At 43.1% G+C, this 57671-nt stretch carries 60 protein-coding genes (2 of these 60 only partly in view); 8 read left to right on the forward strand and 52 right to left on the reverse strand.

The window, feature by feature from the left end:
• On the reverse strand, positions 1-11 hold the beginning of the coding sequence (locus ACHZES_RS07820; RefSeq protein WP_038279009.1) for a PTS fructose transporter subunit IIB. It extends 298 nt beyond the left edge of the window; 11 of the gene's 309 nt are visible here — the first part of the coding sequence; it begins with the start codon at positions 9-11; the stop codon falls past the left edge of the window.
• A gap of 180 nt (positions 12-191) precedes the next feature.
• The gene (locus ACHZES_RS07825) at positions 192-1118 is read right to left on the reverse strand and encodes an AEC family transporter (protein WP_404820347.1); all 927 of its coding nucleotides are present in this window, start codon (positions 1116-1118) and stop codon (positions 192-194) included.
• Between the two features lie 229 nt (positions 1119-1347).
• Between ACHZES_RS07825 and ACHZES_RS07830 the strand changes: the two genes are divergently transcribed.
• Positions 1348-2706: an MATE family efflux transporter gene (locus ACHZES_RS07830; protein WP_395548352.1), complete on the forward strand. Its 1359-nt coding sequence runs from the start codon at positions 1348-1350 to the stop codon at positions 2704-2706.
• Between the two features lie 80 nt (positions 2707-2786).
• On the opposite strand, the gene ltrA is transcribed toward ACHZES_RS07830, so the two are convergent.
• The 6 genes from ltrA to ACHZES_RS07860 all read right to left on the reverse strand — a co-directional run bounded on the left by ltrA (position 2787) and on the right by ACHZES_RS07860 (position 9828).
• Positions 2787-4067, reverse strand: a complete 1281-nt coding sequence (gene ltrA, locus ACHZES_RS07835) for a group II intron reverse transcriptase/maturase (RefSeq protein ID WP_395548351.1) — start codon at positions 4065-4067, stop codon at positions 2787-2789.
• Positions 4068-4615: 548 nt separating this feature from the next.
• The gene (locus ACHZES_RS07840) at positions 4616-5458 is read right to left on the reverse strand and encodes a carbohydrate ABC transporter permease (protein ID WP_038279015.1); all 843 of its coding nucleotides are present in this window, start codon (positions 5456-5458) and stop codon (positions 4616-4618) included.
• Positions 5459-5461: 3 nt separating this feature from the next.
• Positions 5462-6367: a carbohydrate ABC transporter permease gene (locus ACHZES_RS07845; RefSeq protein ID WP_154521762.1), complete on the reverse strand. Its 906-nt coding sequence runs from the start codon at positions 6365-6367 to the stop codon at positions 5462-5464.
• 93 nt (positions 6368-6460) lie between these two features.
• Positions 6461-7840, reverse strand: a complete 1380-nt coding sequence (locus ACHZES_RS07850; RefSeq protein ID WP_395548350.1) for an ABC transporter substrate-binding protein — start codon at positions 7838-7840, stop codon at positions 6461-6463.
• Positions 7841-7867: 27 nt separating this feature from the next.
• On the reverse strand, positions 7868-9052 hold the full coding sequence (locus ACHZES_RS07855; protein WP_154522640.1) for a PLP-dependent aspartate aminotransferase family protein: 1185 nt from the start codon (positions 9050-9052) through the stop codon (positions 7868-7870).
• Between the two features lie 92 nt (positions 9053-9144).
• Complete coding sequence (locus tag ACHZES_RS07860; protein ID WP_038279022.1) at positions 9145-9828, reverse strand: FadR/GntR family transcriptional regulator; 684 nt, start codon at positions 9826-9828, stop codon at positions 9145-9147.
• Positions 9829-10171: 343 nt separating this feature from the next.
• Here ACHZES_RS07860 and ACHZES_RS07865 point away from each other — a divergent pair, with 343 nt between their 5' ends.
• The 3 genes from ACHZES_RS07865 (at position 10172) to ACHZES_RS07875 (ending at position 12505) form a co-directional block, all read left to right on the forward strand.
• The gene (locus ACHZES_RS07865) at positions 10172-10663 is read left to right on the forward strand and encodes a pyridoxamine 5'-phosphate oxidase family protein (protein WP_395548349.1); all 492 of its coding nucleotides are present in this window, start codon (positions 10172-10174) and stop codon (positions 10661-10663) included.
• Between the two features lie 311 nt (positions 10664-10974).
• The gene (locus ACHZES_RS07870; RefSeq protein ID WP_038279028.1) at positions 10975-11580 is read left to right on the forward strand and encodes a helix-turn-helix domain-containing protein; all 606 of its coding nucleotides are present in this window, start codon (positions 10975-10977) and stop codon (positions 11578-11580) included.
• 268 nt (positions 11581-11848) lie between these two features.
• Positions 11849-12505 (forward strand): phosphatase PAP2 family protein, encoded by a 657-nt coding sequence (locus ACHZES_RS07875; RefSeq protein ID WP_207708660.1) that lies wholly within the window; start codon positions 11849-11851, stop codon positions 12503-12505.
• A gap of 63 nt (positions 12506-12568) precedes the next feature.
• Here ACHZES_RS07875 and ACHZES_RS07880 read toward each other — a convergent pair whose 3' ends face one another.
• The 23 genes from ACHZES_RS07880 to ACHZES_RS07990 all read right to left on the reverse strand — a co-directional run bounded on the left by ACHZES_RS07880 (position 12569) and on the right by ACHZES_RS07990 (position 33128).
• Positions 12569-13324 carry a LamB/YcsF family protein gene (locus tag ACHZES_RS07880; RefSeq protein WP_038279035.1) on the reverse strand — a complete coding sequence of 252 codons (756 nt, stop codon included), beginning with the start codon at positions 13322-13324 and terminating at the stop codon, positions 12569-12571.
• A gap of 10 nt (positions 13325-13334) precedes the next feature.
• Positions 13335-14144 (reverse strand): putative hydro-lyase, encoded by an 810-nt coding sequence (locus tag ACHZES_RS07885; protein WP_395548348.1) that lies wholly within the window; start codon positions 14142-14144, stop codon positions 13335-13337.
• A 32-nt stretch (positions 14145-14176) separates the two neighbouring features.
• The gene (locus ACHZES_RS07890) at positions 14177-15205 is read right to left on the reverse strand and encodes a biotin-dependent carboxyltransferase family protein (RefSeq protein WP_395548347.1); all 1029 of its coding nucleotides are present in this window, start codon (positions 15203-15205) and stop codon (positions 14177-14179) included.
• Between the two features lie 4 nt (positions 15206-15209).
• Positions 15210-15899 carry a 5-oxoprolinase subunit PxpB gene (gene pxpB, locus ACHZES_RS07895; protein ID WP_395548345.1) on the reverse strand — a complete coding sequence of 230 codons (690 nt, stop codon included), beginning with the start codon at positions 15897-15899 and terminating at the stop codon, positions 15210-15212.
• The gene (locus ACHZES_RS07900) at positions 15896-16978 is read right to left on the reverse strand and encodes a DUF4392 domain-containing protein (RefSeq protein ID WP_395548344.1); all 1083 of its coding nucleotides are present in this window, start codon (positions 16976-16978) and stop codon (positions 15896-15898) included. The genes pxpB and ACHZES_RS07900 overlap by 4 nt, the downstream gene beginning before the upstream one ends.
• Before the next feature lie 6 nt (positions 16979-16984).
• Positions 16985-17842: an aminotransferase class IV gene (locus ACHZES_RS07905; RefSeq protein ID WP_395548343.1), complete on the reverse strand. Its 858-nt coding sequence runs from the start codon at positions 17840-17842 to the stop codon at positions 16985-16987.
• The gene (locus ACHZES_RS07910; protein ID WP_395548342.1) at positions 17839-18501 is read right to left on the reverse strand and encodes an AAA family ATPase; all 663 of its coding nucleotides are present in this window, start codon (positions 18499-18501) and stop codon (positions 17839-17841) included. Before ACHZES_RS07910 ends, ACHZES_RS07905 begins: the two co-directional genes overlap by 4 nt.
• 12 nt (positions 18502-18513) lie before the next feature.
• Positions 18514-19212 (reverse strand): ABC transporter ATP-binding protein, encoded by a 699-nt coding sequence (locus ACHZES_RS07915; RefSeq protein WP_038279054.1) that lies wholly within the window; start codon positions 19210-19212, stop codon positions 18514-18516.
• The gene (locus ACHZES_RS07920) at positions 19205-19990 is read right to left on the reverse strand and encodes an ABC transporter ATP-binding protein (protein ID WP_205621736.1); all 786 of its coding nucleotides are present in this window, start codon (positions 19988-19990) and stop codon (positions 19205-19207) included. The genes ACHZES_RS07915 and ACHZES_RS07920 overlap by 8 nt, the downstream gene beginning before the upstream one ends.
• Positions 19929-21026 carry a branched-chain amino acid ABC transporter permease gene (locus ACHZES_RS07925; protein ID WP_395548340.1) on the reverse strand — a complete coding sequence of 366 codons (1098 nt, stop codon included), beginning with the start codon at positions 21024-21026 and terminating at the stop codon, positions 19929-19931. Before ACHZES_RS07925 ends, ACHZES_RS07920 begins: the two co-directional genes overlap by 62 nt.
• 11 nt (positions 21027-21037) lie before the next feature.
• Positions 21038-21928, reverse strand: coding sequence for a branched-chain amino acid ABC transporter permease (locus tag ACHZES_RS07930; RefSeq protein ID WP_038279064.1), 891 nt, complete (start codon positions 21926-21928; stop codon positions 21038-21040).
• An 18-nt stretch (positions 21929-21946) separates the two neighbouring features.
• A complete protein-coding gene (locus ACHZES_RS07935; RefSeq protein WP_395548339.1) occupies positions 21947-23215 on the reverse strand; it encodes an ABC transporter substrate-binding protein in 1269 nt (422 codons plus the stop codon).
• 351 nt (positions 23216-23566) lie between these two features.
• Complete coding sequence (locus ACHZES_RS07940; RefSeq protein WP_395548338.1) at positions 23567-24247, reverse strand: fructose-6-phosphate aldolase; 681 nt, start codon at positions 24245-24247, stop codon at positions 23567-23569.
• 58 nt (positions 24248-24305) lie between these two features.
• Entirely contained in the window at positions 24306-25004 is a 699-nt protein-coding gene (locus ACHZES_RS07945; RefSeq protein WP_395548337.1) for a histidine phosphatase family protein, read from the reverse strand.
• Between the two features lie 169 nt (positions 25005-25173).
• Positions 25174-25473, reverse strand: coding sequence for a PTS lactose/cellobiose transporter subunit IIA (locus ACHZES_RS07950; RefSeq protein WP_395548336.1), 300 nt, complete (start codon positions 25471-25473; stop codon positions 25174-25176).
• 30 nt (positions 25474-25503) lie between these two features.
• Entirely contained in the window at positions 25504-25809 is a 306-nt protein-coding gene (locus ACHZES_RS07955) for a PTS sugar transporter subunit IIB (protein ID WP_395548335.1), read from the reverse strand.
• An 11-nt stretch (positions 25810-25820) separates the two neighbouring features.
• Positions 25821-26525, reverse strand: a complete 705-nt coding sequence (locus tag ACHZES_RS07960; protein WP_154521800.1) for a GntR family transcriptional regulator — start codon at positions 26523-26525, stop codon at positions 25821-25823.
• 99 nt (positions 26526-26624) lie between these two features.
• Positions 26625-27911, reverse strand: a complete 1287-nt coding sequence (locus ACHZES_RS07965) for a PTS sugar transporter subunit IIC (RefSeq protein ID WP_395548334.1) — start codon at positions 27909-27911, stop codon at positions 26625-26627.
• 13 nt (positions 27912-27924) lie between these two features.
• Complete coding sequence (locus ACHZES_RS07970) at positions 27925-29331, reverse strand: GH1 family beta-glucosidase (protein WP_395548333.1); 1407 nt, start codon at positions 29329-29331, stop codon at positions 27925-27927.
• A gap of 277 nt (positions 29332-29608) precedes the next feature.
• Positions 29609-30553: a Gfo/Idh/MocA family protein gene (locus ACHZES_RS07975; protein WP_395548332.1), complete on the reverse strand. Its 945-nt coding sequence runs from the start codon at positions 30551-30553 to the stop codon at positions 29609-29611.
• Positions 30554-30643: 90 nt separating this feature from the next.
• On the reverse strand, positions 30644-31489 hold the full coding sequence (locus tag ACHZES_RS07980) for an aminoglycoside 6-adenylyltransferase (RefSeq protein ID WP_395548331.1): 846 nt from the start codon (positions 31487-31489) through the stop codon (positions 30644-30646).
• Positions 31490-31690: 201 nt separating this feature from the next.
• The gene (locus tag ACHZES_RS07985; RefSeq protein WP_038279078.1) at positions 31691-32314 is read right to left on the reverse strand and encodes an HD domain-containing protein; all 624 of its coding nucleotides are present in this window, start codon (positions 32312-32314) and stop codon (positions 31691-31693) included.
• A gap of 217 nt (positions 32315-32531) precedes the next feature.
• Positions 32532-33128 (reverse strand): GNAT family N-acetyltransferase, encoded by a 597-nt coding sequence (locus tag ACHZES_RS07990; protein WP_038279081.1) that lies wholly within the window; start codon positions 33126-33128, stop codon positions 32532-32534.
• 378 nt (positions 33129-33506) lie between these two features.
• On the opposite strand from ACHZES_RS07990, the gene ACHZES_RS07995 reads away from it, so the two are divergent.
• Complete coding sequence (locus ACHZES_RS07995) at positions 33507-33554, forward strand: hypothetical protein (RefSeq protein ID WP_242843070.1); 48 nt, start codon at positions 33507-33509, stop codon at positions 33552-33554.
• Positions 33555-33777: 223 nt separating this feature from the next.
• Here ACHZES_RS07995 and ACHZES_RS08000 read toward each other — a convergent pair whose 3' ends face one another.
• The 8 genes from ACHZES_RS08000 to ACHZES_RS08035 form a co-directional block, all read right to left on the reverse strand.
• Positions 33778-34788 carry a serine hydrolase domain-containing protein gene (locus ACHZES_RS08000; RefSeq protein ID WP_395548330.1) on the reverse strand — a complete coding sequence of 337 codons (1011 nt, stop codon included), beginning with the start codon at positions 34786-34788 and terminating at the stop codon, positions 33778-33780.
• A gap of 4 nt (positions 34789-34792) precedes the next feature.
• On the reverse strand, positions 34793-35704 hold the full coding sequence (gene murQ / locus ACHZES_RS08005) for an N-acetylmuramic acid 6-phosphate etherase (protein WP_395548329.1): 912 nt from the start codon (positions 35702-35704) through the stop codon (positions 34793-34795).
• Between the two features lie 9 nt (positions 35705-35713).
• Entirely contained in the window at positions 35714-36568 is an 855-nt protein-coding gene (locus ACHZES_RS08010) for a MurR/RpiR family transcriptional regulator (RefSeq protein ID WP_038279087.1), read from the reverse strand.
• 28 nt (positions 36569-36596) lie between these two features.
• Entirely contained in the window at positions 36597-37070 is a 474-nt protein-coding gene (locus ACHZES_RS08015) for a PTS sugar transporter subunit IIB (RefSeq protein ID WP_038279089.1), read from the reverse strand.
• Between the two features lie 23 nt (positions 37071-37093).
• Positions 37094-37519, reverse strand: coding sequence for a PTS sugar transporter subunit IIA (locus ACHZES_RS08020; protein ID WP_038279092.1), 426 nt, complete (start codon positions 37517-37519; stop codon positions 37094-37096).
• Positions 37520-37553: 34 nt separating this feature from the next.
• Complete coding sequence (locus tag ACHZES_RS08025; RefSeq protein ID WP_154521827.1) at positions 37554-38393, reverse strand: PTS system mannose/fructose/sorbose family transporter subunit IID; 840 nt, start codon at positions 38391-38393, stop codon at positions 37554-37556.
• Entirely contained in the window at positions 38386-39174 is a 789-nt protein-coding gene (locus tag ACHZES_RS08030; protein WP_395548328.1) for a PTS mannose/fructose/sorbose/N-acetylgalactosamine transporter subunit IIC, read from the reverse strand. The genes ACHZES_RS08025 and ACHZES_RS08030 overlap by 8 nt, the downstream gene beginning before the upstream one ends.
• Positions 39175-39488: 314 nt before the next feature.
• Positions 39489-40430 carry a helix-turn-helix transcriptional regulator gene (locus ACHZES_RS08035; RefSeq protein WP_404820348.1) on the reverse strand — a complete coding sequence of 314 codons (942 nt, stop codon included), beginning with the start codon at positions 40428-40430 and terminating at the stop codon, positions 39489-39491.
• A gap of 98 nt (positions 40431-40528) precedes the next feature.
• On the opposite strand from ACHZES_RS08035, the gene ACHZES_RS08040 reads away from it, so the two are divergent.
• On the forward strand, positions 40529-40951 hold the full coding sequence (locus ACHZES_RS08040) for a pyridoxamine 5'-phosphate oxidase family protein (RefSeq protein ID WP_395548326.1): 423 nt from the start codon (positions 40529-40531) through the stop codon (positions 40949-40951).
• An 87-nt stretch (positions 40952-41038) separates the two neighbouring features.
• Here ACHZES_RS08040 and ACHZES_RS08045 read toward each other — a convergent pair whose 3' ends face one another.
• From ACHZES_RS08045 to ACHZES_RS08060, 4 genes are all read right to left on the reverse strand, one after another.
• The gene (locus ACHZES_RS08045) at positions 41039-42505 is read right to left on the reverse strand and encodes a glycoside hydrolase family 1 protein (RefSeq protein ID WP_084719521.1); all 1467 of its coding nucleotides are present in this window, start codon (positions 42503-42505) and stop codon (positions 41039-41041) included.
• A gap of 103 nt (positions 42506-42608) precedes the next feature.
• On the reverse strand, positions 42609-44486 hold the full coding sequence (locus tag ACHZES_RS08050) for a beta-glucoside-specific PTS transporter subunit IIABC (protein WP_154521836.1): 1878 nt from the start codon (positions 44484-44486) through the stop codon (positions 42609-42611).
• A 92-nt stretch (positions 44487-44578) separates the two neighbouring features.
• Positions 44579-45421, reverse strand: a complete 843-nt coding sequence (gene licT / locus ACHZES_RS08055) for a BglG family transcription antiterminator LicT (RefSeq protein WP_154521838.1) — start codon at positions 45419-45421, stop codon at positions 44579-44581.
• 275 nt (positions 45422-45696) lie between these two features.
• A complete protein-coding gene (locus ACHZES_RS08060) occupies positions 45697-46161 on the reverse strand; it encodes a YbhB/YbcL family Raf kinase inhibitor-like protein (protein ID WP_395548325.1) in 465 nt (154 codons plus the stop codon).
• 79 nt (positions 46162-46240) lie between these two features.
• Between ACHZES_RS08060 and ACHZES_RS08065 the strand changes: the two genes are divergently transcribed.
• Positions 46241-46915 carry a DUF3298 and DUF4163 domain-containing protein gene (locus tag ACHZES_RS08065; RefSeq protein WP_395548324.1) on the forward strand — a complete coding sequence of 225 codons (675 nt, stop codon included), beginning with the start codon at positions 46241-46243 and terminating at the stop codon, positions 46913-46915.
• A 212-nt stretch (positions 46916-47127) separates the two neighbouring features.
• Here the strand turns inward: ACHZES_RS08065 and ACHZES_RS08070 are convergent, their stop codons facing one another.
• From ACHZES_RS08070 to ACHZES_RS08110, 9 genes are all read right to left on the reverse strand, one after another.
• Positions 47128-47439 carry a carboxymuconolactone decarboxylase family protein gene (locus tag ACHZES_RS08070; protein ID WP_038279356.1) on the reverse strand — a complete coding sequence of 104 codons (312 nt, stop codon included), beginning with the start codon at positions 47437-47439 and terminating at the stop codon, positions 47128-47130.
• Between the two features lie 18 nt (positions 47440-47457).
• Positions 47458-47706, reverse strand: a complete 249-nt coding sequence (locus tag ACHZES_RS08075) for a zinc ribbon domain-containing protein (RefSeq protein ID WP_395548323.1) — start codon at positions 47704-47706, stop codon at positions 47458-47460.
• A gap of 13 nt (positions 47707-47719) precedes the next feature.
• Positions 47720-48292 carry a TetR/AcrR family transcriptional regulator gene (locus ACHZES_RS08080; RefSeq protein WP_038279117.1) on the reverse strand — a complete coding sequence of 191 codons (573 nt, stop codon included), beginning with the start codon at positions 48290-48292 and terminating at the stop codon, positions 47720-47722.
• Between the two features lie 537 nt (positions 48293-48829).
• The gene (locus tag ACHZES_RS08085) at positions 48830-50293 is read right to left on the reverse strand and encodes a sulfatase (protein ID WP_395548322.1); all 1464 of its coding nucleotides are present in this window, start codon (positions 50291-50293) and stop codon (positions 48830-48832) included.
• A complete protein-coding gene (locus ACHZES_RS08090) occupies positions 50290-52542 on the reverse strand; it encodes a helix-turn-helix transcriptional regulator (protein ID WP_395548321.1) in 2253 nt (750 codons plus the stop codon). The genes ACHZES_RS08085 and ACHZES_RS08090 overlap by 4 nt, the downstream gene beginning before the upstream one ends.
• 64 nt (positions 52543-52606) lie before the next feature.
• Positions 52607-53518: a carbohydrate ABC transporter permease gene (locus ACHZES_RS08095; protein WP_089994606.1), complete on the reverse strand. Its 912-nt coding sequence runs from the start codon at positions 53516-53518 to the stop codon at positions 52607-52609.
• Positions 53519-53529: 11 nt separating this feature from the next.
• On the reverse strand, positions 53530-54468 hold the full coding sequence (locus tag ACHZES_RS08100) for a sugar ABC transporter permease (RefSeq protein WP_038279123.1): 939 nt from the start codon (positions 54466-54468) through the stop codon (positions 53530-53532).
• 73 nt (positions 54469-54541) lie between these two features.
• Complete coding sequence (locus tag ACHZES_RS08105; RefSeq protein WP_038279125.1) at positions 54542-56149, reverse strand: extracellular solute-binding protein; 1608 nt, start codon at positions 56147-56149, stop codon at positions 54542-54544.
• A gap of 32 nt (positions 56150-56181) precedes the next feature.
• The gene (locus tag ACHZES_RS08110; RefSeq protein WP_404820349.1) at positions 56182-56418 is read right to left on the reverse strand and encodes a hypothetical protein; all 237 of its coding nucleotides are present in this window, start codon (positions 56416-56418) and stop codon (positions 56182-56184) included.
• Positions 56419-56546: 128 nt separating this feature from the next.
• Here ACHZES_RS08110 and ACHZES_RS08115 point away from each other — a divergent pair, with 128 nt between their 5' ends.
• A protein-coding gene (locus tag ACHZES_RS08115; protein ID WP_404820350.1) for a sulfatase-like hydrolase/transferase crosses the window boundary here: on the forward strand, positions 56547-57671 show its 5' portion. 246 nt of this gene lie beyond the right edge of the window; the window shows 1125 of its 1371 coding nt (coding positions 1-1125); the start codon lies at positions 56547-56549; its stop codon lies beyond the right edge, outside the window.

Genomic DNA, 57671 nt, shown 5'->3' on the forward strand with positions numbered 1-57671 from the left:
AAAATCTTCATACACTTCCTCCTCGCTTTTTTAAGTTATATTAACTTTATCACTCAAATGGCTTCAACGGTAAATGAAAAGCGGCATAATGTTACGGTAAATTTTTGTTTGTTTCAAAAGGGCATGATACAAAAATACCCTGCAGGCTTAAAACATTCTGCAGGGCGTTTTCCCTTTTAAACAGTCCTCATTCAGAAAACCATACCTCCAACCAACATGACGGCAGGTATGGTGACCAGTGACAAAACTGTTGTCACAGCCAATAACTTTGAGGCGTACTGGCTGTTTTTGTTATACTGCAAAGCAAACATGGCTCCCGTTGCACCGCTGGGACAGGCAGAGGCTACTAAAATCGTGACGGCAATGGCATAATCCACCCTGACTGCCATGAGCAGTACCAAGGTAATGAGAGGGATTACAAGGAGCTTTGCTGCGCTGATCATATAGGTTCTGGGGCTTTTTAAACAGGAAAGCAGTTCGCTTTCCGCCAGATTCATACCGGAGATCAGCATCGCAACCGGCGTGTTCATGGCTCCGATCATTGATAGCGGATTACCCACTACTTCCGGCAGATGAAGTCCAGTTACAAAAAAAAGAATCCCTACTACAATTGCCACAGTAGACGAATTGATAAAACTTTTCACAGTAGACATCAGATTTCCGGTCTTTCCCTTCATCAGAAGGATTCCATGGGACCAGATCATGATATTAAATGCGGTGATATAAGCGGTCATAAAGAACACGCCTTTTACTCCCAGCAATCCATTGATTATGGGAATGCCGATAAAGCCGCAGTTGGAATAAATCATGGAGAACTTTTCCACTGACATATCTGGGTTTTCTTTGGAACGGATCAGAAGTCGGGAAAGAAGGATCGATAAAAAAATGCTGGCCACGGATAATCCCAAGGTAACAATCAATCCAATTAACAGTTCTCTGTCAAATTCCATCTGATAGGATACGATGATCATGCAGGGAGTAATCACATTTAACAGGATCGAAGACATCCTTTTACTTGTTCCGTTATCGGCAATTCCTGTTTTAAATGTAACTGCTCCGATCACCATGATAATGAACATTTCCATAATTTTATTGACTGTAATATGTGCCAAATTCATTTTTTTATGTTTGCACGGTATCCGGCAATCTCCTTATATAATTTTTATCTGATTTCTGCTCTTATATTTTTTACTATCATAGCATTGATCCTAAATAAAAACAATAAGACCCCTTTTTTACCTATACCGCTATTTCCTCACTTATTGACAAAAGGATGTTCTAATGATACCCTTTATGCATTGCATAAATCTGCCGCAATTAATATTTTGAAAGGATTTTATAGAAAGCATGAACACTACAAGAGATCTGATCAACGGCAATGAAACAAAGGCCATGATAAATTTCGCTATCCCAATGATCATAGGTAACATATTTCAGCAATTATATAATGTTGCGGATACAGTGATTGTGGGAAAGTTTATTGGTGCCAATGCCCTTGCTGCGGTAGGCAGTTCCTTTTCTGTCATGGTTCTATTGACCTCAGTCATTATTGGATTCTGCATGGGCAGCAGCGTGGTATTTTCCCTGATCTTTGGCGCAAAGGAAATTGATAAACTAAAAAACTGCTTTTTTACAGCTTTTATTTTCATTGGAATCGTCACAGTTATTATCAATGTGGGCTCTGTCATTTTTATTGATAAAATTTTAGCCTTTATCAATATTCCTGAGGAAATTTACTGGGATGCAAAAACTTACTTGCAGATTATTTTTTATGGAATCAGCTTTACTTATATTTACAATTATTTCAGCGCTGCCATGCGGAGCATCGGTAATTCGGTGGTGCCCCTTGTTTTTCTTATTCTATCTGCCATTATTAATATCGTGCTGGATATCATATTCGTGGTTCCCCTTAAAATGGGAATAGCCGGTGCCGCCTATGCCACTATCATTGCACAAGGTTTTTCAGCCATTGGCATTGCTCTTTTTTGCATGCTGCGCGTTCCTTTAATCCGTCTTAAACGAGAACATTTATATTTTAATAAAAGCATTTTCAAAAAAATCTCCAATTACTCCATTCTTTCCAGCGTCCAGTACTCGGTTATGAATTTTGGAATTTTGCTGATACAGGGTTTGGTAAACAGCTTCGGTGTTTCCGCAATGGCAGCTTTTGCAGCGGTCGTTAAAATAGAAAGCTTTGCTTATATGCCGGTGCAGGATTTTGGCAACGCCTTTTCTACCTTTATTGCCCAAAATATGGGGGCCGGGAAACAAAAGCGTATTTACACCGGAATACGCTCCGCTGTTAAAATAATAACCATTTACTGTGTTATAATATCTGCCTTAATATTACTGTCTGCAAAGCCTTTGATGTATATCTTTATTAATAAAAATGAAACAGAAATACTAACGATTGGAGTACAATACCTTTCCATTGTGGCAGGCTTTTATTGCCTGATTGGGTATTTGTTTATGTTTTATGGTCTGTTCCGTGGGATCGGGAAGCCAGGAGTATCCATTATACTTACCGTAGTAAGTCTTGGTATCAGAGTTATCCTGGCTTATATACTGTCCGCTGTGAATTGGATCGGAATTGTTGGGATATGGTGGTCGATTCCTATCGGCTGGGCTCTTGCAGATGTAATTGGTGTTATTTTAATCAGGCGTTATTATGTAAATAATCGCAAAACCGATGAAGTAATCGAGTAGGAGGAAATTCCTCTACCTGAGAAATTTCCGACCTCTCACACCACCGTGCGTACCGTTCGGTACACGGCGGTTCAATCAACTTAACAAGTACACTTTTCGGTGTAGTAATCTAACATGGAGACTAGTCCGTAACGGGCTAGTCTTTCATTATTTATAGCCTTTTGTACCCAACCATTATGTGCGAGCCTCGCATATCTATCTCCGCAGTATGCAATCTTAAATGCTGCCCATCTTGGTACATCAAGCTTCATAAGATTCTTTGCTCTGTTTTTCGGGGTCTTCCAATGTTTCCAGATACACATACGCAATCGATATCGTATGCTACTGTCCAATTTCTCACAAAGCCCTTTCATACTTCCAATTTTGAAATAATTTATCCAGCCCCGTGTGAGCTGATTTAGCTTTTGAATCTTGTAAGCATTGCTGACACCCCAGCTTCGGCAAGTAATTTCTCTCATTTTTGCCTTAAATTTTGCTACTGATTTAGCATGTGGTCTCGCTTTATACTGTTTCGCAAATGGGTCATAGTAAAATCCGAATCCGAGATACTTTATTCCTTTTGGTTTATCCACTTTGCTTTTGCTAACATTAACACTTAATCCAAGCTTCTCTTTAATGTATTTTGAAATGCTTTTCATTACTCTGTTAGCCGCCAGTTCACTTCCAACCATTATAATGCAGTCATCTGCGTATCTGACAAAGTCCAATCCTCTTGCTTCCATTTCCTTATCCAGTTCATTCAACATGATGTTTGCTAATAATGGGGATATATTCCCACCTTGCGGGGTTCCTATAATAGAGTCCTCATATTCATCATCAGCCATTATTCCACTGACCAAGAACTTTCGTACGATTGAGATAACATCTCCGTCTTTGATTGTTCTGCCTAATATCGTCATCAGCTTATCATGGTTTACTGTATCAAAGAACCTTTCCAGGTCAATGTCCACTATCCAGTCGTGCCCATCGTTCATCATTTCTAACGCTGTGATTACCGCCTGCTGTGCACATCGGTTTGGCCTGAATCCATAACTGTGGTCGTGAAACTGTTCTTCGAATATCGGTGTTAGTACCTGTGCTACAGCTTGTTGAACAAATCTATCTGTAACGGTTGGTACCCCCAGTTTCCTGATTCCTCCATCTGGCTTTGGTATCTCCACACGCCTTACTGGTTGCGGTTTGTATTTGCGTGTCCGCAACTGTTCCTTAATTATTTCGCCGTTCTTCGAAAGGTATTCGCCTAGTTCTGTGTATTCCATTCCATCCACACCCTCTGCTCCCTTGTTTCTTACGACTTGCAAATATGCGGCATTAAGATTGCCTTTACTTACTATTTGCTCCATTAGACTAATTGTGTCCATGCGTTGTTTCCTTTCTGTCCCGTTCGTTTCTACCACCTTTGACGTCATCGACAGGTGTTGTATCTACTACAAGTCGGAACCTACTTCAACTAGTTGATTGTTCACCCCTTCACTCCATTTCCATTACAGAAACTTCTTCGCTACTATGGGTTCGGCTGACTTCTCACAGTTCGTTGTTACTAGGCTAATGATACCTCTGTGAGACCTCCCCGCTTAAGGTGCGAGCTCTTTCCTCTCATCTATCCGCCACATTTACTCCTACTTCCAGCAACTTTTGGACTTCATCTCTTCTAGCAGACTTATCCGTATTTCAGAGCCTTATATGTGATTTCTGTCCGTCGGACCAAGAGTTTGCCTTCAGCTTCCTTCAGATCCCATCTCACGGTGGACACCCTTGCTGTTTAGCTATGTGCTTCCTCGTTGCCTAGGCGCACTCGGGACTTTCACCCGTTAGAGCTCGCCCATGGCGAGCAAACTAGAAAAGTGAGCCTTGAGAACGGTTTTTATAACCGATCAAGACTCACTTTTTATTTGGTATTATACGGGAATCATCCTTTCACCGATCCAGCGGTAAGCCCTTCTATCATATATTTCTGGGCAAAGGTAAACAAACACATGGTAGGGATCAATGACATTATGGTACCTGCTGCCATTTCTCCCCATTTTATATCATATTTTAAGATCAGAGCGTTAAGCCCTACCGGTATTGTCTTAAATTTGTCAACATCGATAAACATAACTGACATAAAAAGTTCATTCCAGGAGTTGATGAACGCAAAGATAAAAGTGGCGGCGATGCCTGGCATAATGACCGGTACAATCACTTGAAATAAGGCCTGCAGATAGCCACAGCCATCAATCCATGCCGCTTCTTCCAGAGATTTGGGCACTCCGTCAAAAAAGCCGCATAAAGTCACAACAGAAAAAGGGATCATCATATTCGTATACAGCATTGCCAGACCATACAGATTATTCAGCATCCGCATCTTGCCTAACATCTGATACAATGGCGCCAGCATAATGAACATCGGTATCATCTGCGTAACCAGAAAAAACAGCAGCAGCACATTTTTAAAACGGAAACGGAATCTGCTGATGACATAACTGGCAAGAATGGAAATGAAGACCGCACAGGCTGCTGCTACAGAAGATGTAAAAAACGAATTGCATAAGTATCTGGCAAAATTACCTTTCCAAAGCATTGCCGCATAATTAACAAAAGAGACCGGATTTGGCAGATACTTAACCGGGAATGCGTAAATCTCACCCTGAGATCCCTTTAATGAAGTAAGGAGCATCCATAGAAAAGGGAACATGGTCAGCACCAGAAAGACAGTCAGTACGGCAAACTTAAAGAATCTCCACACCTGTTTTTTACTTGCTGCAGTCATATGTCATGCCTCCTTATCCGTATATTTGGTAAGCGTTAAGTAAAATGATGCAAATATTACTAAAAACAGGATGCACAATACCCCAACGGCGGAAGCCATGCCGTAGTCCAGACTCTGGACGAGCTGCATCATGTAGGATGTGATGATATTAGAAGATCCAGCCGGGCCTCCCTGTGTCATGGAATAAATCAGATCCGGGAAGTTAAATATCCAGATCACCCGAAGCAAAACGGTCAGCAATAATACGGAACGGATACAAGGTACTGTAATTCCGGAAAACTTCTGGAACGGATTTGCTCCATCCACATCAGCAGCTTCATACAACTCCTCCGGAACCCCTCTTAAAGCAGCCGTGATCATGATCGTAAAAAATGGGATCCCATACCATATATTTGCTATAATACAGGAATACAGTGCCGTACTCTTATCTGCCAGCCAACCCACTGGTAAGCGGATCAGATGCAATTTCATCAGAATGTCATTGATAACACCGGAAGTACCATTAAACATCCAGCGCCACATGATTCCGATAATAAATCCGGATACTGCCCAAGGGAAGAAAATCAGGCCCTGATACACGCTGCTTCCCTTAAATCTCGATTTTAAGAGCAGCGCCATGGCAAATCCCACCACGAACTGGAAAAACAGTGAAATCCCGACCCACTTGACGGTATTCCACATGGTGGAATAAAAAGTATTGCTGGCACTGTGCTGAAATAACTTTTTAAAATTATCAAATCCAACCCATTTAATATTTTTAATATTCATCAGATTGTAACTCTGGAAAGCCATCATGGAACCCCTGATCATGGGATAATATGTAAAAATGATAGGAATGATAATGGCGGGAAGAACCATAAGAAAGATAAAACAGGCTCTTTTCAATTGCAGTCTCGATTTTTGTTTCATACCGTTCCCTCCTCTATACTGCCTTTCATCTATAAGGAATCTGGAAGGAGATCCACTCCTTCCAGATACTTCTTATGATAAGTTAATTCCTGCTTACCACTTCTGTCCTTCATCCTGATATGCTTTTGTCCAGAATTCGTACAGCCACTTTAACAGATCCTCATCCGTAATCTCGTCGGTAAGATACTTCTGATACATGGTATCAACCTCTGTTTTGTATGTGGCAAATGCTTCATACATCTGAGGATATGCCGCATGACGGTATACATCCGGTTTTTTTGCCATATCCATATACATAGCAAACCGTGCCTCTGAAAAATAACTGTCTTTATCTGCTGCATTACTGTGAATCGGGATTGTAGAATAATTCTTTGCAAAGTTTGTATTGTTTTCGGAATTTGATAAGTACAGTAAGAAGTCTGCTACCTCATCCGGATGTTCTGTAAAGGATGTCATACCCCAGCCGGCAAATCCATTTGGAAAAACGGCCTGACCGGACGGTCCCTTAGGGAAAGGAACCAGATCCCACTGGTCATCCTGTAAATCGGCGGAACAGGTTGCAATTACTTCCGGATCCTGAATCAGCATAGAGGTAGTTCCTCCCACAAAGCCCTGTACCATTTCTGAAAAGCCCCAGGCGATGGAATCCGTAGGGGAAGCATTTTTAAAAAGGTCCTTATAGAAATGGAGTGCTTCCTTTGCTTCAGGCAAGGTGAAAATAGTTGCCCCATTGCCATCTTTTAAATAATAGCCGGCATTGGGATCTGCAAGCTTATCGGTACCGATCCAGCTCCAGTAAATTGTATCTGCATACTGGTAACCGCTTGTACCGCCGCGGAAAGAATAGCCAAAACGGCTGTTTGCCGGATCCGTAACGGCAACTCCTGAGTCATAGATATCCTGCCAGGTTTCTGGCTGCTTTAGACCTTTTTCATTAAACCAGTCGGCCCTGTAGTAAAGACCTCTCTGATAAAATCCATAAGGAACCATGTAAGCTCCGTCTTTCATGTAATGGATTACTTCTTTTGCAGAATCTGTTAATGTGTCTTTTTCTGACCATCCATCTAAGTATTTCTGAAGATCTGCAATCCATTCATTGGTCACAAACTGGGTGATGGTGGAGTCTCTTACTTCTACGATATCCACACCGCTTCCATTCATCAGCATCTGTGTGATTTTCGCATCAGCATTCTCCAATGGCGGGGATACAATATCAATCTTGATATTGGGATGCTCTGCCTCATACTTGTCCGCAATTCCACGTAAAACAACCGTACGTTCCGGACTGGTCAGAGATTCTACCAGGCTTATGGTGATCGCATCCCCCGATTTTCCATTGTCTGTCTTTGCTGCTTCTGTTTTTGTTGTTTCCCCGCTTGCTAATGATGTTGCTTCTGCAGCTGTCTTCCCGCTGCATCCTGACAGAATAGCCGCCGCTGCCAACGCCAATACTACTGCTCTTTTTTCCCTCATTTGTTCTCCTCCTTTGATTTGTAATGCTTATATTTTAGCAAGAGCCGATTCCAAATCTGAAATCAAGGCATCTGTACCTTCTAATCCGCAATGAATACGGATAATATTCTGAGATCCTCCTAAAATTTTGCATGCATTCTCTTCCAGCCTTGCATGTGGTAAAAATGCCAGACTTTCAAAACCTCCCCATGATACACCAATCTTAAATATCTTAAGGCTTTCCGTAACCTTTATCGCATCTTTTAATGTTCCATGAATCTCAAAGCTCAGCAATCCGGTATTACCTGACTGCTGTTTCTTCATCAGCCCGTATTGGGGATGGGATTCCAGGCCAGGATAAAACACATTCTTTACTTTGGGATGCTTTTCAAGAAACTTCGCAACCTCCATTGCAGTTTCCTGATGCTGTGCGATGCGGACTGCTAATGTGCGAAGTCCGCGGATCATCAGCCATGCTTCCATTGGTCCTGCGATGCCGCCAAACAGTTCCCTGTTTGCCGTCAGCTTTTTCATCAATTCAGGATCTTTTACTGCCAGCATGCCGCCTATGATGTCACTATGGCCTCCAATATATTTTGATGTGGTATGCATTACGATATCTGCTCCTAAGGTAAGGGGCTGCTGGTAAATGGGAGTGCAAAACGTGTTATCAATGTAGACAAGTGCCTGATGTTCTTTTGCAATCTTTGAAACCGCTTCAATATCCTGGAGGGAAAATACAAGGGAAGAAGGACTTTCCAGAACGATCAGATCCGTCTTATCCGTTATGCTTTCTTCAAATTCCTCCACACAGTCGCCCTTTACAAACGTTGTGGTAATATCCATGTGTTCTTTGCAGTATCCGGTCAGAAAATCTTTCAACGGACCATAGGAATTACGGATGCATATGACGTGGCTGCCTGTCCTGCATGCGGTCAACACCGCCGTTGTAGCAGCCGCCATGCCCGATGCAAATGCCAGAGCTCCGACACCGTGCTCCAAAGCCGCAATTTTATCTTCCAGAATCCTAACGGTAGGGTTCTGTACTCTGCCGTAGCAATATTTATGCTTATCGGTACGGTCAAAATCGTAATAATCGTCTATGGTTTCAAATACATTGAGTGAATTCATGAAAATAGGCGGAACCACAGCATTATAATAATGCTCGTATTCCTCTCCGTAATGTGCGGTAATTAATTTATCACTTTTTAAATACTGGCTCTGATCTGACATCATGTTACCTCTTTTCTCCTTAGATTTCTCAACCTATATGCTATATGCTATATTATAGGTTGAGTTATTATTAAACATTTTATGATAGAACATTATATTTGTTTTTTAATATCCCGGTATACTGCATCTAACAATTGCTCATTGATCAGCTGCGCTTTTTTCACATTTTTTTCGCAAATCGCTTCATACAATTTCTCATGCAATGGCAAACTCTCTAAAAAAGGATCTTCCATATTGAGCGGAAACTCCCAGAACTGATCCATTACATTGCTGATGGATAAAATCAACTGATACATAATGTCATTATGGGACAAGCGGTATATGGTGTAATGAAACTGTTTGTCCTCCTCTGTCTGTCTTACTCCCTGATGAAATTTTTCCATTAATACCTTAGTAATATCGCCCAGTTCTTTCAGTTCTTCTTCATTAATCGTATGAATCACCATTCGGAGAATTTCCCGTTCCAGAATCTTACGTACTTCCAGAGCATCTAAAAGCTTTCCTTTTTCCCTTGTAAAATCCATCAGTGACAGAAATGCACTGTCCATCTGACTGCCTACGTAAACGCCCTTTCCATTCCGCACTTCCAGAACATTGCGTGCCTCCAGGGTCTTCATAGCCTCTCTAAGTGATGTTCTGCTTACCCCCATCATTTCCAGGAGCTGTTCCTGTGAAGGAAGCTTGTCCCCTGCCTTTAAATCATTCTCTTCAATATAATTCTGTATATAACGAATAATCTCTAACTGAAGCGATGTCCGTTGTATCTTATTAGCCATCTGTTATCTCTCACATATCTTTATTTACGTTTAACTTAACATACGTGAGTTTATATGTCAATAATTTATTATATTTTATTTTCTATCCCCAGCATATATGTGCAATTTGTACAAACGAGAACTAAGCATGTAGTCGTTAAACCAGCCGAGCTGGTTGATGTAACAGCTTCCTAGTTCCATTCCAGCTTTGACTGTTGCTGCCATTGGATGCCCATATTGCGGATTCATGAAGTGGAGTATTTTAAAGTAAGAAAAGTCATCTATCTAGTATTTTTTATATTTGTAATTTTGTATTTTATGATATAATTAGTTAGTATTCATATGATAAGGGGGAAACAAAAAAATGAGCAATTACGAAGAAGGATTAAAATTAATCGAAGAAAAGTTCGGAAACGGCAAAGACAATATTATTTCTCTCGCGACGATTGCGCGGGAGCCGGGCGCTAACGGAATGCCCCGCCCGGTTGTACGTAGTGTGGACGCCTATTATGAAGACGGCACATTTTATGTTGTAACACATGGGAAATCAAACAAAATGCAGCAAATCTCGCAAAATTCGGAGGTTTCGGTTTCTGGTTGTTTCGAGATGTTCACCGCTAATGGAGTAGGTGAAAACCTTGGTTGGGTGCTTGATCCAAAAAATGTCGAAATAAGAACCAAACTCCGTACAGCCTTTTCCGAATGGTACGATATGGCTAATAATGAAAAGGATGAAAACTGTTGTTTTTTAGCAATCCGTCTTACGAAAGGAACATTAAACATTAATCATTGGGAAAAACTATACCATATGGATTTTGTGAATAAGACTGATATGAAAAATGGAGGCATTTTTTAATTAATGCGAAACTATGAGATTTCATCTATGCAACAAATTATCCATATAACATAATCTACTAACAAAGAAGCAAGACATACGCCTTGCTTCTTTGTTTTTGGGGCTCTCCTTGAATCTCTTTTTGTGGTATAATTCTTCAATAACAAGTTAAAGTATAATAATTTGGATGTGCCGCTATGATCACAACGAATGATGCATCCAAGATACGAGGCATATCTGATAGGCGGGTGTTGCAGTATTGCTATGCCGGTCGCAATGAGATAACCTATTGATGGCCGCATAAAAAAAGATGACTAATAGGGGTATTGTATATGGAATTTGGCGAAAAATTACAACAATTACGAAAAGGAATGGAATGGACGCAAGAACAGCTTGCAGAAGAATTATTTGTGTCCAGAACGGCTATATCAAAATGGGAAAGTGGCAAGGGATACCCGAATATCGATTCGCTCAAAAATATATCAAAACTTTTCTCAGTATCGATTGATGATTTGTTGTCAGGTGAGGAGTTGATTTCCCTTGCGGCAAATGAGAACCGCACGAATATAAATAAGATTTTCAGTCTGGTTTATGGTACTTTAGATGTTATGACAATCTCCTTTTATTTCCTTCCGCTTTATATACGACAGGATAGTGACCTGATTCGGGCAGTGAGTTTGTTTTCGAACCCAGACGTAAGCACAGTTACATGGATAATTTATCTTGTTTCGCCTATTCTAATGGCAATGATGGGTATCGCACAAATAATTGCTCAACATTTTTTGAATGAAAAGTGTTATAGCATTAGCAGAACCTGCTCTATTCTGTTACAGGCTTTTTGCATTCTTATTTATGTTGCAACTCGTCAACCCTCTGCAACTTCTCTCCTTTTCCTGTTTTTTATGATTAAGGTGGTCCTTTTGATAAAGAGCAGCTGAATAAAGTAAATTGTTCTGTAAAGCCTTGTGAAAAACCCTTCGACACGAAAAGTGTCAGAGGGTTTTTGCCGTTGTGACGATTCGTTTCTTGAATATTTCCATACTTGACCACACAATGATGATGTGGCGGGCATACACAAACATACCAATATTACTGAAAGGATATTACAAATGGAATTTATCATTAAAACAAACAAATTAGTAAAACCACATGGAACACGGCTTGACTTCAATAGTTTATCGCCCTATGTTCTGAAAGGAGGAAGATATGATGAAAAATAAAAAGTGTTTTATTCTTGCCGGAATTCTATTCTTGTTATTCATACTATTTACAGTGGCGGTTTTAACATTTGACGTCAGCCCCATAGGTCCGGAGCAATCCAACGTTGGTTTCTCTACATTAAATGGCTTTATGTTCAAACTGCTTGGGGAAAACTTACTTTGGTACCATATCACAGACTGGATTGGTGTTGCAGCTATCCTTGTCGCTTTGGGTTTTTCTATATTGGGATTAATGCAGCTAATAAAAAGAAAAAGCATCAAGTGTGTAGACAGTGATATTATATTACTTGGAGTGTTTTATATCATCGTGCTATTTTCATATGTATTGTTTGAAATATTTATTGTGAATTACAGACCGGTTATCTTGGTAAGTACATTAGAACCATCCTACCCATCTTCCCATACGATGATTGTACTATGTATCATGGCTACCGCAATTATGCAATTCCATTCCCGGATACAAAATAGGTCCATTAGAATTTTTGCGGAGGTCATATCTGTTGCTATCATCGCCGTAACGGTGATTGGGCGTTTTATTTCAGGGGTGCATTGGTTCACCGATATTGTAGGAGGTTTATTATTGGGTTCTGCGCTTATTATAGTATATTACGCTACGATTAGTCAGGTATCAAAGAACAAATAGTTATAGAAATACTGATAAATCAGTAGACTAACGGCGGTTTTGAAATAAAAATCAAAACCGCCACTAAAAGCCTTTTACCTCTATTCCTGCTTCTAAAAAACCTTCTCTTATCCTTTTTACAAATTCCAGAGCCTTCCTTCCATCTCCATGAACACACACAGAATCCGCATCAATGGAAATTGTGCTTCCGTCAATGGCTTCCACCACCCCTTCTTTCGCCATTCGGATCACCCGCTTTAATGCCAGTTCCTCATCTTCAATCACTGCGCCTCTCCGGCTTCTTGGAACCAGGCTTCCATCCCTTTCATAGGCCCGGTCTGCAAATACCTCACTGGCAGCAGACACCCCTGTATCCTTTGCCGCCCGTAGCATCTCACTATTACTGAGAGCCAGAAGAACCAGGCTGTCATCCACTTCTTTTATCGCCTGGCAAATGGCTTTTGCCAGTTCATAATCCTTTGCCGCCATGTTATACAACGCCCCATGGGGCTTTACATGGCAAAGTCTAATTCCAGCGCCTCTGCAGAAAGCGTCCAGGGCTCCGATCTGATACATAACACTGGTTTTTACTTCGCTGGGAGTAAGACTCATATTTCTTCTTCCAAATCCCGCCAGATCAGGAAATCCCGGATGGGCCCCTGCCCTCACTCCATATTTTTTACACAAAGCCACCGTCTGTTCCATTACCATAGGATCTCCTCCATGAAAACCACAGGCAATGTTTGCCGATGTAACATAGAGCAGCACTTCTTCATCCAGTCCCATTTTATAAGCACCGAAGCTTTCTCCCAAATCGCAGTTCAAGTCAATGACCGGCATATTCTCACCTCTAATCCTTTAATTCTGCATTTTTTAAATCCGTAATAAACATGTGTCCCGGGGCATGAGTAATTACAAAGGGAGGCCTGCTGTTCATGACCACTGCCTGTGGCGTTACACCGCAGGGCCAGAAAACAGGCACCTCTCCATCATGTATGGTCACCGGATCACCAAAATCCGGTTTGTTAATATCTTTAATACCAAGAACTTCCGGATAACCAATGTGAACAGGGGCCCCATGCACCTTTGGCATGGAAGCTGTAATAGCAACCGCACTGGAAACCTGGTGATGAGGAATGGGCCTCATGCTCACCACCAGGTTACCTGAAAATACACCTGCCGGTGTACAGGGAATGTTCGTATGGAACATAGGAACATTTACCCTTTCCTCTATCTGTCTCACCGGTATGCCGGCCTCCAAAAGTGCTGTTTCAAAAGAAAAACTGCAGCCAATGAGAAAGCTTACCAGCTTTCCCCTGGTTCTTTGATAATCCTCAAACAAATCTGATACATCCGTGTATTCACCGGTGCACTCGCCGTATTCATACACCCGGTATCTGGGAATGTCCCTTGGGATATCACTTTCTTCTGCTGTCAGCGAAAAACTTCTGCTCCCTGCATCCGATACTTCCAGAAGCGGGCAGGCCTTTGGATTCCTCTGGCAGAACAAAAGAAAATCCCATGCCATCTCTTCGGGAAGAATCACAAGATTTCCCTGGGCATAGCCGCCGCACATTCCGGTGGTAGGGCTCTGAATCACACCCTCCCTGATCAACCGACGGATTTCTTTTGGTTCCCTGTTTCTGTACTCTGGACTCACGTTCTTTCCTTCTTTCCTGTCTTAAGGCCTATTTACCGGTAAATGGCATTCCTAAGCCGTTCCTTAACTTTCCTTAACTTTTCTTCTTCCTTTCGGCGAATTGCCACAGCCTCCCCTGGAGTTACATACTGAAATGCCACCCATTCCCCCGGCTTTGACTGGGCAAGTGCAGGGATGTCCGTACTGATCACCGTAGCGATTTTTGCATATCCTCCGGTGGTCTGATGATCTGCCATCAAAACCATAGGAAGTCGGTCAGATGAGATTTGAACGGATCCTTCCACGATCCCATCGGATATGATATCTGCCCCATTCTTCAATTCTATGGGTTCTCCCTCCAGTTTGCAGGCCATGCGGTCGCAGTCCGTGCTTAACCGGAAGGGGTTCCGGATCAGAGTGTTAAGTCCCAGTTCTGTAAAAGCATTTTCCTGGGGGCCCATTACGGCACGCAGAAGAACCATACGGTCGTTTCCATAAAAACGATAAGGCGTTGATGAATGACGCAGCCATGGTTCATCCTCATCCACGGCTGCCAGCTTCTCATTTCCCTTTAATTTCTTTATCATTTTCTTAAACTGTCTAAGATCTTTCCCAGACTCCAGATAATCCCCTTCAAGAAGTGCCCTTCCCTCCAAGCCTCCCATGCGGCATTTTAAATTGGTAGAACGGCTTCCCATGACAGAAGGAACCTCTATTCCTCCATAGACCGCCATATAAGTCCGAAGACCTGAGACCGCAAGCCCCATGGTCAGAATATCTCCTTTCCGTACCAGAATTGGGGAGAACATGGGTACAGGCTTTTCATTGATACAGGGGGTCATATCCCCGCCTGTAAGAGCGATGATCTCTTCAGAGGTAAAACGGATCTCACCGCCCTTTAACGTAAATTCTATGACTGCCGCTGTTTCCGGCTCTTCCAGATTCCCGGCAAGGAGATTGGCAAGCTTCATAGAGTACTTGTCACAGGCTCCGCTTTCCTGGATGCCCTGACTTAAAAATCCTCTTCTCCCTTTATCCTGAACCGTGGATAAGGCTCCAGGACGCAAGATTTCAAATCCCATCCCATCACCCCATTTCCTGTTTTCTTTTTATTTCTTTATATTCTTCCTGGCTGATGGGTACAAAACGAATGGAATCACCGGCTTCATAAAGAGGTTTTCCCACTTGCTCCGGCTTAAAAAGTCGGTAAGGTGTACGCCCGATCAACTGCCAGCCTCCCGGAGAATCCATGGAATAGATTCCCGTCTGCTCTCCTCCGATTCCTACGCTTCCCGCCGGAATCCTGGTTCTTGGTGAGTTTAACCGTGGAGTAAAAATGCGTTCGTCCATTCCTCCAAGATAGGGAAAGCCCGGAAGAAATCCCAGCATATAAATACGGTAATCCCTGCTGCTGTGAATCCGGATTACCTCTTCTTCCGTGATCTTTCCATGTTCCGCTACAAAAGAAAGATCCGGCCCAAAGCTGTCTCCGTAGCAGACCGGAATTTCCACCAGCTTTCCTCTTAACCCGGTTTTGCCTTCCAATGATTCTGACAGTAGAGAAAGAACCTTTGATACCGCGCCATAATCTGTTTTCAATGGGTCATAACAAATGAGAACAGAACAAAAGGCAGGTACTGTCTCAAGAATCCCTTCCACTGAAAGCCCATGGATCCTTCGGTTTAATTCCATTACCTTCGAATTTACCTCCTCGCTGATGGAATCCCCCAATTCCACCAGGACACCGCAATCACCGACCGGCTTTATTTGAATCATGACCTATCCCCTTCTTCAAAAAACCCCTTTTTCAGTACAGAGCGAAACCAGTGATCGGAATTACAGGAATATCGGACCGCATAGGCCGTACACTGGCGCATCAGGCTGACAATTCCTGTATTCAGCCGGGTATTGAAACCATCGATACCAGGAATCAGAGATCCGGTCATGTCAATAAGACCGGTTCTTGACGCCGCTCTCATCAGTTCCGCTTCCATTTCTTCCCGGTGAAGAATTTCCATATCCCGCTTTAAATAGGCCAGTGCCGCGATCAAACCGTAACAGCCCCAGTCAGAGCAGGTTGCCGTTATCACATGGTCTGCTCGGCTGGCTGCCAGAATTCCGCCTCCGCAACCGCACGCACATTCCCCGGGAGCCGTGAAAGGTATGTATTTTTTAATATGATCTGCTATGGTTCCCATGCCGATCTCGTTGCCAAGATCACCAATGGCAATATTTAAGACTCCCATTTTACGAAGCATTTCCCATAGTACATCAGTCTTGGCTTCCAGCTCTGTTACATTATCTCCGGCAGAGTTATGATAAACACCATTTTCATTGGAACCGGGAGCCTCCACAGCGATTACCGCTCCGGGGAGCCCTTCTTTTATCAGCCACTTCGCTTCAATTTCTGCCCTGGCCGGATTTTTTGTAAAGGCCACCACTCCCATGCTGAGAGGAAGCTCCCTTACGGTCTCGATATCCTGGTAAATATGAAGACCTACCACGCAAGCACATTTCATTACCGATTTCACACAGTCATCAGGACAAATGATAACAGGCTTTGCCCCAAAAGACATGACCAAAGCTCTTGCCAGCAGCATGGAACTGACCATTCCATCCATCTCCGGCTTCTTATGAGGCAGAAGCACAAATCCTGTCAATATATAAACCAGATCATTTTCTTTCACTGTTTCACACAGCTTTTCCGCCGCTCTCATGGTAAGAGGCTCCCCCATCTGCTCCCGGCTTCCAGCATAAAGAATCCGGCATATCCCATAGCCCCTGGGATCTAAATTCATCAGAGCATCCAGGTTTTCTCCCACATTTCTCTTTTCCAGTCCGCCTCTGTCCATCATCCACTCCTAATCAAATATACTATCTCTGCCTGTATACTCTAAATATTCTTCTAAAACAGCATCCTGAATCTTCTTTAACGTCACCGGATCCTTTCCTCCCACAGATTTTCCGTCAATAACGTCTGCATGAAGGCAGAAATTGGAGGAAGAAGTCACGATGACCTCATCGGCATCCATAAGCTCTTCCATGGTAAATGCCCGCTCCAATACCTGGATTCCAAGCCTGTAGCAGGCCTGGATCATATGGGTCTTTGCAATCCCACGGAGGATCAGGTTATCATTGGGGTGGGAAAGGAAGGTTCCGTTCTTTAAAATGGAAACATTGCTGTGGGCGCACTCCGTAACCATATCACCTCTATGCAAAACAGTTTCCATTGCTCCGGCTTTTAAAGCCTCCTGTGAGGCAAGCACAGACGGGAGAAGATTTAAGGTCTTAATATTGCAGTACAAAAACCTGGTGTCTTCCATTGTTATCAGGCGGATAGGAACATCAGGGTCTTTTAGTTTATTAGGCCTAATCATGACCCACAGCTTTCCAAGCATTGCCTCGTCATAAGCATGATCCCTGGGAGCTGTTCCTCTTGTCACCTGCCAGTACACAAAATGCGTATTCCCCTCCACCATGGAAAGAAGTTTGGTCAGAAGTTCTCCAAGCTCCTTCTTATCCATAGGAATCTTAATATCCAAGGCTTTGGCACTGGTGTAAAAACGGTCCAGATGATCTTCCAGAAGATACACTTTGTGATTCCCTCCAACGGTAGCATCATAAACTCCATCTCCAAAAAAATGAACCCGGTCCTGAAAGGGAACCATTAATTCCTCAGGGGTTCCGATCCTTCCATCATAATAAGCAAGCTCTTTCATAATATCTCCTTTTCACTGGAACAAATCCCAAATTTAAGCTCCATGAATTTCTTAATTAATTCCACACAATGATCCAGCCCCAGACTTTCCGTATTCAGGCAAAGGTCATAATTTTCAGGGTTCTTCCACTGCCTTCCGGTATGGTACATATAATAGGAATTCCTGTATTTATCCAGTCTGTCTATATACTTTACAGCCTCCTGTTCGGATATTCCCTGCCGCTTCATCTCTCTTTTTAAGCGGAATTCATAGGGAGCATCCAGATACACGGATACTACATTAGGCTCATCCTTTAAGACAAAATCCGCTGCCCGGCCAATGCAGACGTAGGATTCATGATGAAGAAGCTCCTGCAATACCTTTGCCTGATAATTAAAAAGATTCTGATCCGATAAAAAATTACCGCTTTCCTTAGAAATGACTTCCCCGCTGTAGACTCTTCTTGAGGCACGGTATAAAAAAGTTTTTTTCATATTCTCATCTGCATTTGCAAATATCGCCTCATTGATTCCGCTGTCTTCCGAAGCCAGACGCAATAGCTTTCTGTCATATACATCGATCCCATAATCAGCCGCCAGTTTTTTTCCTATGTAGCTTCCGCCTCCGCTTCCGCAGGTACGGGTAATGGCAATGGCAAAATACTTCTTATTCTCATCCATAGTCGTACTCTCCTATTGTCCTAGATATGCTTTCTTTACTCTGTCATCCTTTAGCATTTCTCCTGCATTACCTTCCATGGTAATCTTCCCTGTTTCCATGACATAGGCTCTGTTTGATATGGATAAAGCCATTTTTGCATTCTGTTCTACAAGTAGAATGGTGATTCCTTTTTTGTTTACTTCTCTGATAATAGAAAAGATTTCCTTTACCAGCAATGGAGATAGTCCCATAGACGGTTCATCCATCAGGATCATCTTAGGTTTTGCCATAAGAGCCCGGCCTACGGCAAGCATCTGCTGCTCCCCGCCGGACAAAGTTCCTGCCAGCTGTTTTTTCCGCTCTTTTAATCGGGAAAAACGTTCAAATACATCTGCCATATTGGCTGCCATGTCTTTTCCATCGGTAAATGCCCCCATCTCCAGATTTTCTTCTACGGTCATCTGGGGGAAAATATGACGCCCTTCCGGCACATGTGCCAGCTTTAGATTGATGATCTTGCTGGGTTCTGTTTTTAACAAATCGGCTCCGTCAAAAAGTATCTCCCCCTTGTCAGCTTTCTTTAACCCTGAAATAGTTCTTAAGATCGTGGTTTTTCCTGCTCCATTTGCCCCGATAAGGGAAACGATTTCTCCATCATGAACTTCCAGAGATACTCCATGGATGGCTTCAATGGCTCCGTAAGATACTGCCAGATTCGTTATCTTAAGCATCTTCCTCCACCTCCTCATCGTCTTTTCCCAAATAGGCTTCAATGACCTTTGGATGATTGGCAATCTCCTCCGGAGTCCCGGCGGCAATGGTGGTGCCGAAATCAAGGACAGAAATCCGTTCACAGATCTTCATGACCAGGCTCATGTCATGTTCGATAAGAAGCACGGAAATCTTAAATTCATCACGGATATAGTTGATAATCTCCAGGAGTTCTTCCGTTTCTGTCGGGTTCATCCCAGCTGCAGGTTCATCAAGAAGAAGGAGTTTCATATCCGTAGCCAGGGCTCTGGCTATCTCCAGACGCCTCTGCTCTCCATAAGGAAGATTTCCTGCTTCGTAATCTTCTTTTCCATTTAGATGCACGATTTGAAGCAGTTCTTCCGCTCTTTTTGTTAGTTCCTCTTCCTGCTTCCAGTAAGACGGCGTACGAAAGACGGCATGGAACAGATTGTAGGAAAGTTTGGCTCCCATAGCGGCCTTTACATTATCGATTACAGACATTTTCTTAAATAACCGAATATTCTGGAATGTTCTTGCAATTCCCGCTTCGACAATCTGATGGGTCTTTTTCCCATTCATGGACTGACCATTTAAGTAAAAGGATCCTTCCGTTGGTTTATAAACACCAGTGATCAGATTGAACACTGTGGTTTTTCCTGCGCCGTTTGGACCAATCAGTCCTACCAATTCCGATTCTCCGATTTCCATATTAAAACTATCCACCGCTTTTAATCCGCCGAACTGGATTCCCAGGTTCTGTGCCCTTAATACCGGCATGGTTCCTTCTGTTCCCGTCATAGTTATACACCTCTGTTTTTTTCCGGCTCTTTTCCCAACCGCCTTTTCTGCCTGTCAGACGTTCATATACACGAATAAGGGAAAATTCCCACGCTCCGAAGATACCGCCCGGTTTGAATATCATAACCAGTACCAGTACTACAGAGTATGCCAGCATACGGTACTGGGAGAACTGGCGCATCATCTCCGGAAGAGAAGAAAGAAAAGCTGCACCGATGATGGACCCGGTAATGGAGCCGATCCCTCCAATGATTACCTCTGAGAGAAGCTCCGCAGAGTACATAAAGTTAAAGTTAGTAGGAATCATAGCTGTCATGTAATGAGCATAAACACCACCGCCGATTCCTGCAAAGAAAGCTGCTACAGTAAAGGTAAGCACTTTATAATAAGTTACATTGATTCCAGAAGCAGACGCTGCTATATAATCTTCCCGAATGGCTTTCACTGTTCTTCCAAATCGGCTTCGCACGTACATATACATGACCGTGATGCAGACTACCATGATCCAGAAGCTCCAATAGAAGTTAGAAAGCTTTATAATACCGCTCATGGTTTTCCCACCCCCGGTAATCGAAAGATTGCAAAAGAGCACCCGGATGATCTCCGCAAAGGCAATGGTCACAATGGCAAGATAATCCCCCCTTAAGCGGAGTGCAGGAATCCCAACAAGGACTCCGGTCAAACCGGCTGCAATCCCTCCTGCAAGAAGAGCAACCAGGAATAATGCGATATCGGGCAGCCCTTTTCCGGTAAGTCCATTGGACACAATGGCAGAGGCATATGCTCCCACTGATACAAAACCCGCATGGCCAAGGGAAAATTCGCCCATGCAGCCCACCACCAGATTTAAGGAAGCTACCATAATGATCGTATAACAGGCGGTGGTACTGATTCCCTTGATATACTGAGTGGACCGGCCAAAAGCATTGTTTTCAAAAAGCAGGACAAACAGGAAAAAAACTGCCAGAACCCCCAGGAAATTAAGGAAATAGGAAACTTTAAACCTCTTTTCCATGATCCACCCCCTTAAACTTTCTCGCCCACATTCTTGCCAAGAATGCCGGACGGCTTCACCAATAGAATCACGATCAGAATGCCATAGGTAATCGCTTCATACCAGCCCGGTGCAAAGAGCTTTACATAAATCTCAATGAGGCCGACAAGAATTCCTCCAAGCATAGCTCCGGGAATGACTCCGATCCCACCAAGGACAGCGGCAATAAAGGCCTTAAGTCCCATCATGGAACCCATATCATTGGTGACGCGAGGGTATTTGGCACAGTACATAAGAGCGGCAACTGCTGCCAGTGCGGAGCCAATAGCAAAGGTCATGGTAATGACTTTATTGACATTGATTCCCGCCAGAATGGAAGCATCCCGATCCTGAGGAACCGCCCGCATGGCTTTCCCTATCTTGGTACTTTTTATAAATATCTGAAGGCACGCCATCATAACAACCCCGATACCGATGGTCAAGATAACATTCAGAGGAAGGGCCACTCCAAGCACATTTACAGAGGGTAAATCAAATATTTTCTGGACATTATGGGGCTTTGCACCAAAAAGAACCATGGCCAGATTTTCAAGAAACAGACTCATGGCAAGTGCTGTAATAAGAGCTGACATGGAGCCGGCCCTACGGACCGGCTTATATGCTATCACCTCAACCAGGACTCCCACCGCAGCGCATATGACCACGGCAAGGAAAACGGAAATCCAAGCTGGCATTCCGGCATGGATCATCATAGGAATGGTATAAAATAAAGTATAGGCTCCAATCATGATGAAATCGCCATGAGCAAAGTTAATCATACGGATGATTCCATATACCATGGTATAACCAAGTGCAATCAAAGCATAGATAGCGCCCTGATTCAGTCCGTTTATCAGGCTTTGAAAGAATAATGAGAATGTCATAGGATCTTCCTCCCTTGTTTATTCCTTTGTTCCTTCCGGTGAAAGAGTCATAAGCCATTTCACCTTACCGCCTTCAAAGGTATTGATCGCTACGGATTTCTCCGGGTCGCCGTTTTCATCCATGGTAAAAGTTCCTCCCACCCCTGTAAAAGTCATTCCGGTCATCCCATTTACAAGGGAAACCGTATCTGATGCACCGCTGTTTTTGGCTGCTTCCACCAGCATATAAATGGCATCATAGTAAAGAGCGGCACAGGCATTTAAGCTTTCCGTACCATACTTTTCCGTATATTTAGATACGAAATTGACTACAGCCGGAGCAGTATCTTCCGAAGAATAGTGGTTGGTAAAATAACAGTTCTCAAAATTATCTTCAAAGCCAGCAGTATCGGTTCCATCCCAGCCATCACCGCCCATGACTGCCCCGTCAAAGCCTGCATCCCTTGCCGCACCTACCAGAAGAGGAACCGTATCTAAGAAAGCGGGATAAAACAGGAAATCTGCTCCTTTTGCCACCACCTGGGAAGTCTGGGATGAAAAGTCTGTATCCTTTGTGGTACATTCTCCCACATATACTACTTCAATTCCGTTTGCCTCGGCATTCTCTATAAATGCATCTTTTAAGCCGTTGGAATAATCATCATCCTTGGCATATATAACGGCGGCTTTTGTCCAGCCTTTTTCCTTTGCAAACTGGGCTGCCATTTTGCCCTGATATGGATCAATAAAACAATTCCTGAAAATGGTGGAACCTTTAAGGGTTACATCTTTATTGGTAGCTCCAGTTGCAAGAAGAAGCATATTGTCTTTGGAAGCCTGTTCGGCAACGGGAAGGGTAACGGAGGAAAAAAAGCTTCCCACGATGGCACTGGGGCCTTCCTTCATCAGACTGTTGTAAGCATTAATTGCCTGCTTGGCATCACCGCCGTCATCTACTATTTTTCCGCCATTTACAATTTCAACCTTATAACCGGAATCACCGTCGTTAATTTCTTCAACTGCCATGGCAATGGCATTCTGTGCGCCTTCCCCATAAACAGCAGACCCTCCTGTGATAGGTCCGTACGCGCCGATCTTAATGGTTTTCCCGTCTCCTCCATCCGGAGCAGATGCATCAGCCTGGGTGGACGATGCATCCTGGGTAGCCGATGCATCCTGGGTAGCCGCTGAACTTGCCGCGGCTGTACTGCCTCCTGCGGCACTCTGCTGTGCAGATGAACCGCAGCCGGCAAGGAATGCTGCCGTCAATGCTGTAATAAGAGTTACGGGTAATAATCTTTTTTTCATAATCGCTTCCTCCTCAAACTATTATCATACAAGACGAAAATAAAGACGGAGCAAGGAGGCTTCCCTAAAATGCAGGGAAAACCTCCTTGTTCTCCTTAAGAGACTTATTTGCTTTATGGACTTGGATCATATGTATAATAAATATGCATAATAAATATCCATAAGCAAAAGGAGCCGCAACCGTACTGTGTACGCTTGAGACTCCTTTGTTCTCTTGATTAATATGTTGATAGGATTATAGCATTTGCATTTTTAAAATACAAGTGATTTTACCAGCTTTTTGTTTTTTATGGTCTTGACTTAATTTTCTTAATTATTCAGCCCATTTTTGTAAGTACAGCTATCACATGATTACATACAATCCTTCATGGTCATACCTGCACCGCATAAACCTTCAAAATCTTTGGTAAAGGCATTTACCGCCATGGTTACAGTGTCATTTTTAATCAGCCCCTCTATGACATCCGGAGATATCGTAGACGCGCCGACTCCATACTGGCAAAGTTCCAGTACCTGCTGGGAATTCTTAAAGCTGGCAGCCAGCACTTCTGTTTTTAATCCATTTTTCTTGAAAATATCGTGGATGTCCTTGGCTGTCCTCACGCCGTTTGCTCCAAGATTATCGATCCGGTTTACATACGGCGCCGCATAATCTGCTCCGGCTTTTCCTGCTAAAAATGCCTGCATCTGGGTGTAAATAGCCGTGGCTGTCACATTGGCCCCTTCCTTTTTCAGGTCTTTCATGGCTTTCAATCCTTCTTTTGTGGTAGGGATCTTCACATAGGTATTCATTCCAAGCTCCTTTTGGATCCTGTGAGCTTCCTCAACCATTCCCTCCGCATCTGCTGCAACCACCTGCACATGAAGCTCTGCCTCCGGCCCAATAAATTCACGGATTTCCCTCAGGGTCTCAAAGGGCTGCTTTCCGTTTTTCGCCAGAATACTGGGATTGGTTGTAACACCATCTACTGCAAATGTGTCATATATCTCTTTAATTTTTTCAATACTTGCATCATCAATAATAAATTTCATGCCTCTGCTCCTCTCCCTCTCATGAATCCAAAATGATAATCTTTCCCCTTAGATTTACTTACCTTGGGAAAAAACCGGAGTTTGAGGATGGCTCGTCTTTCACATATAAATGAGCCGTATCCCCCATCCCCTTACATCGGAAATAAGCCTCACCCTCTATCCTCTCTTCTGTCTCCAGTGTGGTGACCGATGAAGGTGCCAGGAAAAAACCATGCCACAGCAATGGGGCCGGGATTCCAAGCAAATGGGACAGCATAACGCAGATCACACCAAAATGGCAGAACAGAACGATGGTATCGTCACTCCCCGGAACCGCCCGGTACATTCCGCCTTCTCTCTGATACCCATGTTTCTTTAATATTTCATCAAGCCCGGCAGCTACTTTTTCATATTCTTCTTTTACAGGCCCTGTTTTCATTCTCTCATTTTCAAACCATAAATCCCTGTCATAAAGCTCATTTTGGTTTGTCCAGTAACCGGGCATAAAATCCCAGGGTATGGTTTTGGTTTCACCAGCCCCGTTATCAACCGGCGCATGGAATTCTCTGAGCCAGGGTAATATCTCTGCCTCAGCATGTAATGTTTGCAATGTTGCTTTAGCAGTATCCTTTGCTCTTCCAAGAGGTGAGCAGTAAAAAGCGGAAACTGAAAGCTTACTGATCCTTTCGGAAAGCAAATCTGCCTCTTTCCAGCCTTTTTGTGTGAGAGAGTCAATGGAATAGTCTGGTTCCCCGTGTCTTATTAGAATTAGCTTCATACCTGTCCTCTTTTCTGTGCTGATAATAGTCCTTTTTATCATAGCATTTATCATAAACAAACACAATGAAACCTAGCTGAATTGCTGATCGCTTTTATTTTCCAACATAAAGACGGGGCCGCTGCAAAACAGATGATTATTCCTCTATTTTGCAACTGCCCCTGGTATTTTATATTAATACATCAATCAGTTCCCTGACAAGAGAACGAATCATCTCCGCACTGTTTAATTGATCCTCCGTATGCATCATCAGCAGCGAGGCTTTGATATCCTCACCGGCTGCCTCTCTCTGAATTAAGTCTGCGTGAATTCTATGAGCCTCTGAGAAATAGGCATCGCCTTCCTCTAATTTCTTAAAGGCTTCCTCCTTTGAACCGCTTTTCACACACTGAAGTGCCTCAAATGCGGCTGATTTTGCCATTCCCGCATTGCTGATCAGTGTAACTGCAGTCATTTCTAAATTTTCCATTATGTGTACTCCTTCATGCTCCTGTGTTGTTTACAAATTCAGTATTTTTAAGGCCTGATCTAAAATAGAAGCACCGTTCATGGTTCCATAACTTCTCATATCCATTACTTCTACCGGTATCTTTCCCTCTACCAGCTTGTCTACCTGAGGTTTCTGGAATTTTACCTGCGGCCCTAATAAAATAATATCCAATGTATCAATCAAGTCCTTGCACTCTGAAATCGGCCGGGCATTGATTTCTGCCTCCAGGCCTCTTTCCTTTGCGGCATCTCTCATTTTTTTAACAACCATACTTGTGGACATACCAGCATTACACACCAGTAATATATTCAACATAACGTAACCTCCTAAATATTATTAGCCATAGCAAATATCGTAACCTTCTGATAATTATGGATGACTTTGGAGTAGTTAAAAATAGTTCCGTTTGATAAATAAGCAATATCATTGATAATCAATGCCGGATCACCTTCCTGCAAGTGAAGCAGTCCAGCATCCTTTTTGCATAACTTATCGCTGGTAATATATTTATCAGCAAATGAGATATTCATCTTCAGCCCTTCCTGAATGTATTTATAAATCGAGCTTTCAATAATCTCCTTATTCAAATATGGGATAATGTCTTTATTGTAATAAGTATATTCGACTGAATAATAAAAACCATCCACAATCCGCAAGCGCTCAATATAATGCAGCGGCGTACCGACCGCACATTTCATCTGCTCCGCCAGCTTCTCATCCGCCTGGATCTCTTTAAATTCTAGGCATTGGGTGCGTATATCCTTGTCCCCGTAACGGCTGGATAAGCCTCGCTGCAGCGCCAGTGTAAGATAATCGCTACGGTCATGGTTTCTGACAAACATTCCGCTCCCCTGTAATTGATAAACCACTCCATAATTGCACAGGATATCAACCGCATTGCGAATTGTTGCCTTGCTGACTCCAAATCGTTCAACCAACTGTTCCTCTGTCGGAAGCTTTCCGACAGAGTTATATAATCCTTCTTCAATTTCCTTAAGTAATATGTTCGCTATTTTTTTATATTTTACCATGTTGATTCCCTCAATTAACTTTCTTTTTCCTTACTATCTAAAATACTATATAATACCATTAATTTCAAGCAAGGGAACATGATATACCAACTGGTTTATTTATTTCTCTTCTTTCAAAAACAGATCATCCTGCATTTTTACAAATGGTAAATATACAATTACAGAATAGACAAGTATCACAAGCTGCGTGATTGCCCCCCGAATGCCTCCCAGCAAAAATCCTCCGATAATCGGCGGAGTAGTCCACGGCAGTATCAAACCACCGAATGGCTGCATAAATCCGAAGCGGATGGCACAATAAGTAATAATTACCGCACCGACCGGAACCAGAATAAACGGAACCAGCATGATAGGGTTTAACACAATCGGAAGACCAAAAATCACCGGTTCATTTACATTAAACAGGCCTGGTACAAAAGACATCCGGCAAATGCTTTTCATCTGCTGGGAACGAGCCACGATAAACGCTGCAATAATCAGTCCAAGAGTAATCCCGGTTCCTCCAAACTTCGCAAAGTTTTCAGTGAACTGCTTGGTGATGATCTTTGCATTTTCATTGGCAACCAAAGTCTGTCCGGCATCTAAAATCGCCTGATTGGACATCGCATTGGCAAGAAGTAAGGAGGATACAATTCCATTGACAATATTCGGTCCATGCATACCAACCCAGAACAGCAGCGACATCAGCAAAATAATGATAATTCCTCCTGGAAGGCTGTCTGATAAGGACTGCAGCGGTGCCTGGATTACTTTAAAAATAATCTCTGTCAATGATAACCCGGCAACCATTTTGCATATCTGATATGCGGCCATGGAAATCAGCATGATAACGAAACCAGGAATTAATGCTGCAAATGCATTGCTGACACCTTCCGGAACGCCATCCGGCATCTTGAAAACAATTTTTCTTTTAATAAAAAAGGTAAAGATCCTGGGCATCGTAATTCCGATGATAATCGCTGAGATTACCCCGTTCCCATTGACCCACGCTTTGGGGATTACACCATTTACTACATCACCATTCTGTGAAACAACTGATGAATTTGTAATAATCAAAAAGGATACAAGACAAAGCAGGCTGCAGGAAATCGCATCCACACCTTCGTTTTTGGCAAAGGTATAGGAAATGCCGAGAACCGCAATAATTGCCATAATGTCAAAGGTACAGGCGGAAACCTGCTTTAAGCCAATGTTCCAGCTCTCTCCGAAGATGTTTGTCATAATTCCGGCCCAATTGCTGATTGGGAAATTGGCAATCAACAAAAAGATGGAACCAACCAAGGTGATCGGCATGATGTACATGGCGCCATCTTTTAAAGCCATAACTGTTTTAAAATTGGAAAACACCACCAGCTTTTCCGTAAACTTATCTAAGAATTTATTCATTATAACTCCCTCCCTATAATGCTTCTCCTCTGGAAGCGATCACTTGCTGATACCAATAAAATGACGCTTTTTTCTTTCGTTCCAGGTTATTCTTATGATCCACATAAATAAAACCGTATTGCTTTTCATACCCATTCAGCCAGCTAAGTAAATCGATAACTGACCATGCGAAATACCCCTTTAAATGAATTCCTCCTGCAATGGCTTTTTTCACCACAGCCAGATGTTCCTCGATATATTTAATACGTGGAATGTCCATAATCTCTCCATCGATTATTGGATCCACATCTCCGAGGCCGTTCTCTGTAATATACAGTTTAATATCACCATAATTTTCCTTGAGCTGCTGTAGCCCACTTAAGAAGCCTTCCGGTGAAACTTCCCAGCCCCATTTGGTATATCGCCCATCATCCAGTTTAACCGTCTGATAAACTCCGTCAAAAGAGACCTGTCCAACACCACCGGTACTTGCAACCCTTGACAAATCTGCATCCGACTCACCTTCGATCAGGACAACCCGTTTCGGCTGATAATAATTCAGCCCCATAAAATCATTGAATGGGACAGCTTTGCGGAGCAGTTCCTGTTCCTCCCCCGTAATTTCAAACATTACCTGGCGATCTTTTAAAATATCAAGACAGTACTGGGGATACCCCCCTTTTAATACCGGGTCATAGAAGAACGCAGTTTCAAAATAGTTGGCATGTGCAGCTGCCTTTTTGCTGCTCTCCCGCTCATCGGCAGGAAAAGCCGGTGCTAACACATGAGTGATTCCAATCTCTCCGTACTGTTTAAGCGACTTATATAATAACACGGTCTTCGCATGGCTGACCATAACATTATGGATTGCCTGGAAATACTTCTTCTGGCATTGTCTGATTCCCGGCGGATGAGCTCCGGTCATATACCCAAGCCTGGTAAAAACAATGGTTTCGTTAAACGTAATCCAATGCTTTACCCGATCCCCAAAAGCTTGAAAGCAAACTTTTGCATACTGAAGAAACGCATCAATGGTTCCCTTATTGCACCAGCCGCCCTGCTCTTCAAGATACTGCGGAAGATCCCAGTGATACAATGTTACAAATGGAACAATACCATAAGACAGGCATTCATCAATCAACTGATTATAGAAATCGAGTCCTTTCTGATTAACCTTACCGTCATTGTGAGGAAAGATTCTTGTCCAGGAAACCGAGAAACGATAAGATTCTAATCCCATCTCTGCCATCAGCTTTATATCTTCCTTAAATCGGTGATAATGGTCTACAGCAACATCTCCGTTTGTTCCGTTCAAAGTCTTGCCCTCTATTTTAGAAAATACATCCCAGTTTGATAATCCTTTGCCGTCTTCATCGAAAGCCCCTTCTACCTGATAAGCCGCTGATGCCGCACCAAATAGAAAATCTTTCGGAAATTTCATAATGCGTCCTCCTAAGTCATTATTACTTTTTAAATTCATACGTATGATTTCGAATTATAACAATCATTTTATTCACTGTCAAGTTTATCTTCTCTGCCAGGATTAGAATTTATGAATTATAGACAAATAATATTTTAAACTATATACACTTTGCACAAACGAAAAAGGGTAAACAAAACCCTGATGGTTAAACGAAGAAATAAAAATCCGTGTTTAACCATCAGGGCATTTTGTTTACTTATTAAATTAATCATAGAATGCATAAAAACTGAATCACTTACTGCCGGTCTAACGATTCCACCACCTGATCTATAAGCCCGCAACAGAAAAGTGTTCTTTCAGCCATCATAACCGGGCTCTCCGTCAGGCCCTGTCTGATGCATTTTTCCGCATGTGCTAACTCATATTTCATTTCAAAATCAACCGTTCTCTCAATCAGCTCAACACCCTGGTCGGTATGTACTTCGCAGCGGTCCGCCTTCCAGTATTCATTGGTTTTTATAAACCCCTTTTCAAAATAAAAAACAGCAAAGCTTTCTGCCGGCCCTCGCATGGAAATACGGCTGCTGATCAGAACATCATCCATTTTTATATTAAAGCTGACAGAGTCCTGAACTCCTGTCTTCCCCCTGGTTCCTAGTGCCTGCACGATTACATCGGCAGGCTCCAGAAGATAATCTAGATATTCAAAGGTATAGGAAGCGCTGCCATAGACAACTCCCCCCTGATCCTTTTCATGCATCCAGGAAGCCTTTGGGCTTTGAAAGGAGGCACTCATATTTACTTGATGGAGTTTTCCTAACATTCCTGAATCAATATACGTTTTAATCAAATCAGTAACAGGTAGAAAAAGGCTCTTTTGCATCTCCATTACAAACAACCCTTTTTCCTTCGCCAGCTGAAAGATTTCTTTTGCCTGTGATTTTGACAGGGTAAATGGTTTCTCACATAATACATGCTTTCCGTAATTCAAAGCTTGCTCCATTTCATGAAAATGCTCCCGGTTTATTGTGGTGATATACACAACCGTTATCTCCGGGTCTTGATAAAGCTCTTCATAAGAACCATAAGCCTTTTCAATATTATTTTCCTGGCAGAACGCCCTGGCTCTGTCAAGTGATCTTGACGCCACCGCAGTTACCGATCCTCCATTAGCCCTCACTGCACCGATAAATCGTTTTCCGATGGCAGCCGTTGATATAATTCCATAGTTTATTTTCATAGTAAGCTCCTCTGGATTTATTATTTTATGGCTCCAGCATCACACTTTTGCTCCCCCTTGCGCCGTATACCAAGAAGATCAGCGTTATTTTTACACTGACAGCGCTTTTATAACCCATTCGGTCGAATAGTTATCAGCCTCGGCTGGGTATTTATAATTCAACTTTTCTGCAATTACTACAGCTATTGACCTGAATAAATCCATAGTTGCTAACAGTGAATTTTTAACGTCATTTTTTTCATAATGAGCATAGCAGTCCGAAAGTTTTTGAATGATCCAATCTTCCGCCCATTCCTCGATGAAACGGCCATTGTGCCAAGTATTATATTTCAGCCCATTTAATACGTGGGCATAACACTCTATCAGGGTTAGCAGTTTCCACATCATATAGTTATCAACACATGATTTCGCCGTCCATAATTCGCCTCGCATTAATTTCTTTGCTGTCCAAATGGCATGATACCAAAAATCGTTTACCACATTGCTAAAATCATGTTCCGATAATAGAACGTAAAGCGAATTTTCTGCAGAAAGTGGTGGTAACATATGTTCAATGCCAATCTTATCGATTAAAATGCGATATCCACTTTTCAATATGCCAATCTCACCACTTTTTACAGCGTTTTCCAATTGGCTCTTTGAAAGAATAACTAAATCTACGTCAAGTGCATCATCAAAAAGTATCCTTCTTTCTTTAGCGCCGCCAATTGTATTTTCAATAAAAGAAATATGGAAACGCCCAATCTGCTCAAGCCACTGATTTGATTGCAGGAAAATGTCGGGATTATCGACGATCATAACAATATCAAGATCGGAAAACTCGTCTGCCGGGTGGTCGTTTCTAGTCCAGGAACCAATAATCATAGCTGCATATAATCCGTCACTTTTATTTCCCCAGAGTACAAAGTTGTTAATGATATTTTCATACCGATTCATACTTATCCCCTCTCACTTTTGCTCCGTTCAACACATTCACCTATTGCGTTTATCTGCTTATGCTATCCGGTGTTTACTCTTGTCCTCATTCTACCACAATCAGGAAATATCTGCCATTCTATTGTGGAAACTATTAATCGGAGCAGATCAAGCAGACTTCCATTTGCCTGGACGATTGGGACAGCAAGAGGTATCAAGATTTCACTTATAACGCATTTTCTTCAGAAATAATCTGACCGCCTTTGCTTCATCTTCCGGAACGCTTCCACCCCTTCCGATCCGGTCGCAAAGTCCAAGGAGAGCAACTTCACCGATATCGGTCTCCCGCTTCATTCCATCAACATCCCCAAAAGGAAGTCCGTCTGTCACATACAAAATGTGCATATGATAACGGACCAGTTTTGCGACTTCCCTGATCCATTTGGCATCAGTGGAAAAACAGGACAAAAAGTCTTCTGTGAGATGTTCTCCCTCAGCATCATGGTTATATGCGGTAATTTTCTCCTTTCGGATTTTCGTTACTGCCGGTTTGCCGATATCATGAAGCAGTGCCGCCCACATCAAAGTCCGGGCATCTTTACTCTTCACCTTCTGTTCTGCTGCCTGATCCACTACCATCATCGTATGATTCCATACGCTTCCTTCCGGATGAAACCGTTTTGACTGCGGGGTTTCCTTCATCTTCCCAAGCATGGAAAACGGGTAATCCAAAAACCATGGTTCCCTGCTGATTTGCTCCAGATATTCCGATGGACGTTCATCATGGAGCAAATGATGATCCATCTGCCGGAATAGTTCTTCCATATTTTTATTTTCTTCTGCCATAACATCTGCCTTTCTGTCGATTGATTACTATTGAAATATCCAGTTTGCGCTAATATCTATTATTTCAAATAATTACTGAAATAAACAACATTCTCATTTACGGCAGCTGCAGACGAAATCCTTCCACATGCAGACCATAAAACGGGTTGCTGACAAAAAAACGGCGACAGACTCCATAAAATGGTAGCCGATCGCCGTTTTATCACTTTTCCTGCATTTATAGTTTTTGTTCCACAAAATGATCCGTATACTTATCCCAATACTCTATATACGTTCTCTCATCTTTTCCGTCAAAATTAAGCTGATACATTCGAAATGTAACAGGGATATTTTTTGGCTGCCACTGTTCCACATAGGAGTATTTGTAGACCATGCCTAGCTTTTTCATTACTTCGCCGCTTCGAGGATTATTCACATCATGGGTGGCTGTAATATAAGGATATCCTGCATCTATGATTTTTTTCATTACCGCTTTTGCCGCTTCTGTGACAATCCCTCTATGCCAGAATTCCTTTTTTAGTCCATAACCAAAATCGTGGCTTTCGCTCTCACTCAGGCAGACATATCCAATCGGCTTGTTATCTTCTTTCAGGCAGATAGCATATCGATAGGCGCTAGACTTGCTATCATATGTTAAAAATCTATCAGTTAAAAATGTCAGTGCTTCCTCAGTAGTACTTAACGGAAACCAAGGAAGAAAAACATTCACTTCCTTATCGCTCATAATTTCAAAAAAATCATTTACATCTTCTGGTGTAAATTTTCGTAAAATTAACCGGTGTGTTTCTATAACCGGTGAGTTTTCATTAACCATCTGATTCCCCCACTCAAATATCTCTTTTTCTGCTTTCTAAGTATCATAGCCCTAAAAAGCGTCTCTCTTTACTCATCTTACTATATTGGCACAAACATTACAATTCTAATTATCCCATATTGGAAGCATCGAGGCCGGAAGGATATAGGGGATTCCCTTTCCATGGATTAGATTGAAGACAGCAGAATCATGATCAGTCATTTAAGAAAAGTAATTGCACACTGAAATGGTTATGTTACCATAGTGACATGGGACAATCGTGTCACTGCAAGGGCGTTGGCCTTCCATTCATAAAGATGGAGGGTTAGCCTTCCATCGTACATAGATGGGAGGTGAAGCATGATGAATTTTGACTTTAAAGACCTTATGGCTTTTGGTATGTTCATTATTGCATTACTTACCTTTATTTTCGTTAATTGTAAGTAGCGTTTTTCTATAAAGTCCCAGTAATGGGCAATAGAAAATCCCCCTTGTATACTTGGTCGGTATCGGGGGATTTCTATCTTCTTATTGGCCAACCCCTTGTATTGGGGCGGTTGTTCTTTTTGTAATTCTAATATAGCATATCTGGCAACTGGATTCAAGAAAGATTTACTCAAGGAGTAATAAAAGCGTATAAATTTACTCAAGGCGTATTGGCTCAATGAGTTTAATCGGAAATTTTCCGGATATAAATTCCATTCATTTTCTTTCTCTTTCTCAGAAACTCCTCATTGTTCCGACTGGGATGGATCCTGTTCGTCAGCAGAACAAAACCTTTTCTGCCCTTCAAATCCATCAAAATAGAAGTACCTGTAAAGCCAGTATGATAAAGCGTATCCTTTCCATACTCCTTGCTCCAACCCAGAGTGCGTTCAAACTTAATCGTACTGCAAAGCTTTTCAAACGTCTCTTCTCCAAATAAAAGCCGGGAATGTTCCAGATAGGCTTTAACAAATTTCACCACATCTTCCAATGTAGAAAACAAACCGGCACTGCCGCATTGCCCCAGCAGATGAGCCTTCGAGTCATGAACTTCTCCGCAGATACAGCCTCTTTTCTCCGTGCATTCCGTCGGGATGCATCGCTCCCTGCTGCCCTGAACCAGATAGGAGGTATCCATCATCCCAAGTGGGTTAAAAATATGCTCCCGGAAGGTCTCCTCAAGAGTAGTTTCATCCAGATTCTCAACGATCTCTCCCAACAGGATAAAACCCACATCCGAATATAGGAAACCTTCCCCGGATTCTCTTTCCCTTGGTGTGGTAAAGAGATATTCCAGAAGATTTTCCCGGCTCCAGCTTTCTTTGTTCCGGATCTCGGCAGGAAGGCCGCTTGAATGAAGCAGAAGGTGTTCCACCGTGACATCCCCATAGGAAAACCGGTTCAGGATCTCTTTTACCGGAGTAGAAAGGCTTATCACTCCTTTTTCCACCAGTTGAAGGATCCGGGTAGTTGTTCCAATCACCTTAGTCAGGGAAGCAAGGTCATAATACATACCTGCTTCCACATTCTGGTCACAATAGGGAACCACCGCCCCTTGCTTTCCGGCATACTTTAGGCGGATTCCCTGATCACTGACAAAGCCCCAGCTGGCTCCCCAGATCACCTGGTCCCGAACAAGCTGCTCTGCCATTTCATCCAAAACCGTCTCATTTTTATCATTCCAGGCTCTTATCATATGACTAAACTCCGTTTTTCACAGCTGCAATGGCTTCCCTTACCTGACCGCCGGATTCTAAAAGGGCTTCCCTGGCCTGATCCTTACTGCAGCTGCATTCAATCATCACGATGGCAGCAGCCACATCCTTATCGGCCTCATAAAGCACTTTGAGAGCCAGTTCTTCTTTCGCACCTGTTAGTTCCATGATCATCTTAACCGCCCGCTTCACAAGCTTTTCGTTGGTGGGCTGCACATGAACCATATAGTTCCGGTATACCTTTCCAAGCCTTATCATGGCTCCGGTGGAAAGCATATTAACTACCATTTTCTGAGCAGTTCCTGCCTTCATTCTGGTAGATCCGTTGATTACCTCTGGTCCCACTACCGGGGCAATGGATATATCCGCGATCTTTGCCATGGTACTGTCCTGATTGCAGGTTACGGAAATGGTAAAGGCACCTGTCTGTTTTCCGAATTCCAGGGCTGCCTTTGTGTAGGGAGTCCTTCCGCTGGCAGCAATGCCGATCACACAATCATCGGCCGTAAGCTTCACCCGTTTTAAGTCCTCCACTGCCAGTTCTTCTGAATCCTCAGCCCCCTCCACCGCTGTATACATGGCCTCATCACCGCCTGCAAGAAGGCCAAAGGCCCTGGTCGGTGATACGCTGTAAGTGGGAGTCAGTTCCACCGCATCCAGTGTGCCCATCCGGCCGGAAGATCCTGCACCGCAATAAATGATCCGGCCGCCTTTTTTGAAACGCTCCACAATCGCATCCACTGCTTCCGCGATTTGGGGAAGCACCTTTTCTATGGCTTCCGCCACTTTTTTGTCTTCATTATTTATTAATGTAACGATGTCCAATGATTCCAGCCTGTCAATGTTACGGGTAGCTTCATTGATTGATTCCGTTGTAAGCTTTTCTATATTGCACATAAAACTCCTCTATTTTTTTATTTTCAGCCCTGCTACCATCTTTCTGGTTTTGATCAGTTCCACTTCATAATGCTCTAAATTTTCCTGAATTACTCCCATATAAAGAAGATCTGCCATCATGATGGAGGTATGAAGAGAGGTAAACGCACCGATCCGCATGACCTTTTCGTTGTCCGGCACATGGAGGCATATATCTGCAATATCCTGAAGGGGAGAATCTCTTCTTCGGGTAACCGCTATGATCGATGCTCCCTGTTTTTCTGCAATCCCACAGGCATAAAGAACTTCCTGGGACTGCCCGCTGTAGGAGAATGCGATCACTACATCCCGTTTATCAATGTAGTTGAAAAATTCCACCATCATATTGATATCCTGGTAAAAATTCGCATTTAAGTCGGCCCGCTTCAGTTTATGGAACAGATCATAAGCAGGCAGCGAGGAACTTCCGATCCCCACCAGATAAATGCGCCGGGCTTTCTTTATTTTGTTGATAGCTTTTTTTAATGCATCTTTATTCAGCTGATAGAAAAAATCCTGAAATGCCGCATCCACCAGGGCATCCATTTTTCGGCACAGCGTATCTAAGTCATCTTCCTTGGAAATAATGGGGTCTACCATATCTTCCTTATCATTTTGGGCATCGGTTGCAGCAAGTGCCAATTTAAAACCTTCCAACCCATCAAAGCCAAGTTTTTGAACATAACGGATCACAGAGGCGGAAGATACCCCGCTTTTTCCTGCAATATCCACTGCCGTCATCCCAAGACAGTTTTTGGTGTCTGACAATACAAAATCTGAGAGTTTCTTCTCTGCCTTACTCATTTCATTGTATTGTTCTCTTATCTTCAACCGTACTGATTCCATTCCGCCTCCTCCTGCATCCGATTAATTTTTACAGCATGTTTACGATTGACTGGTCCGACTCATTGGGCAGCATCTGAGCCGTAACACTCACTCCAAGCTGTATCATTTCCCGGATATCCTTTTCATCGTCTTCTGTCAGGTTCACTGATTTTTTAATGGGTCTGCTTCCTTCTCTTTTTGCCACATTTCCCACATTAAAAGCCTTGATCGGAACTTCAGAACGGATCAGCGTTGCCATATCCGTTACATTCTTTGTTATAAGAAAAACCTTATCCTCTTCGTAAGCCTTTTCTGCAAATTTTTCAGCAGCCCGTTTTAAAGACAGGATGGAAAGCTTTACTCCTGCCGGTTTTGCCATCTTAAGGCCTGCAATAATCAGTTCATCTTTTACCGCTTCGTCGTTAACCACAATGATCCGGGACGCTCCTACGGTATTGGTCCAAACCATAGCCACCTGACCATGAATCAGTCTCTCATCTACTCTCGCATGAACAATTGCCATGAATCTTTCTCCTTTTCTTCTTCCTATTCTTCCAGCTCACATGCATCATCCGATATATGAAAATACGTCATATGCTGTTTTCCCATCTCCAGGGAGGCATCTAGAAGCTCTCGGATATCTGAAATCATTCCCCTGGACATGTAGGCATGAAGGACCAGAGGAAGGTTGATGCCTCCGATTACCTCCATATTTTCATGGATACCGGACATTTTCAGTCTGGAAGCCATATTAAAGGGCGAACCTCCCGTCAGATCCGCAAGCACTGCCACCGCTTCACAGTCTTTAAGCCTCCGGATCCCTTCCTTCAGCTTTTCTGTCAGAAGTTCCGTGGAATCCTCCGCTTTAAAATCAACAGCTTCATAATATTCCGTCTCTCCAGCCAGCAGCTTTAACCCGCTGGTTAAACCAGAGGCAAATTCACCATGGCCGGTTACTATGATTCCAATCATACCACTATTTCCTTTCCTGTTTCAACTTCCTTTTTTAAAATAAACCAGCCACAAAGGTCAGCATGGATTGCAGATTGCCAAGTACCATACCCAAACCGATGAGAATAAAAATCAATTTTGTAGAATTCACCTTTTTCTTCCCAAGGAGCCAGTATGAAAATACTACGATACCAAGAGGAAGCAGGGAAGGCATGATTTTATCCAACATATCCTGAAGGGCAAAGGTTACTTCTCCCATGGTAAACTGCAGATCCGTACGGTATTTGATTACAGAAGGGATCAGTGCTCCTACCACAGTCAATCCCAGGATGCTGGCCGCCTCTGTAATAGGAGAAATTTTATCCGCAAACCCGGTTGCAAGCTTTCGTCCGGACTGATAGCCGATGCAGGTAAATTTATATCGTATCCATAATACCCCCGCACATGCAATGAGAGGTATGATAAGTCCAATGGGATTCCCCTGCATGGCAATATAAGACGCGATAGAGAACACGATTGCTCGGTAAATGGCGATGAATAACGTATCACCGACTCCTGCAAACGGTCCCATAAGCCCGGTCTTTAAACCGGTAATGGCCTCCTCCGCCTCAATTCCTAACTCTTCCTCCAGCGCCATATCGGCACCAACGATCAGATGAGACATTGCCGGAGTAGTGTTAAAATAACCCAGATGCATCTTCAGTGCACGTTTCATCTTTTCGGGATCATTGGAGTACAACCTCTTTAAAACCGGCATGATGACATAGGCATATCCAAGGCCCTGCATCTTTTCATAATTCCAGCCAAACTGTAAAGTAAACAGATTGCGCAGATATACTTTTTTGATATCGCTTTTTTCCAATTTCACGCTTCCTGTCTGGTTTTTGTCAGCCATCGATTTCTACCTCCTCATCATCCAAAGTCTGCACTGCTGCCCGCTCTCTTGCTCTCGAAAGATGAAGAGCAGCCAGTGCCAGGCCGATCAATGCGGCCGCCATAACGGTAAACGTAGCGCCTCCAAAGGCAATCAGCACGAATCCGATGATAAAATACGGATAGTATTTTTTAATGGGCAGATAGCGCATCAGTATGGCCATACCCATTGCAGGAAGAATGGCACCCGCGGTTTTAAGTCCTGTCATAAACCAGGCCGGGATAATGGCATTTACTCCATTAACAACTGCCTCTCCAAAAATCAGTCCCAATGCGACCGGAATCACCCTGGAAAGGACCCAGGGCAGCAGTCCCAGTAAATTTGCCCGCTCCACTCCTTTGTAATCCGCATTTTCCGCACAGCGGTCTGCGTAATGCTGAAAGAATGAGTTGGTCATCCTTCCCAGAATGTCCATCTGAGTTAACAGCAATCCGATGGGAATAGCCAGTCCGATTCCATATTCTGCCCCCTGTCCGGAAATAATTGCATAAGCGGTACCCATAATTGCTCCTGATAAATAATCCGGAACCGTGGCACCCCCATAAGTAGCAACTCCCAATGTCATCAGCTGCAATGTCGCACCAACAATCAGACCTGTTGGCAAATCCCCCAATAATGCCCCGGTAATTACAGCCGCAAATAACGGGGTATACAATCCGCATTGAATGGAAATCTGATCAACCACAGCAATCACGGTATACAGAATCAATGCAATAACAACCAACAAAGAAACTCCCTGCATGTTTTACCTCCTTTTCATGCCTCTTGCCTATTCACTATATAGGCAATGTGTATGACTTTTCATAGTATAAGCGCTTATATTTAGTATTATAGCATGTATGTAACCATTTTACAATATAATAATTAAAATAGTTTTAAATGTAATAGCGTTACATTATTTAATAAAGTAATATGTTATTTAAAGAAATGAAAGGTCTTATTTACGTGTTCTTTTGGGAGGAGGATAAACCAAAATGTGATTGGCACCACTATGTAAGAAGACAAAAAACAAGGTACCGACCGTCCGGGCCAATACCTTGTTATTTTGTTTAACCGTCAAATTGAAATAAAATGATTCTTAATTGTATCTAACCGATCAAGAATTAGATGTTTCAAGCTAACAGGACTAATTGAGATGATCCTTTCACCATAAATTGTGAAATAATCTGCGATAAAGGGTTCTTCCCCTTTGTTATAAAAACCTCTTATATAATATCTCCCATTTTCCTGAAACAGCTCCATAGATGGATAATGCTCTTTATAGAAAACATCCACGCCTTTGGCATTAACACCAACCTCGAAGTCAATGGAATCATGATCCCGAAACATTTCTTTCGGAGAAATAAGAAATTCAGAAAGCGGCTTTGCTATATATTTATCGCAGGGCTGCACAGAATGAATTTTATCACAGCGGAACACTTGCGGCTTTTCCGTTTGAAAATTGTATGCCGTTGCATACCACTGTCCATAGGCAGAGGTTATATCAAAGAACTGAACATAATACTGCTTTTCCATCTCCCCCTTTGTATAGTGGATTTCACACACGTTTTCATCAACCGCCATTTGCAGAATATCTTGCAAGCAATCGCATTCATTCTTGCTTTTATAACTCCCCAAACTAAAAATCAATTCCATCTTACGTAGTTTATTGATTCGTTCATCTGATATACACCCTTCAAATTTTTGCTTTAATTTTTGTACGTTCAAGTGAAAAGGCGTCGATTGATAGGCATTAAGCGTCTGCATGGCAAAATACAACGCGTGAACCTCATCAATCGAAAATACAATAGGGGATAATAATCGATTGGGAAGTATACCATAATATCCGTTCCGCCCAGACTTCGAGTAAATCGGCATGCCGATTTCTTCTAAGGACTGGATATCCCGAAGTGCTGTACTTTTAGAAATAGAATATCTGTCCATAATGCTTTTGAGACTGAAAAACTTTTTATCGTTTAAGTATATCATCATATCATTCAGCCGTTCTGATTTTTTCATGGATTTTTCCTCTTTCTGATTAAATGGTTTCACAAAATGAAACCATTATACATTATACTGCAAACACAGCAATAAATAAAGCAAAGGAGAATTAAATTATGAATGCAAAACAAGAATTCACCCGACTGATCAATACACAAACTGAAATTGCTTTGGCTACTTGTACTGACGGCCAGCCCAGTGTGAGGATCGTAAACTTCTGCTTTGACGAAGCCGCCAAAGTACTGCTCTTTACCACGTTTGGAGATAATGAGAAAGTAAAGGAATTGGAAGGCAATAATAAGGTAGCATTTACAACCATTCCCCACTCAGGCAATGAGCATATTAAGGCGAAAGGCATGGCTAAAAAAAGCAGCAGAACGATATTTGACGTAGCGGAACATTTCATTAATAAAATTCCAGGCTACGGAGATATGATAGAACAAGCTGGGGATTACTTAGTACTCTATGAAATTTCTTTTGAATCAGCCGTTGTCACCTTGGATTTTGAGAACATAGAAACATACCATTTAGCTGACTGATCATAAGCATAAATATAGAAAGAATGGCATAGCCTTTGCGCTGTGCCATTCTTTCTATATTATAACTGCCTGATACTTTCCCTGATCTTACAGCTCTTCTCCGTTGGTTTCTATCACTTTTTTATACCAATGGAAGGAATCTTTTCTGAATCGGTTTAACGTACCATTTCCTTCGTCATCCTGATCCACATAGATGAAGCCGTAGCGTTTCGTCATTTCCGATGTCCCGCAGCTGATTAAATCAATACAGCCCCACGTCGTATAACCCATTAAATCGACACCGTCTGTTACTGCCTCCTTCATCTGCTTTACGTGCTCACGGATATAGTCAATCCGGTAATCATCATGAATGCTTCCATCCGCCTCCATCTTATCCCTGGCTCCCAGTCCATTTTCAACCAGGAACAGAGGCTTTTTATAACGGTCATACATTTTATTCAGTGTAATGCGAAGCCCGATGGGGTCAATGGGCCACCCCCACTCCGTCAGCTTTAAATAAGGATTCTTGATCGGACTATCCAGTTTTCCAGCCAGTTCATTTGCATCCGGCCTGTCCTCCGTAACATGGGTCATGTAATAGCTGAATGCGATGAAATCCACCGTATAATCCCTGATGATTTTAAAATCTTCCGGTTCTGTTTCCAGTTTTATGTTCTTTTCATTGAAATACCGTGACATGTAGGAAGGATATTCTCCTCTTGCCTGTACCTCCGGATAAAAGAGGTTGATTTGGTCAGCCTTTAATGCCTGCAGCTGGTCCTCCGGCTTACAGGTTTTTGCATAAGACTCGATCCGGTTGATCATACAGCCGATTTTCGCATCAGGCATAATTTCTCTTCCCGCCTTCACAGCCAGGGAACTGGCTACAAACTGGTAATGAGATGCCTGGTAGGCAGCCTCTTCTAAGTGATCCACTCTGTCAGGAAAACTTCCTGCCCCTGTGTACAGGCTGTTTAAGTTCATATTCATTTCGTTAAATGTGATCCAGTACTTCACGTCATTCTTATAACGTTTGAAGCATGCGGTTGCAAACCGGACAAAGCAATCAATCAGCTCCCGGCTCTGCCAGCCATTATACTTTTCTGACAGAACGATAGGCATTTCATAATGGGATAATGTAATAAGGGGCTCTATGTTATACTTTTTCAGTTCGGCGATTACCTTATCGTAAAAAGCAAATCCGGCTTCATTAGGCTCGGTTTCCAAACCCGTAGGAAAAATTCTTACCCAGGAAATGGAGAACCGGAACACCTTAAATCCCATTTCCGCAAATAATGCGATATCCTCTGCATAACGATGGTAGAAATCGATTCCCCAGCGCTTGGGAAATTTATATTTTTCCTCATTGGCCCGGTACTCTTCCAGTTCCTTTGAGGTGACATTGAACGTAAAATTATTTACTTCTCCTGTTGCGTAGGGATCTTTATAGGCTGCATAATCCGATGTGGACATTCCTTTTCCATCTTCTTTATAGGCTCCTTCGATCTGATTGGCAGCGGTTGCCCCGCCCCATAAAAAACCATCTGGAAATCCATAGTTTACTTCCTGTCTCATAATTATTCTCCTTTTTTGAATCATATTTGAATTGATAGGAACAGCTTGTTTTATAGTCAATGGGATATTCGCAATCCGCTTCGCTACTTGATTCGGTTAAATGTTACTGGAATACGATCAGTACCTCACTGGTTCCCGCCTGTGCCATATCCATAGGGAAATCCAGTACATTCACATATTCATCTGAGTTTGTTACAATTATAGGGGTGATGGGATTTAAATGATTCTCCTTGATGAAATCTAAGTCCACCTTCATCAAAGGCTCTCCCTTCTCTACCCACTGATCTTCTTTTACAAGAACTTCAAAGCCCTTTCCCTGGAGATTCACCGTATCAATCCCGATATGGATCACTACGTTTACCCCACGGTCAGAGATCAGACCGATGGCATGCTTTGTAGGTGCTATCATTTTTACCTGTCCTTGGAAGGGTGCTTTCACGATTCCTTCATCCGGTATGATTGCGATTCCTTTGCCAAGGATACCTTCCGCAAACATCTTGTCAGGAACCTGAGCAAGTCCTACCGCCTTTCCAGTCATGGGAGCAGTTACCGGTATTTTTACCATCTGCCCTTCATGATCTTGGGAGATTTTATCAGCCACCTTCTCTTCTGCCTTTTTCTTTCCTTCCAGAGGAAGAATCATCGTTATAATAAAAGCAGTGAGGAATGAAGCAGCAACACCGATACACGCCCAAATAAAGTTGTTTAACTCCCCTTCTTTTAAGTAAGTAGGCAAAGCGGTAATTCCCGGAATGCTGAAAGCATAAGCCTTAACATGAAAGATGCCGTAAATAGCTCCTCCCACTGCTCCGCCTGCCAATGCTGCATAAAAAGGCTTCTTATATTTTAAGTTCACCCCATATATGGCAGGTTCCGTTATGCCAAACAAAGCGGAAAGTGCACTGGAAAATGCAATGGATTTCATTTTCTTATCCTTTATTTTAAAAGCAGCACCGAGAACAGCGCCGCACTGGCCCATATTGCTAACAATACTCATGGGAAGCAGTAAAATATCGTAGCCAACACCGCCCAGTCCGTCAAAGGTAGACGGGAAAAATGCATAATGCATGCCGGTTATTACGATGACCGACATAAGCCCTCCCATCAATAGGCCGGCCACAGGACCCGCTACTCCAAACAGGGAGATGAAAAAGGCTGCCACATATTTGCCTACATAACTTCCCAAAGGAGCGATGAATACAAGAACCACTGGGGCCGTGATCAGAAGGGAAGCCACTGGCGTCACGATCAGTTTTAAAAAGCTCGGTACAAAACGGTCTATAAATTTATATACGATGCTCAGTAACAGGACACCCAAAATAATTGGGATCACCGTGGAATTGTAATCCATGACAGGAATATTCAGAAACAGGAATTTTACCGTACTGATCCCCTGTCCGCTTAAACTCACAAATGCAGGATACATGATGATTCCGGCAAGAGTCGCAGCCAGATGTTCATTCACTCCAAATTTCTTTCCCGCTGAAAAGGCAACCAGAAATGGAAGGAAGTAATAGGTGGCATTAGAAATCATATCTAAAACAAAATAATTGTCTGATTCCGGATTCAGCACTTTAAGAAATATCAGCAGCGCCAGGATCCCTTTTATAATTCCGGCTCCGGTTATTGCCGGTAAAATGGGATTAAAAATACCTGAGATCACACCAAACACTACGTTGATCGGATTTTCTCTCTTCTTATCCTTCTTAGTCTTTTCTTCCGAAGAAACGACCAGATCTCCCAATTCTTTCTTAACTCCTTCAAATACCTTTAATACCTCATTTCCGATGATCACCTGAAACTGGTCCCCCTGAAACTGGGCTCCTAAGACACCGTTTAAAGCCTGTATGGCCTTCACATCTGCCTTTTCTCTGTCTTTTAAGTGAAAACGCAGCCTGGTAATGCAGTTCCAGGCCTGGGTAATATTATCCTCCCCACCGCAATACCGGATAATTTCCTGAGCTAATTTTAAATGTTCCATACACAAAGTCTCCTTTTCGTTTTATTTTTACTATTAAAATAAATCCTAGTTCGCAGACAATGCCTAATTGAATAGTAACACTCTTGTTTTAATTACTTATTTGCAACATTTGTTATTCTTTCGATATGAAGCAGTAAATAAATGATTTCATCCTTGGAAACATCCCAGGAATAGGCGTCAAGCAGATATTTTGCAATCTTAACAGCGCATTGGTAGCTTTTTTTATAACGGGTTTTTACTGTTTCCAATAAATCTTCATCGTTTAACCCTATGGTGTCCTTCATATGAGTTTCCTGCCGTATGATAAAATACCGCAGATGCACAATAAACCTGGAGTAGTATAAGGAATCCTCATCTAATATCAATTGAAAATGGTAACTGACAATATCCAGGATCCGGCTGATGATCTCTGTAATTTTTAAGGTATCACTCATATCCTGACTTTCAAATTGGGCGTTTACAAAATGAAGGGCTATAAAGGATGCCTCCTGAGGCGGCAATTTTACCTGAAGACGTTCCTCGATTAATTTCACCCCCTTTTTTCCGATTTCATACTCTCTTGGATAGAGGTGGGGGACTTCCCATTGCAATGGATTTTCCACATTCTGATTTTTCTTCGCCCGCTCGATAGCAAAATACAGATGGTCGGCAAGTATGATCAGGATAGAAGCATGAAGCTGTTTTTCCAATATCCTGGAGCCATACTGAATGATTTCTTCCGTGACGGAAACGATGTCTTCCGACAGATTCTGAACCATGGAAGCCAGACGTTTATTGCTGTCATTGATGAAAAGCTTATTGATGGAAGATTCTGAGACCATATCCCCCCTCTTCCGGTTGAAACCGATCCCGGTTCCAAACAGCACGACTTCATTATGATTCTCGTCATAGGCAAGAACGATGTTATTATTCAGTGATTTAACAAACTCGAACATAAAGCACCTCCTTTCTCGTTTAATTTTTCCTTTTTAATCGGTTTCAGTTAACTATCATTTAAAAATAGGATAAAAAAAATCACCAAACACCAATATCCCCTATTATGCGGATATTTGCATTTGATGATGCCTGATCGAGTCAGTAACACTTACTATTAACTTGTCTTCAATATAGCATTTCTTCGTCATATTGTCAAGATAATGTTTTTAACGTTTAAACGAACCCAACAAAACGTTATGAGGTTGATTATTGAACCTGAAATATTATTGCAGTATTAACGAAATCTTCCGACTAAACTGCCTTCCTGTAAAATATGTCCTTGCATAGCAGCCAGTAAATCCCGCTTTCTGGATTTGCTTGGCAGATCCAATAAACAATCCAAAGCATATACATTGAATTGATAAAGGTGCGACCAGTTGAAAGGTGGTTTTGGCCCACGGTATCTATTTCTTCCGTATCCCCGTCCTTGTATTGCCCCATTAAATTCTGCTATATGAGGTCCGTAAGGTATGTTTGGGGGAATTACTTCCATGACGGGAATATTCCAAATTACCCAATGGTTATATGCAGGAATGGGGTGTCCCATATCATCCATTATGATAGCAAGGGATTTGGCATTATCATTTATGGCTGACAGATGCAATTCAGGAGAAATATCCTCTCCACACCCTGTGTATTGAATCGGTATGACGGCTTCGTTCTCAAAAGCCGGACTGGTTACTGATAGTTGGTCTTTCATAATTTACCTGCCTTTCCTTAAGCTCATAATTAAATCTATTTATCCATATATTATACAAACCTTTTCTTATGAGGCTCCCATGCAGATAATTTCTAAAAAAACTCTGACCGATATCATGCGATATAACGGGATCACTGTTTTTACTTATGCAATCCATTATCCCCAGTTTACCTCCTCATGCAGTTCCACGGCAGCGCAGAGCATTAATAAATACTATGAATTCCGGTCGAGACAGTCTGAGATCTACTGCCGGACCGTGCTGTATCCTCAGGCCGTAGATCAGGCCAGGTTCGTACAAAAAAATCAGTTTCCCTTTAACAGCTATCAATTTTTATCTGTTTTTCAGACCACATACAATAAGGGCTGCATCGCCAGCCTTTACACCGATCAATATACGTATCTGGGAGGAGCCCACGGAAATACAATCAGGGATTCCCAGACATGGGACTTTTGTACCGGAAAACAGCTGAAACTAGAAGATTTTTTCCCTAAGACTCCCCCATTTACGGAGTATATTTTTAAGGGGATTCAACAGCAGATAGAAGATCAGATGAAAACAACCCCCTCCCAATATTTTGATGATTATGCAACGCTTCTTCGTGGTAACTTTAACATCAATGGATTTTTTATTAAGCCAGCGGGGATTGTCATCTACTATCAGCAATATGATATCGCTCCCTATGTAAGAGGAATCCCGGAATTTCTTTTTCCTTTCAATGCTGCTCTCCCAATGCCCGGCGCTTCCTGCCAATGATATGCATGACCTACAACTTCACAAAGTGTTCACAATTCCATCAAAGTTTTATCATAATTCCCCTGTATATTTATAATTACAAAAGGAAATAACCTTTTAAATAAAACTTTTTTTCATACAAAGCCGGCAGGAGCCCCCATCTTGCCGGCTCCCTCCATATTAAGCCTGTCCAGTACCTCAAGCATCAGTGGTTCTTCCTATTCAGCCGTATTTCACACTTCCTCATCAAATGCCTCTAACGCTATGGGCAAAGACTTGACTATTGTATTCCCAACTGCGGGTAATCCTACCAGAATACTGCTTATAATTTCTTCTCTTGTTGCTCCTTTGGATTTTGCCATTTTAACATGGAACGGCAATCCGCTTTCAAGACCAACGGCAGCCATCACCGCAAGATAGGCAAGTTCTTTCGTCTTTTTATCCAGTGCGCTTGCATCGTCCACTTTTTGTACCATTTCCATCCAAGCCATTTGTACCTCAGGAGCCTCTTTTGCAAAGGCTTGAAACGCTGGGCTAACCTTCATATAATCACCTCTCTTTTATTACTGATTGAAATGTTCCTTCCATGCCGGAAGCTTTTTCATGCTGTTTTCGGCCATTTGAGCCGCCGCCTTTTCGTCAAACCCCTGTGTCTTGATGATAAAGTTAATCATACCTGCCTTCTTTTCTTCAAATGACTGCATGGAGCCGTCAGGTCGGGCGCAGTGTACACAATAGTCTTTCGTTGTATCCCCGTAGGCAAATTCAGAAGCATCTGCCATTGGCATACCGCAAGCAATACAAACTTTCATTTTATATCCTCCTTTATCTTTTAATCAATTCTAAAAAAGTTTCCATAAGTTCTGAACCATACCGCTCCAAAACCGGTGTATCCGGCGAGAACAAATCTTTGTTTAACAAATAATAATGGACCAATCCCATCCACGTATTAAACAACCGGTGAACAGGAAGATTCTTAATATTGTTTTCACGTTCAAATACCTTGTTAAAATGGTAAGCGGCAATGGATTGAATATTTGAAAATGTTAATCTTGCATCCTCCGGTAATAAACTCCTTTCAGCAATCAATCGAATATAAAACTTTTCGTACCTGGCTAAAACATCTAAATGAGCCTTTAACAGCTCCTCAATATTATCTTTTGTTTCAGACTGCTGATGTATCTCAGAACCCAAAACATCACCAAAATCCTGTATCAGGCAACACAGCAATTCATCCAGTGATGAGAAATGAACGAATATTGTGCCGTGAGAGACACCCGCTTCCTTTGCAATAACAGCCGTTGTAGCTGAGAAGCCTTGTTCGGAATAAATCTGATATGCTGTTTCAAGTATCTTTTTTCGAGTATTTTCTTTTTGCAGTTGCCTTTTCGACTTCAAGTAATGACCTCCAACTCATTGAGTGTATACTCATTGTATTTTATTTTATATCGAGTGTCAAGATGTTATTATTTATTTTTTTATTAATGATGGTTACAGTGATAATTAGCATATATTTTTTGATTCGTCCCCGTTTTAACGCAGTTTCATGACTGTTTAATTATATGTTATTAATATTACATAATAATGTAGTTATATTAAATCGCTTATAATCATTTAATATAGCTTGTAAAACAGGCCGCCAAGCAACTTTACCTTCTTCTGAAACTGTAGAAGAACTTAGAAACCATATGAATCAAACAGCATTCAGACTGCTAGTGCTGATAAACTTTCACGTATCTATTATTTAGGAATAAAAAAATACTGGATTCCCTGAATCCAGGTATTCCATACTTCTAATATCATAAGCCGGCACTATACACCACACAACAAATTTGGTGCATTTAGCCCTTTATACTCACCAAATATTCAAAAGCAAGGTTGAGATTATCCTTTTGGATATTCTCACCCCTGCTTTTTCGAACACTTGCCCCACAATTACTGGTAATGATCCCGAAGCTGCACCAAGTCCACCTCCGGAATCCTAACTTCATCTCCAAGATCCTTCTCATGTTCTTTTAACAGCAAAAGAAGTTCCTTTACTCTTCCATCATACTGCTCCTTAAAAACCAAATTATCGGTTTCAAGTACATCCTGATTCAAATCATAGAACTCTAAATATGTTTCATCCTTAAACAGATCTACAATCAGCTTATCCTTCCCCGCAACCACACAACGGCTGAAATTACCTCTCGACGCATTCCCGTCATACTGGATGAATACAGGCTTCTCTTCCTGGTTTTCGCCGCCTTCCAAAAGAGGCCTGAGGCTGCGCCCATCCATCTGGTGACGAGGTGTAATCGAATAATAATCACATATGGTAGGCAGTAGGTCGATGTGGCTAACCGGCGTCTTCATGTGCCTGCCTCCATTTCTTCCTCCCGGAAGACGAATGGAAAGGGGCGTCCTTACGGACTCCTCATACATGCACATCTTCTGAAACAGGCGATGTGCACCCAGCATTTCTCCATGGTCGGACGTAAAGATAATAACAGAATGGTCATAAAGGCCTCTTCTCTTTAATACATCCAGCACCCGTCCCACACACTCATCCAGCAGGGCTACCAGACCTAAGTATACGCGGAAGGGTTCCTTCCACTCTTCCACGGAATACTGATTGCCGATCACCCCGGTTAAATTATATTTCTGCAGAGGCGACTGATGGGCGTACCAGACCCCTGTATTCTCAGGAAGATGAACATCCTCTTTCTTGACTCTGGAATACCATGGCTCCGGGATATCAAAAGGCGGATGGGGTGCCAAATGCATCATGCTTAAGAACAGGGGCTTATCTGTAGCCACTTCTTCGAGTGCTTCCACGGCCCGGTCGGTAAAATAGCCATCAAAATAATAGGAATAGCCTTCTTCGTACTTACCGGTGGAGGCATTGGAGTAGTTTCGTACCTGGGTATAGGCTCCGCCGTTCATCTCCGGAATCTGGGTACGGAACCGATTTCCCCCAGGTTGACGCTTATCATGCTCATTTAAGAACTCCTTATAGGTCTGCTCGGTAGTCAGCCATCTGGTTTTGGATTCCGGGCGCTTCTCCAGCGGCTCCCCTTCCATAAAGAGATGCTGCTTCCCGCTGTGGATGCATTCCATATCCAGCCGTTCCATCATATCATAGAGGTTGTCAATGTCGGCCCTCACCTTAGCGTAGGCTTTCTCCGGCTTATACCAGCCATTAATAAGGCTCCCGTTCCTCCCCGGGTAGGTCCCCGTAAACAGAGCTCCTCTGGCAGGGGCACATAAGGGGCAGGCGCAGTAAGCCCGGTCGAATACGACACTTTCCCCCATCAGCCGATCTAAATTAGGCGTTACTCCAAGTCCCAGCACATCATAGCGCAGCTGATCCGCGGCAATGACGATCAGATTATCCCGTTGAAATCCTGAATTTTTCATAGCTTTGTATCCTGTCCTTCTTCCCCGGCCATCTTTTTCTTCTTATATTGGAAGGGTGTGACGCCGTAGGTTTCTTTAAATACCTTAATAAAATACTGGGAAGAACTGTATCCAAGCCTGGAAGCGATCTCCTTCATGCTGTAATCCTGATCGATCAGCTCCAGCGCCCGGTTCAATTTCTTTTCCCGGATATATTCCGTATAGCCTTTTCCCATCAGCTGCCGGAACATCCGGCTTAATACATCCGGACGGATGGAAAGGCTGTCTGAAAGATAATCCAGAGAAATGTCATGCTCCAGATGATCCCTTATGATCTGTTCCAGCCTTTCCTTTAGATTCCCGTTCTCCGGACTTTTCTTCTGACGGATGTTCGTCAGCAATACCTCGCAGATCCTGTCCACCCACTCACAGTAGGCGTCTATATCTGAAAGCTGCTTATAATACTCCCGGATATCATAGCCAAACACAATCCACATATCCAGCTGGTATCTCTGTATGGTCTGATAGAGAAGCGTCACCAGGTCACGAAGGGTTGACATGCAGTAATCGATGGTGTAATTACCCGTCAGGAAGGAGACCTTAAACGCTTCAACGTGGTATTTGAAATCCAGGATATTTTCACTGTTGATATCCTTTTCTATCGCTGCGAATAACTTCAAATGGCTGCCATTGCCTTTTCTCTCAGGGATCTTAAGCTCTTCCCATGACAGCAGAACCTCACCAGAATAGATGAACCGGTAGCGGGCAGCCTCGCTGGCGCTTAAAAAGCTCTTCCTCAAATTTTCCGGATCCAAATCCTGGGGCACTCCGCAGACAAAGCCAAGAACATCCACATACCGTTTTAAAATCTCCAGAAGAATCGCCTGTACCTGTTCTTCCCGTTCTCCATCATATATGGTAACCGCAGCCAATTCCCCCTTGTCCAGAGTGGTGAAGAAAACCCGTCCGGTGACGCCATGGCTGTCGAACTCATCCTGCAGACCCTTTAAAGTCAGTTCCTCCCAATCCTGTACCTTCAGATAAACTATGTAACAGCAGACACGGCTAAACTGGCAATCGGAAAACAGCGTTTCATAGGCCTGATCTGATTTCCTGTTCAGAATTAAGGAACGCAGGGAATTCTGATACAGGACCGTCTCCGAATTCTTCACCGTCTCGCTTAAGTCGGAGATTGTTTCCGTTAGAACCGTTAAGGAACCATCAAAGCCCTTGCCCTCTCCGCCTATGGCGATGCCGGCTTCCCGAGAAACAGTTAAAACCCTCTTGTGGTACACATAGTAATTCAAATAGGAAACAACCACCAGAACCAGGATATTAAAGAGAATCGATATGGCAAAATTCTGCAGAAAAATCCTGCTTTTTACATTATAATCCGCCAGAAATGTACTCTCCGGCATATAATAGACATAGTTGAGCCTGGTCAGCGCAGAAGAACCGGAAAATACCATGTTTGGTTCACCGTCCAGCTTCATCTGCACCGGCCGGTCAGCTTTCTCCTCCACCGGGGAAATCTTGCTTAGATCGTTCAGGACTTCTACAGCCCTTCCCTTTTCCGTACCGGGTCCCGACTGGTAAAGGACCCTCCACGCCTCGTCTGCCAGCACAAAGTTTCCACTGCTCATATCAATGTAATCCTGCAGGCTGTCGGGCGTGATGTGAAACGCGGCCACAATGCTCTGCCCCTTCCATTTCGGCCGGGTTATCCGTTTGACATAGGTAAGTACCGGCGCCTTCGTTGGATAGTCTGCATTGGACAGTGGGAAAAAGTACTGGTTTACCTTCAGCTTCTCAAAATCGAAATACCAGGGAAGGTATTGGTTCACCTCTGTTTCATCCTGGGTAAAGTGGATCTTGTCATATCCTGTGACAATGGTCTTCGTCCCTTCATAATAAATATCCAGGCTGACCACATGAGGGTATACCTTCCGCATCTCCTCCATCTTTTCCTGCAAAGCCAGGATATCTTTGGGAGAAGCGCTGATGGACTGCATCTGAGGCAAAAAAATGGGCTCATTGGGCTTCACATCGGAAAAATAAAGCTGGGGGATATCGATTAAGGACTGCATCACCTGTTTATCAATATTTTTAAATGCCAGGTTCGTGACCCGTTCATTATAGTCTACAAAGCTTTCCAGATAGGCATTTTTGTTCATTTTGTGAAATACAAAATAGTTAAATCCGGAGAGAATGGTGATGCTGAATAGATTGATACACAACAGGATATAAAATATGGAAAATTTTTTCGACATGAAAATCCTCCCCCAAAAAGATATTGATATTCTATTGTAGCATAATTCTCTCCTCTTGTCTGTCTTAGCCTTTTACGGAGCCTACTAACATTCCTTTAACGAAATATTTCTGCAGAAACGGATAAGTACAGACGATGGGAAGCAAAGATAGGACAAGGGCCGCCATTTTCATTGTTTCTGTATGGATGATCACGTCCGTCATTGTCTCCATGTCTGCCGTCTGACCGTTGGTTAAAATGGTCTGCAGCACATATTGAAGTACATAAAGATTGCTCTTGGTCACATAGAGCATGTTATCCATCCAGGAATTCCAGTGATGCACACAGTACCATAAGGAGATGGTAGCCACCACCGGCTTTGATAAGGGCAGGTAAATACCGAACAGAACCCGCCAGGGAGTCGCCCCGTCGATCTTTGCCGATTCCTCTAGTTCTCCCGGAATACTCATGAAAAAATTCCGCGTAATAATCAGGGCAAAGCCTGTGATCAGGCAGGGCAGAATGTAAACCAGGAAATTATTAGTCAGGTGAAGATTTTTGATCAGTAAGTATTTGGGAATCATTCCACCCGAAAAATACATGGTAAATACCACAAACAGCATCAGACCTTTCCGGTAGGGGAGGTTCACCTTAGATAGGGGATAAGCAGTCATGATGGTTATCAGCACGCCGCTGGACGTCCCTATGACAGCCCGCAGGATGGTGTTTAGATAGCTGTGCCAGAAATTATTATCCGTAGCAATCTTTTTATAACCTGAAAAATCAAATTTCGTAGGGAACAAGTGAAAACCTGTGGCGTTCACCACCGAAGCCGGGCTCATGGAAACCGTGATTACCTGCATAAAGGGTAGGATGATCGCAATCACCAATATGGCTGCCATTCCATAGGCAAATCCATCTACGATCCAGTCTTCACGGCTCCTCTTTCTTTTTCTGACGGAAGCGATCTCTTCGTCGTTATTCTTTTTCTTTTTCATCTCTATCCTCCTTACCACAGCGCATAGTCATTCGTCTTCCTGGCAACATAATTGGTCAGAATCACCAGAATAAAGGAAATCGTGTTCTTAAACAAATCCACCGCCGTAGTGAAGCTGTACTGCATCTTCTGGATACCCATACGGTAAACGAAGGTGGAAATTACGTCGCCTACGGAATACGTGCTGGGGGTTAAGAAGTTATAAACCTGCTCGAAACTGTCGTTTAAGATCTTACCTGACTCCATGATCAGCATTACCGTGATGATAGGCGCCAGCGCCGGAAGGGTTACATGGATGATTTTCTTGATTCTGCCGGCGCCGTCCATTTCCGCCGCCTCATACAGCGTAGGATCCACCGCCGTCACTGCCGCCAGATAAACGATCGAGCCCCAGCCAATGGATTTCCATAGGTCCGACAGTACCAGCACGCCCCGGAAGCACTTGGGCTCCGCTACGAAGAAGATGGACTCAAACCCTAAGTTCTGCAGCAGGATATTGATGGGACCTCTGGATGGGGAAAGGAATTCGATGATAATTCCTGACACTACAACCCAGGAAACGAAATGGGGTAAATAGGAAATAGACTGAGCAAACTTTTTAAACGGCATACATTTGATCTCATTTAAAATCAAACTTAATATAATAGGCGCCGGGAAGCAGATTAAAAGCTTGTAAAAGCTGATAATAAGCGTGTTCTTCAGTACAGAGACAAAAAACGGGTCGTTGAAAAGCGCCTTAAAATGCTTAAGGCCCACAAAGGGACTTCCGCTGATGCCCTTAAGGGGATAATAATTCTGGAACGCGATCACCAGGCCATACATAGGGCCATAGCAGAATACCAGGAAAAACAGGATGCCGGGAATCAGCATAATGTAATATTCCTTATAATGTGACATATTGTACAGAAAGCCTTTTTTGACGGGCTTTCCCTTCGCTGTTACTGCTGTCATATGAATACCTCCGTTAAAGAAGGGCAGCTGCGGATATTTTCCTCTCGCGGCTGCCCATCTATGCCACATTTAATTATTTGACTGCGGCTATTTTCTCAGCATAAGCCTGCTGAACTGCTTTTTCTGCTGCTTCTCCGCCTGCTTTTTTGAATTCTTCCACAAAGGTGTCAAAGTAGTCGATTGGCTTTGCGCCTGTAATTATATCGAAATATGCCTGGTTGGTGAGGGAATCCAGGGTTGCGATAACGTTGGAAACCTCTTCTACCGGCGGCGCATTGAAGCGGTAATATCCATTTCCAGTCACTTCATGGCCGAATTTTCTCTTCTGCGGTGTCACATTCTCGGCAAAGTTCACTGTGCTGCCGAAATCTACCTGAAGCACACCTTCTTTTCTCAAGTCTGTGCCTTCCATGATCCTGATGGGACCTAAGTCTGCCATTTTCCAATGCTTTCCTTCTATTCCATAGTTCACTAATCTCGCATAATCCATGTCAGAATAATATGCATCCAGCATAGCCAGGAAAGCGTCTACGATGCGTGGATCGCTGGCCCCCTTGGTGGTCAGACAGGTCATACGTCCGGTTAAATTCCAGCCCTCTGTTCCGGACTGTCCGTCTGGTCCGATGGGTGCCGGCCCGATCACAATATCTCCATCAGGATTGAGGCCCTTGAATTCCTTCATGCAGACACCCCAGTTTTCCTCATTCTTTGTGTCGGTGCTGGCATTTAAATAATGATAAGGCTGTGCGGAGGTCAAACCAATCTTCCCATTCATGAAGGAATGAGAAAGCCATGCATATCCGCCGTGGTTTTCGCCTGTGATAAATTCCTTGTCGATGAGGCCCTTGGTATACCAGTCATGAAGCTTAGCAAGAACTTCCTTGGCTTTTGGCTGGATATAAGGAAAATATGGTACATTATCCTCGCCCAACTGCATCTCCTCTACTTTAAAACGTGGATTGCCGCCGGTCACACAGCGCAAACCATAAGCACCAAAGACAGCACCGAAGGTACGTTCTGCCATGGCTGCCGTATCCTTCTTTCCATTTCCGTCAGGATCCTGCTCCACAAAAGCAGTCAGGACTTTCTCATACTCGTCCAGTGTCTTTGGAACCTCAAGACCTAACTTATCCAGCCAGTCCTTTCTCCAGAACATGGCCATAGGAACTGCATCCATGGGGTTTGTCACACCGTAGTTCTTACCTTTGTAGACCAGGGTGCTCCACAAGGATCCGTCGTCGTACTGATCTGCAATCTTTGCATAGTTTGGTGCCTTCTCACGGATCTCTTCTATAGGAAGTTCTCCAATGATTCCGCCATCTACATAATCAGGAAGCTGGCTTAAGTTGTCGATTACCAGCACGTCCGGCATCTCGCCGCCGGCAAATCTGACATTTAAGTTTTCCTGGTATTTATTGGAATCCACATACCAGGCTTTCAAGTCAATATTGAAGCGATCCTCAATCATCTTTACTACTTCTGCATTATCATCCACCTCTGCGGAGGTAGCGCCTACCAGCCATGTCATCTGTACCGGCTCGCCTTTTTCCTCTGCAGTTGCGGGGGCTTCCGCGGTCTGGCCCTGGGTGCTTTCCGCCGGCTTGGAAGAACAGCCTGCCAGAACAGAGGCTGCCATCATTGATGCCATGAAACCGGCAATCAGTCGTTTTGATTTCTTCATCTCTTCATAATCTCCTTTTTTTACATTATTTTTCAAATCGTTTCTTTGCTTGTTACATCATGATCAGATTGCAACCGCGTTTGTTTCTGAGCACATGCTATCATACCATTTTTCTGATGGCAATCCATAAAAATTTGAAAAATAACAATTTTTTGAAATCGTTTTTTCTCATGCAAAACCCTTGTAAACACTGGGTTTCTTTTGGCTTGTGCCTGTATTTCATTCCATTTTCCAACTTTTTGTACGTGATTATATGGGATTTCGCTCATCTTTATTTTGTAAGCCACAAAATTTTGGTATTTTGCAAAAAAATATGGTTGTACGTTATTTTTTCATTTCCTATAATTGGCTTAACTTGAAATTTGTCTTAATACGGTATAGAAAGGAATCCATCGCTATGCAGCAGCAACGCCATCCCAACATTCTGTTCCTCATGACCGATGAACACCGTCCCGATCTGGCAGGCTGGGCGGGAAACCCGGTCATCCGGACGCCAAACCTCGACCGTCTGGCAAAAGACAGTGTCATTTTCGACCATGCCTATACTCCCTCCCCCGTCTGCATCCCTGCCCGTCAGTGTCTCATGAGCGGACAGCTGCCAAGGACCTGCGGATGCCAGGTTTTTGGTGAAGACTTACCTCCCTTTTACCCGACCTTTGCCCGCACCTTTTCTGAACACGCCTACCATACGGTTTGCTGTGGAAAGCTCCACCATAACGGTCCTGACCAGATGCAGGGGTGGCTTCGACGAATAGGCCGGGACTGCCGCATCACTGAGCGGTTTGTCCCGGGGCTTGATATGGAAGAGCTGTCCCGGGTCAGAATCTCCCAGGCAGACCATCGCTGGACCAATGCCAAAGAGGTACAGCGTTCAGGTCCGGGCCATGCGCGCAATACGGTGGATGACGAATATACCCTGCAAGGGGCTTTGGATATCCTGGAGGAGATTTTTGAGTCCCCTTACTATGACAAACCTCAGCAAAACCAACCGCTTCTATTAAAGGTCAGCTTTGTCCTCCCCCATTACCCGTATTTCTGCAGGGAGGACTTATTTAAATATTATTTAAACCGGGTTCCCATCTACGGAGCAGAACAGCCGCTTTCCGGCCACCCCTATCTGGACACAAAGCACCTTAAGATAGGAACGGATGTAACCCTAAGGGAGGTACAGCGCACCACAGCCGCTTATTACGCCATGATAGAAACAGTGGACGGATACATTGGGCAAATCCTTGAGAAGCTTGAGGAAACAGGTCAGGATCCGGATGACTGGATCATCCTGTTTACCAGCGACCATGGTGAAATGCTGGGAGAACATGGGATATGGGCCAAGCACAAATTCTATGAAGCCAGCGTAAGAGTGCCCCTGTTTCTCCGTTTTCCTAAACGCTTTGCTCCCCGCCATGTATCCGAGAATGTGAATCTTTGCGACTTATATGCCACACTTTGTGATCTTTGCGGCATCCCAATCCCATCAGGGCTGGACAGCCGTTCCTTAACCGGACTTATGGACGGTAGTCAG

This window comes from Lacrimispora sanguinis (genome assembly GCF_044987295.1).
GTDB lineage: Bacteria > Bacillota > Clostridia > Lachnospirales > Lachnospiraceae > Lacrimispora > Lacrimispora celerecrescens_B.

Coding starts and splice junctions, on each gene's coding strand:
- ACHZES_RS07825 (WP_404820347.1), bottom strand. CDS start 1,118: ATGAATTTGGCACATATTACAGTCAATAAAATTATGGAAATGTTCATT.
- ACHZES_RS07830 (WP_395548352.1), top strand. CDS start 1,348: ATGAACACTACAAGAGATCTGATCAACGGCAATGAAACAAAGGCCATG.
- ltrA (WP_395548351.1), bottom strand. CDS start 4,067: ATGGACACAATTAGTCTAATGGAGCAAATAGTAAGTAAAGGCAATCTT.
- ACHZES_RS07840 (WP_038279015.1), bottom strand. CDS start 5,458: ATGACTGCAGCAAGTAAAAAACAGGTGTGGAGATTCTTTAAGTTTGCC.
- ACHZES_RS07845 (WP_154521762.1), bottom strand. CDS start 6,367: ATGAAACAAAAATCGAGACTGCAATTGAAAAGAGCCTGTTTTATCTTT.
- ACHZES_RS07850 (WP_395548350.1), bottom strand. CDS start 7,840: ATGAGGGAAAAAAGAGCAGTAGTATTGGCGTTGGCAGCGGCGGCTATT.
- ACHZES_RS07855 (WP_154522640.1), bottom strand. CDS start 9,052: ATGTCAGATCAGAGCCAGTATTTAAAAAGTGATAAATTAATTACCGCA.
- ACHZES_RS07860 (WP_038279022.1), bottom strand. CDS start 9,828: ATGGCTAATAAGATACAACGGACATCGCTTCAGTTAGAGATTATTCGT.
- ACHZES_RS07865 (WP_395548349.1), top strand. CDS start 10,172: ATGAGCAATTACGAAGAAGGATTAAAATTAATCGAAGAAAAGTTCGGA.
- ACHZES_RS07870 (WP_038279028.1), top strand. CDS start 10,975: ATGGAATTTGGCGAAAAATTACAACAATTACGAAAAGGAATGGAATGG.
- ACHZES_RS07875 (WP_207708660.1), top strand. CDS start 11,849: ATGATGAAAAATAAAAAGTGTTTTATTCTTGCCGGAATTCTATTCTTG.
- ACHZES_RS07880 (WP_038279035.1), bottom strand. CDS start 13,324: ATGCCGGTCATTGACTTGAACTGCGATTTGGGAGAAAGCTTCGGTGCT.
- ACHZES_RS07890 (WP_395548347.1), bottom strand. CDS start 15,205: ATGGGATTTGAAATCTTGCGTCCTGGAGCCTTATCCACGGTTCAGGAT.
- pxpB (WP_395548345.1), bottom strand. CDS start 15,899: ATGATTCAAATAAAGCCGGTCGGTGATTGCGGTGTCCTGGTGGAATTG.
- ACHZES_RS07900 (WP_395548344.1), bottom strand. CDS start 16,978: ATGATGGACAGAGGCGGACTGGAAAAGAGAAATGTGGGAGAAAACCTG.
- ACHZES_RS07905 (WP_395548343.1), bottom strand. CDS start 17,842: ATGAAAGAGCTTGCTTATTATGATGGAAGGATCGGAACCCCTGAGGAA.
- ACHZES_RS07910 (WP_395548342.1), bottom strand. CDS start 18,501: ATGGATGAGAATAAGAAGTATTTTGCCATTGCCATTACCCGTACCTGC.
- ACHZES_RS07915 (WP_038279054.1), bottom strand. CDS start 19,212: ATGCTTAAGATAACGAATCTGGCAGTATCTTACGGAGCCATTGAAGCC.
- ACHZES_RS07920 (WP_205621736.1), bottom strand. CDS start 19,990: ATGCCGGTATTAAGGGCACAGAACCTGGGAATCCAGTTCGGCGGATTA.
- ACHZES_RS07925 (WP_395548340.1), bottom strand. CDS start 21,026: ATGGAAAAGAGGTTTAAAGTTTCCTATTTCCTTAATTTCCTGGGGGTT.
- ACHZES_RS07930 (WP_038279064.1), bottom strand. CDS start 21,928: ATGACATTCTCATTATTCTTTCAAAGCCTGATAAACGGACTGAATCAG.
- ACHZES_RS07935 (WP_395548339.1), bottom strand. CDS start 23,215: ATGAAAAAAAGATTATTACCCGTAACTCTTATTACAGCATTGACGGCA.
- ACHZES_RS07940 (WP_395548338.1), bottom strand. CDS start 24,247: ATGAAATTTATTATTGATGATGCAAGTATTGAAAAAATTAAAGAGATA.
- ACHZES_RS07945 (WP_395548337.1), bottom strand. CDS start 25,004: ATGAAGCTAATTCTAATAAGACACGGGGAACCAGACTATTCCATTGAC.
- ACHZES_RS07950 (WP_395548336.1), bottom strand. CDS start 25,473: ATGGAAAATTTAGAAATGACTGCAGTTACACTGATCAGCAATGCGGGA.
- ACHZES_RS07955 (WP_395548335.1), bottom strand. CDS start 25,809: ATGTTGAATATATTACTGGTGTGTAATGCTGGTATGTCCACAAGTATG.
- ACHZES_RS07960 (WP_154521800.1), bottom strand. CDS start 26,525: ATGGTAAAATATAAAAAAATAGCGAACATATTACTTAAGGAAATTGAA.
- ACHZES_RS07965 (WP_395548334.1), bottom strand. CDS start 27,911: ATGAATAAATTCTTAGATAAGTTTACGGAAAAGCTGGTGGTGTTTTCC.
- ACHZES_RS07970 (WP_395548333.1), bottom strand. CDS start 29,331: ATGAAATTTCCGAAAGATTTTCTATTTGGTGCGGCATCAGCGGCTTAT.
- ACHZES_RS07975 (WP_395548332.1), bottom strand. CDS start 30,553: ATGAAAATAAACTATGGAATTATATCAACGGCTGCCATCGGAAAACGA.
- ACHZES_RS07980 (WP_395548331.1), bottom strand. CDS start 31,489: ATGAATCGGTATGAAAATATCATTAACAACTTTGTACTCTGGGGAAAT.
- ACHZES_RS07985 (WP_038279078.1), bottom strand. CDS start 32,314: ATGGCAGAAGAAAATAAAAATATGGAAGAACTATTCCGGCAGATGGAT.
- ACHZES_RS07990 (WP_038279081.1), bottom strand. CDS start 33,128: ATGGTTAATGAAAACTCACCGGTTATAGAAACACACCGGTTAATTTTA.
- ACHZES_RS08000 (WP_395548330.1), bottom strand. CDS start 34,788: ATGATAAGAGCCTGGAATGATAAAAATGAGACGGTTTTGGATGAAATG.
- murQ (WP_395548329.1), bottom strand. CDS start 35,704: ATGTGCAATATAGAAAAGCTTACAACGGAATCAATCAATGAAGCTACC.
- ACHZES_RS08010 (WP_038279087.1), bottom strand. CDS start 36,568: ATGGAATCAGTACGGTTGAAGATAAGAGAACAATACAATGAAATGAGT.
- ACHZES_RS08015 (WP_038279089.1), bottom strand. CDS start 37,070: ATGGCAATTGTTCATGCGAGAGTAGATGAGAGACTGATTCATGGTCAG.
- ACHZES_RS08020 (WP_038279092.1), bottom strand. CDS start 37,519: ATGATTGGAATCATAGTAACCGGCCATGGTGAATTTGCCTCTGGTTTA.
- ACHZES_RS08025 (WP_154521827.1), bottom strand. CDS start 38,393: ATGGCTGACAAAAACCAGACAGGAAGCGTGAAATTGGAAAAAAGCGAT.
- ACHZES_RS08030 (WP_395548328.1), bottom strand. CDS start 39,174: ATGCAGGGAGTTTCTTTGTTGGTTGTTATTGCATTGATTCTGTATACC.
- ACHZES_RS08035 (WP_404820348.1), bottom strand. CDS start 40,430: ATGAAAAAATCAGAACGGCTGAATGATATGATGATATACTTAAACGAT.
- ACHZES_RS08040 (WP_395548326.1), top strand. CDS start 40,529: ATGAATGCAAAACAAGAATTCACCCGACTGATCAATACACAAACTGAA.
- ACHZES_RS08045 (WP_084719521.1), bottom strand. CDS start 42,505: ATGAGACAGGAAGTAAACTATGGATTTCCAGATGGTTTTTTATGGGGC.
- ACHZES_RS08050 (WP_154521836.1), bottom strand. CDS start 44,486: ATGGAACATTTAAAATTAGCTCAGGAAATTATCCGGTATTGCGGTGGG.
- licT (WP_154521838.1), bottom strand. CDS start 45,421: ATGTTCGAGTTTGTTAAATCACTGAATAATAACATCGTTCTTGCCTAT.
- ACHZES_RS08060 (WP_395548325.1), bottom strand. CDS start 46,161: ATGAAAGACCAACTATCAGTAACCAGTCCGGCTTTTGAGAACGAAGCC.
- ACHZES_RS08065 (WP_395548324.1), top strand. CDS start 46,241: ATGCAGATAATTTCTAAAAAAACTCTGACCGATATCATGCGATATAAC.
- ACHZES_RS08070 (WP_038279356.1), bottom strand. CDS start 47,439: ATGAAGGTTAGCCCAGCGTTTCAAGCCTTTGCAAAAGAGGCTCCTGAG.
- ACHZES_RS08075 (WP_395548323.1), bottom strand. CDS start 47,706: ATGAAAGTTTGTATTGCTTGCGGTATGCCAATGGCAGATGCTTCTGAA.
- ACHZES_RS08085 (WP_395548322.1), bottom strand. CDS start 50,293: ATGAAAAATTCAGGATTTCAACGGGATAATCTGATCGTCATTGCCGCG.
- ACHZES_RS08090 (WP_395548321.1), bottom strand. CDS start 52,542: ATGTCGAAAAAATTTTCCATATTTTATATCCTGTTGTGTATCAATCTA.
- ACHZES_RS08095 (WP_089994606.1), bottom strand. CDS start 53,518: ATGAAAAAGAAAAAGAATAACGACGAAGAGATCGCTTCCGTCAGAAAA.
- ACHZES_RS08100 (WP_038279123.1), bottom strand. CDS start 54,468: ATGACAGCAGTAACAGCGAAGGGAAAGCCCGTCAAAAAAGGCTTTCTG.
- ACHZES_RS08105 (WP_038279125.1), bottom strand. CDS start 56,149: ATGAAGAAATCAAAACGACTGATTGCCGGTTTCATGGCATCAATGATG.
- ACHZES_RS08110 (WP_404820349.1), bottom strand. CDS start 56,418: ATGAGCGAAATCCCATATAATCACGTACAAAAAGTTGGAAAATGGAAT.